Origin of the sequence: Metasolibacillus sp. (assembly GCF_025291715.1) — a bacterium.
Lineage (GTDB): Bacteria > Bacillota > Bacilli > Bacillales_A > Planococcaceae > Metasolibacillus > Metasolibacillus louembei.
On the sequence record NZ_JAMBIZ010000002.1, the window covers coordinates 115,343 to 173,013 of the forward strand.

The 57,671-nt window shown below is 39.0% G+C and carries 54 protein-coding genes, 1 other RNA gene and 1 pseudogene (2 of these 56 running past the window's edge); 15 read left to right on the plus strand and 41 right to left on the minus strand.

The window, feature by feature from the left end:
- The 6 genes from dxs to nusB all read right to left on the minus strand — a co-directional run.
- Nucleotides 1-1,359: the 5' portion of a 1-deoxy-D-xylulose-5-phosphate synthase gene (gene dxs / locus M3Z76_RS02235; protein WP_293920539.1), read on the minus strand. 543 nt of this gene lie to the left of the window's left edge; the window shows 1,359 of its 1,902 coding nt (coding positions 1-1,359); it begins with the start codon at nt 1,357-1,359; its stop codon lies beyond the left edge, outside the window.
- A 147-nt stretch (nt 1,360-1,506) separates the two neighbouring features.
- The gene (locus M3Z76_RS02240; protein WP_293920540.1) at nt 1,507-2,382 is read right to left on the minus strand and encodes a polyprenyl synthetase family protein; all 876 of its coding nucleotides are present in this window, start codon (nt 2,380-2,382) and stop codon (nt 1,507-1,509) included.
- A gap of 3 nt (nt 2,383-2,385) precedes the next feature.
- Nucleotides 2,386-2,613, minus strand: a complete 228-nt coding sequence (gene xseB / locus M3Z76_RS02245; RefSeq protein ID WP_293920541.1) for an exodeoxyribonuclease VII small subunit — start codon at nt 2,611-2,613, stop codon at nt 2,386-2,388.
- A 3-nt stretch (nt 2,614-2,616) separates the two neighbouring features.
- A complete protein-coding gene (gene xseA / locus M3Z76_RS02250) occupies nt 2,617-3,966 on the minus strand; it encodes an exodeoxyribonuclease VII large subunit (protein ID WP_293920542.1) in 1,350 nt (449 codons plus the stop codon).
- A gap of 97 nt (nt 3,967-4,063) precedes the next feature.
- Nucleotides 4,064-4,918 (minus strand): bifunctional methylenetetrahydrofolate dehydrogenase/methenyltetrahydrofolate cyclohydrolase FolD, encoded by an 855-nt coding sequence (folD, locus tag M3Z76_RS02255; protein WP_293920543.1) that lies wholly within the window; start codon nt 4,916-4,918, stop codon nt 4,064-4,066.
- A gap of 59 nt (nt 4,919-4,977) precedes the next feature.
- Nucleotides 4,978-5,361 carry a transcription antitermination factor NusB gene (nusB, locus tag M3Z76_RS02260; protein ID WP_293920545.1) on the minus strand — a complete coding sequence of 128 codons (384 nt, stop codon included), beginning with the start codon at nt 5,359-5,361 and terminating at the stop codon, nt 4,978-4,980.
- Nucleotides 5,362-5,570: 209 nt separating this feature from the next.
- Between nusB and M3Z76_RS02265 the strand changes: the two genes are divergently transcribed.
- The 4 genes from M3Z76_RS02265 to yhfH all read left to right on the plus strand — a co-directional run bounded on the left by M3Z76_RS02265 (nt 5,571) and on the right by yhfH (nt 7,267).
- Complete coding sequence (locus M3Z76_RS02265) at nt 5,571-6,179, plus strand: EMC6 family protein (protein WP_293920547.1); 609 nt, start codon at nt 5,571-5,573, stop codon at nt 6,177-6,179.
- 242 nt (nt 6,180-6,421) lie between these two features.
- Nucleotides 6,422-6,706: a hypothetical protein gene (locus tag M3Z76_RS02270; protein ID WP_293920549.1), complete on the plus strand. Its 285-nt coding sequence runs from the start codon at nt 6,422-6,424 to the stop codon at nt 6,704-6,706.
- A gap of 51 nt (nt 6,707-6,757) precedes the next feature.
- A complete protein-coding gene (locus M3Z76_RS02275; RefSeq protein WP_293920551.1) occupies nt 6,758-7,000 on the plus strand; it encodes a GNAT family N-acetyltransferase in 243 nt (80 codons plus the stop codon).
- A gap of 141 nt (nt 7,001-7,141) precedes the next feature.
- On the plus strand, nt 7,142-7,267 hold the full coding sequence (gene yhfH, locus M3Z76_RS02280) for a protein YhfH (protein WP_293920552.1): 126 nt from the start codon (nt 7,142-7,144) through the stop codon (nt 7,265-7,267).
- Between the two features lie 373 nt (nt 7,268-7,640).
- Here the strand turns inward: yhfH and M3Z76_RS02285 are convergent, their stop codons facing one another.
- Complete coding sequence (locus tag M3Z76_RS02285) at nt 7,641-8,315, minus strand: chymotrypsin family serine protease (protein ID WP_293920554.1); 675 nt, start codon at nt 8,313-8,315, stop codon at nt 7,641-7,643.
- 248 nt (nt 8,316-8,563) lie between these two features.
- Here M3Z76_RS02285 and M3Z76_RS02290 point away from each other — a divergent pair, with 248 nt between their 5' ends.
- Both M3Z76_RS02290 and M3Z76_RS02295 read left to right on the plus strand, forming a co-directional pair.
- Nucleotides 8,564-9,352 carry an ABC transporter ATP-binding protein gene (locus M3Z76_RS02290; RefSeq protein ID WP_293920556.1) on the plus strand — a complete coding sequence of 263 codons (789 nt, stop codon included), beginning with the start codon at nt 8,564-8,566 and terminating at the stop codon, nt 9,350-9,352.
- Nucleotides 9,349-10,983: a hypothetical protein gene (locus M3Z76_RS02295; protein WP_293920558.1), complete on the plus strand. Its 1,635-nt coding sequence runs from the start codon at nt 9,349-9,351 to the stop codon at nt 10,981-10,983. The genes M3Z76_RS02290 and M3Z76_RS02295 overlap by 4 nt, the downstream gene beginning before the upstream one ends.
- Nucleotides 10,984-11,086: 103 nt before the next feature.
- Here the strand turns inward: M3Z76_RS02295 and M3Z76_RS02300 are convergent, their stop codons facing one another.
- Together M3Z76_RS02300 and M3Z76_RS02305 are read right to left on the minus strand one after the other, a co-directional pair.
- On the minus strand, nt 11,087-11,560 hold the full coding sequence (locus tag M3Z76_RS02300) for an NUDIX domain-containing protein (RefSeq protein ID WP_483310136.1): 474 nt from the start codon (nt 11,558-11,560) through the stop codon (nt 11,087-11,089).
- 12 nt (nt 11,561-11,572) lie between these two features.
- Nucleotides 11,573-12,145 (minus strand): GNAT family N-acetyltransferase, encoded by a 573-nt coding sequence (locus tag M3Z76_RS02305; RefSeq protein WP_293920560.1) that lies wholly within the window; start codon nt 12,143-12,145, stop codon nt 11,573-11,575.
- 134 nt (nt 12,146-12,279) lie between these two features.
- On the opposite strand from M3Z76_RS02305, the gene M3Z76_RS02310 reads away from it, so the two are divergent.
- On the plus strand, nt 12,280-13,311 hold the full coding sequence (locus tag M3Z76_RS02310; protein WP_293920561.1) for an AbrB family transcriptional regulator: 1,032 nt from the start codon (nt 12,280-12,282) through the stop codon (nt 13,309-13,311).
- Here M3Z76_RS02310 and M3Z76_RS02315 read toward each other — a convergent pair.
- Complete coding sequence (locus M3Z76_RS02315; protein WP_363319826.1) at nt 13,308-13,490, minus strand: EamA family transporter; 183 nt, start codon at nt 13,488-13,490, stop codon at nt 13,308-13,310. The two genes, M3Z76_RS02310 and M3Z76_RS02315, sit on opposite strands and share 4 nt — an antisense overlap.
- Here M3Z76_RS02315 and M3Z76_RS02320 point away from each other — a divergent pair.
- The 5 genes from M3Z76_RS02320 to M3Z76_RS02340 all read left to right on the plus strand — a co-directional run bounded on the left by M3Z76_RS02320 (nt 13,439) and on the right by M3Z76_RS02340 (nt 19,354).
- Nucleotides 13,439-14,158, plus strand: coding sequence for a LysR family transcriptional regulator substrate-binding protein (locus M3Z76_RS02320; protein ID WP_293920562.1), 720 nt, complete (start codon nt 13,439-13,441; stop codon nt 14,156-14,158). The genes M3Z76_RS02315 and M3Z76_RS02320 overlap by 52 nt on opposite strands.
- A gap of 145 nt (nt 14,159-14,303) precedes the next feature.
- Nucleotides 14,304-14,933, plus strand: a complete 630-nt coding sequence (locus M3Z76_RS02325) for a TetR/AcrR family transcriptional regulator (protein ID WP_293920563.1) — start codon at nt 14,304-14,306, stop codon at nt 14,931-14,933.
- A 76-nt stretch (nt 14,934-15,009) separates the two neighbouring features.
- On the plus strand, nt 15,010-16,257 hold the full coding sequence (locus M3Z76_RS02330; RefSeq protein WP_293920564.1) for an MFS transporter: 1,248 nt from the start codon (nt 15,010-15,012) through the stop codon (nt 16,255-16,257).
- Nucleotides 16,254-18,593: an ABC transporter permease gene (locus tag M3Z76_RS02335; RefSeq protein WP_293920566.1), complete on the plus strand. Its 2,340-nt coding sequence runs from the start codon at nt 16,254-16,256 to the stop codon at nt 18,591-18,593. Before M3Z76_RS02330 ends, M3Z76_RS02335 begins: the two co-directional genes overlap by 4 nt.
- Nucleotides 18,590-19,354, plus strand: a complete 765-nt coding sequence (locus tag M3Z76_RS02340; protein ID WP_293920567.1) for an ABC transporter ATP-binding protein — start codon at nt 18,590-18,592, stop codon at nt 19,352-19,354. Before M3Z76_RS02335 ends, M3Z76_RS02340 begins: the two co-directional genes overlap by 4 nt.
- A gap of 187 nt (nt 19,355-19,541) precedes the next feature.
- On the opposite strand, the gene M3Z76_RS02345 is transcribed toward M3Z76_RS02340, so the two are convergent.
- The 20 genes from M3Z76_RS02345 to M3Z76_RS02440 form a co-directional block, all read right to left on the minus strand.
- Nucleotides 19,542-20,669, minus strand: coding sequence for a methyl-accepting chemotaxis protein (locus M3Z76_RS02345; RefSeq protein WP_293920568.1), 1,128 nt, complete (start codon nt 20,667-20,669; stop codon nt 19,542-19,544).
- Between the two features lie 26 nt (nt 20,670-20,695).
- Nucleotides 20,696-21,406 carry a hypothetical protein gene (locus M3Z76_RS02350; protein ID WP_293920570.1) on the minus strand — a complete coding sequence of 237 codons (711 nt, stop codon included), beginning with the start codon at nt 21,404-21,406 and terminating at the stop codon, nt 20,696-20,698.
- 102 nt (nt 21,407-21,508) lie between these two features.
- Complete coding sequence (locus M3Z76_RS02355) at nt 21,509-21,883, minus strand: hypothetical protein (RefSeq protein ID WP_293920571.1); 375 nt, start codon at nt 21,881-21,883, stop codon at nt 21,509-21,511.
- Between the two features lie 310 nt (nt 21,884-22,193).
- Entirely contained in the window at nt 22,194-23,882 is a 1,689-nt protein-coding gene (locus M3Z76_RS02360) for a methyl-accepting chemotaxis protein (protein ID WP_293920572.1), read from the minus strand.
- A gap of 372 nt (nt 23,883-24,254) precedes the next feature.
- Nucleotides 24,255-24,488, minus strand: a complete 234-nt coding sequence (locus M3Z76_RS02365; RefSeq protein ID WP_293920574.1) for a hypothetical protein — start codon at nt 24,486-24,488, stop codon at nt 24,255-24,257.
- A 1-nt stretch (nt 24,489) separates the two neighbouring features.
- On the minus strand, nt 24,490-24,936 hold the full coding sequence (locus M3Z76_RS02370; RefSeq protein WP_293920575.1) for an HIT family protein: 447 nt from the start codon (nt 24,934-24,936) through the stop codon (nt 24,490-24,492).
- Between the two features lie 22 nt (nt 24,937-24,958).
- Complete coding sequence (locus M3Z76_RS02375) at nt 24,959-25,747, minus strand: ABC transporter permease (protein WP_293920576.1); 789 nt, start codon at nt 25,745-25,747, stop codon at nt 24,959-24,961.
- Nucleotides 25,748-26,521: an ABC transporter permease gene (locus M3Z76_RS02380; RefSeq protein ID WP_293920578.1), complete on the minus strand. Its 774-nt coding sequence runs from the start codon at nt 26,519-26,521 to the stop codon at nt 25,748-25,750.
- A gap of 1 nt (nt 26,522) precedes the next feature.
- Complete coding sequence (locus M3Z76_RS02385; RefSeq protein WP_293920579.1) at nt 26,523-27,497, minus strand: ABC transporter ATP-binding protein; 975 nt, start codon at nt 27,495-27,497, stop codon at nt 26,523-26,525.
- A gap of 94 nt (nt 27,498-27,591) precedes the next feature.
- Nucleotides 27,592-28,611 (minus strand): ArsR/SmtB family transcription factor, encoded by a 1,020-nt coding sequence (locus tag M3Z76_RS02390; protein ID WP_293920580.1) that lies wholly within the window; start codon nt 28,609-28,611, stop codon nt 27,592-27,594.
- Between the two features lie 33 nt (nt 28,612-28,644).
- Nucleotides 28,645-29,247, minus strand: coding sequence for a LysE/ArgO family amino acid transporter (locus tag M3Z76_RS02395; RefSeq protein WP_293920582.1), 603 nt, complete (start codon nt 29,245-29,247; stop codon nt 28,645-28,647).
- Nucleotides 29,248-29,256: 9 nt separating this feature from the next.
- Nucleotides 29,257-29,643 (minus strand): hypothetical protein, encoded by a 387-nt coding sequence (locus M3Z76_RS02400; protein WP_293920583.1) that lies wholly within the window; start codon nt 29,641-29,643, stop codon nt 29,257-29,259.
- A gap of 13 nt (nt 29,644-29,656) precedes the next feature.
- Nucleotides 29,657-30,379, minus strand: a complete 723-nt coding sequence (locus M3Z76_RS02405) for an AAA family ATPase (RefSeq protein ID WP_293920585.1) — start codon at nt 30,377-30,379, stop codon at nt 29,657-29,659.
- Nucleotides 30,380-30,547: 168 nt separating this feature from the next.
- Nucleotides 30,548-32,455: an ATP-dependent DNA helicase gene (locus M3Z76_RS02410; protein ID WP_293920587.1), complete on the minus strand. Its 1,908-nt coding sequence runs from the start codon at nt 32,453-32,455 to the stop codon at nt 30,548-30,550.
- A gap of 73 nt (nt 32,456-32,528) precedes the next feature.
- Entirely contained in the window at nt 32,529-33,665 is a 1,137-nt protein-coding gene (locus tag M3Z76_RS02415; protein WP_293920589.1) for a THUMP domain-containing class I SAM-dependent RNA methyltransferase, read from the minus strand.
- A 13-nt stretch (nt 33,666-33,678) separates the two neighbouring features.
- A complete protein-coding gene (locus M3Z76_RS02420; RefSeq protein WP_293920591.1) occupies nt 33,679-35,412 on the minus strand; it encodes a putative bifunctional diguanylate cyclase/phosphodiesterase in 1,734 nt (577 codons plus the stop codon).
- A gap of 167 nt (nt 35,413-35,579) precedes the next feature.
- Nucleotides 35,580-35,958, minus strand: an RNA gene (gene rnpB / locus M3Z76_RS02425) — RNase P RNA component class B.
- Nucleotides 35,959-36,012: 54 nt separating this feature from the next.
- Entirely contained in the window at nt 36,013-36,306 is a 294-nt protein-coding gene (gpsB, locus tag M3Z76_RS02430) for a cell division regulator GpsB (protein ID WP_295655762.1), read from the minus strand.
- Between the two features lie 183 nt (nt 36,307-36,489).
- On the minus strand, nt 36,490-37,731 hold the full coding sequence (locus tag M3Z76_RS02435; RefSeq protein WP_293920594.1) for a ribonuclease H-like domain-containing protein: 1,242 nt from the start codon (nt 37,729-37,731) through the stop codon (nt 36,490-36,492).
- 132 nt (nt 37,732-37,863) lie between these two features.
- On the minus strand, nt 37,864-38,472 hold the full coding sequence (locus tag M3Z76_RS02440; protein ID WP_293920596.1) for a TetR/AcrR family transcriptional regulator: 609 nt from the start codon (nt 38,470-38,472) through the stop codon (nt 37,864-37,866).
- Nucleotides 38,473-38,671: 199 nt separating this feature from the next.
- Between M3Z76_RS02440 and M3Z76_RS02445 the strand changes: the two are divergent.
- Nucleotides 38,672-39,408 (plus strand): annotated as a pseudogene (locus M3Z76_RS02445) (glucose 1-dehydrogenase).
- 162 nt (nt 39,409-39,570) lie between these two features.
- Here the strand turns inward: M3Z76_RS02445 and M3Z76_RS02450 are convergent.
- The 8 genes from M3Z76_RS02450 to M3Z76_RS02485 all read right to left on the minus strand — a co-directional run bounded on the left by M3Z76_RS02450 (nt 39,571) and on the right by M3Z76_RS02485 (nt 50,812).
- Nucleotides 39,571-44,775 carry an S-layer homology domain-containing protein gene (locus M3Z76_RS02450; RefSeq protein WP_293920782.1) on the minus strand — a complete coding sequence of 1,735 codons (5,205 nt, stop codon included), beginning with the start codon at nt 44,773-44,775 and terminating at the stop codon, nt 39,571-39,573.
- A gap of 123 nt (nt 44,776-44,898) precedes the next feature.
- The gene (locus M3Z76_RS02455) at nt 44,899-45,432 is read right to left on the minus strand and encodes a phage tail protein (RefSeq protein ID WP_293920598.1); all 534 of its coding nucleotides are present in this window, start codon (nt 45,430-45,432) and stop codon (nt 44,899-44,901) included.
- 19 nt (nt 45,433-45,451) lie between these two features.
- Nucleotides 45,452-45,946: a phage tail protein gene (locus M3Z76_RS02460; protein ID WP_293920599.1), complete on the minus strand. Its 495-nt coding sequence runs from the start codon at nt 45,944-45,946 to the stop codon at nt 45,452-45,454.
- 26 nt (nt 45,947-45,972) lie between these two features.
- Nucleotides 45,973-46,497, minus strand: a complete 525-nt coding sequence (locus tag M3Z76_RS02465) for a phage tail protein (RefSeq protein ID WP_293920600.1) — start codon at nt 46,495-46,497, stop codon at nt 45,973-45,975.
- Entirely contained in the window at nt 46,494-47,003 is a 510-nt protein-coding gene (locus M3Z76_RS02470) for a GNAT family N-acetyltransferase (RefSeq protein WP_483310135.1), read from the minus strand. The genes M3Z76_RS02465 and M3Z76_RS02470 overlap by 4 nt, the downstream gene beginning before the upstream one ends.
- Nucleotides 47,004-47,729: 726 nt before the next feature.
- Entirely contained in the window at nt 47,730-50,006 is a 2,277-nt protein-coding gene (locus tag M3Z76_RS02475; protein WP_293920603.1) for a DEAD/DEAH box helicase, read from the minus strand.
- Nucleotides 49,978-50,364, minus strand: coding sequence for a YppE family protein (locus M3Z76_RS02480; protein ID WP_293920606.1), 387 nt, complete (start codon nt 50,362-50,364; stop codon nt 49,978-49,980). Before M3Z76_RS02480 ends, M3Z76_RS02475 begins: the two co-directional genes overlap by 29 nt.
- 262 nt (nt 50,365-50,626) lie before the next feature.
- A complete protein-coding gene (locus M3Z76_RS02485; RefSeq protein ID WP_293920607.1) occupies nt 50,627-50,812 on the minus strand; it encodes an endonuclease in 186 nt (61 codons plus the stop codon).
- A 112-nt stretch (nt 50,813-50,924) separates the two neighbouring features.
- Here M3Z76_RS02485 and recU point away from each other — a divergent pair, with 112 nt between their 5' ends.
- Both recU and M3Z76_RS02495 read left to right on the plus strand, forming a co-directional pair.
- A complete protein-coding gene (recU, locus tag M3Z76_RS02490) occupies nt 50,925-51,590 on the plus strand; it encodes a Holliday junction resolvase RecU (RefSeq protein ID WP_293920609.1) in 666 nt (221 codons plus the stop codon).
- Complete coding sequence (locus M3Z76_RS02495) at nt 51,583-54,180, plus strand: transglycosylase domain-containing protein (protein WP_293920611.1); 2,598 nt, start codon at nt 51,583-51,585, stop codon at nt 54,178-54,180. Before recU ends, M3Z76_RS02495 begins: the two co-directional genes overlap by 8 nt.
- A gap of 265 nt (nt 54,181-54,445) precedes the next feature.
- Here the strand turns inward: M3Z76_RS02495 and M3Z76_RS02500 are convergent, their stop codons facing one another.
- The 3 genes from M3Z76_RS02500 to M3Z76_RS02510 form a co-directional block, all read right to left on the minus strand.
- Nucleotides 54,446-55,420 carry an N-acetylglucosamine kinase gene (locus tag M3Z76_RS02500; protein ID WP_293920613.1) on the minus strand — a complete coding sequence of 325 codons (975 nt, stop codon included), beginning with the start codon at nt 55,418-55,420 and terminating at the stop codon, nt 54,446-54,448.
- Nucleotides 55,421-55,618: 198 nt separating this feature from the next.
- On the minus strand, nt 55,619-56,701 hold the full coding sequence (locus tag M3Z76_RS02505) for a DUF871 domain-containing protein (protein WP_293920615.1): 1,083 nt from the start codon (nt 56,699-56,701) through the stop codon (nt 55,619-55,621).
- A 65-nt stretch (nt 56,702-56,766) separates the two neighbouring features.
- A protein-coding gene (locus tag M3Z76_RS02510) for a PTS sugar transporter subunit IIC (protein WP_293920617.1) crosses the window boundary here: on the minus strand, nt 56,767-57,671 show its 3' portion. Its footprint extends 355 nt past the window's final position; 905 of the gene's 1,260 nt are visible here — the last part of the coding sequence; its start codon lies off the right edge, out of view — the gene reads right to left on this strand; it ends in the stop codon at nt 56,767-56,769.

Below are 57,671 nucleotides of genomic sequence, written 5' to 3' on the forward strand. Positions count from 1 at the left end.
TTCATTCTCATCCTTTGGCATCATTAACACCATATTCGGGATATGACGTAAAAAGGCAATATCGAATACGCCTTGGTGTGTTTCACCATCTGCACCAACTAAGCCTGCACGGTCAATGCCGATAAAGACATTTAAGTTTGGCCTTGCAATATCATGTAACACTTGGTCATATGCACGCTGTAAAAATGTTGAGTAAATCGCTAAAAATGGCTTCATTTCCTGTGTTGCTAACCCTGCTGCCATCGTCGCTGCATGTTGCTCTGCAATGCCGACATCAAAGAAGCGTTCAGGGAAATCACGTTGAATGCTTTCTAGCTTCGAACCGACAGGCATAGCAGGCGTAATCGCCACAATGCGCTCATCTGTTTCCATACATTTATGAACAGATTGTGCAATTAAGCTACTCCATGCCGGACCTGCTGTAGCAGATTTCACAAAAGCACCTGTCTCCATTTTATATGGGCCCGTTCCATGCCAAGTACCAACTGTATCATCTTCGGCAGGCTTATAGCCCTTGCCCTTTTTTGTAATGACATGTACAAGCACAGGACCTTTTACTTTTTTCGCATAGTCTAATGTTTTTTCAAGCGCTTCAAAATCATGACCGTCAATTGGTCCTAAATATTTAAAGCCTAGCTCCTCGAAAAAGACACCAGATACGACTAAATATTTTAAGCTATCTTTCACTTTTTCCGCCGTTTGTGCAAGTTTCCCACCGACAACAGGAATTTTATTCATTAACGATTCAAGCTCTTCCTTCGCTTTTGAATATTCCTTTGCTGTACGCAGGCGACCTAACACATTGTGCAATGCACCAACATTTGGTGCAATGGACATTTCATTATCATTTAAAATGACAATCATATTCGTTTTTTCATGACCGATATGATTTAATGCCTCTAATGCCATACCACCTGTTAATGCACCATCACCGATAATTGGAATGACATAATTTTTATCCTTTTTAATATCTCGAGCAGCAGCCATTCCCATCGCAGCTGATAAAGATGTTGAGCTGTGCCCCGTTTCCCATTCATCATGCTCACTTTCAACACGCTTTGGGAAACCGCATAAACCTTTAAATTGACGTAATGTATCAAACTCTCCAGCACGTCCTGTTAAAATTTTATGAACGTATGCTTGATGTCCTACATCCCATAAAAATTTATCCTTTGGGCTATTAAACGTTTTATGCAACGCAATTGTTAGCTCTACAACACCTAAATTCGGCCCAATATGTCCTCCTGTGACAGAGCACTTTTCTATTAGAAATGAGCGAATGTCAGAAGCTAATGCTTCCAGCTGCTGCTGATTCAAATTTTTCAAAAAGGATGGATTAGTTATTTTAGTTAAATCCACCTCATCCACACACCTTTACATTTAAATATTCACCGTATTGTGATTTCTCTATTATAACAGTGTCCTTTGCCCATGTCATAAAAAACGCTGTTTTTCTACAATGACAGACAATTTGCTTTCTTCAAAGCCCGCAAAACATCGTACCATTTATTTATTGCGTTTGACAATATAGTTTGCAAATTCGTGGAGTAGTGTCGTATCTTTCGATAAGCGCTGTAATGCAGCAATTGCTAATTCGAAATGCTCATTTAATTTTTCCTTTGCCCCATCTAACGTTAACAATGCAGGATACGTGCTTTTCTCGCTTGCAATATCTTTTCCCGCCGTTTTCCCTAGCTGCTCAGACGTTCCTTCAATATCTAAAATATCATCTTGAATTTGGAATGCTAAGCCAATATGATGTGCATAGTCCACTAGTGCCACTCTTTCTTCAGCTGTCGCATGCGCTAAAATAGCGCCTGATTCAATGCTATAACGCAGCAATGCACCCGTTTTATTGATATGCACCTGCTCAAGCTCCTGTAAATTTAATTGGCGCTTTTCGCCGTCCATATCCAAGACCTGACCACCAACCATGCCTTCTGCTCCTGCTGCAATGCTTAATAAATTAATTAATTCAATTTTTGTATCAGCTGCAATCGGCATGCGTGCTAAAATGCCAAAGCTCAACGTGTTCAGCGCATCTCCTGCTAGCGTTGCTAACGCTTCGCCATAAACGACATGATTCGTTGGCTTTCCTCGACGCAAAGCATCATCATCCATACATGGTAAATCGTCATGGATTAATGAATACGTGTGAATCATTTCAACGCAAGCCCCAACTGTATATGCAGGTGCCATGTCGACTTGAAAATAATCACAAACAGCCGCAACAAATAATGGACGAATTCTTTTGCCGCCAGCATTTAATGAATATAGCATCGAATCCTTTAATGTAGTAGGTGCTACGATGTTTTCAACTAAATGCACCATTTCCTTTTCAATAGCTGGTGTATGCGCTTCGATAAATGTTGTTAATTGCATGCTTTACTTCTCTCCATTCCCCGCTTGAAACGGCTGCTTATTCCCATTTTCATCAACGATTGAAATTAATTGCTGCTCCGCATGCTGCAATTTATCATTGCAAAACTTGGAATATTCCATTCCTTTTTTATATAAATCAATCGCTTCCTCTAAAGGCACCTCGCCTTGCTCTAGCTTGCGGACAATGTCTTCTAATTCGGTCATCGCCTGTGCAAATGTTAAATTTTCCATCCATCATTCCCCCTTCTGTAGCTCAATGTCCATCACCTTCGCACGAACAATCCCATCTTGGTAATGAATTTCAATTGCATCATCGAGCGCTAACTGTGCAGCCTCTTTGATAACTTGGTCTTCCCGATATGTTAAATTAAAGCCTTTTTCCATCATCGCCAACGGATTTAAAGCAGCAAGTGTGCGTATTGTTGAATGCAACTGTGATTTTCCCTCGTTTAAACGATACTGTACAGCACGATTTAGCTCATTATGCAATTGTGCTAATTTTTGCTGCTCCATTTGGATTGATTTTTGAGGAGAGAAAAACTGCATTTTAGCAAATGTTTTTTCAGCCTCATTGCGTTTTTTCAGCATATATACTTGCATTGCTTGCTGCAATTTCATATCAGTGTGTGCCAAGCGCTCAATAAAAGGACGATACAATTTTTCGGGCGTTGCTAACGGATAAGCTTGTTGATACTTTTGTAGACGATTCCTTTCAAAGCGAAGTTGCGCTGTTACAATTTGCTGTAACCTTGCCACATTCGTCGTAATGCGCTCCTTTAGCTCATGCTGGTTTGGCACAGCAAGCTCCGCTGCTGCTGTTGGTGTCGGTGCGCGCAAATCAGCAACAAAATCGGCAATTGTCGTATCGGTCTCATGCCCAACTGCACTAATAATTGGAATGCGACTTTCGAAAATTGCACGTGCTACAATTTCTTCATTAAAAGCCCATAAATCCTCAATTGAGCCACCGCCACGTCCTACGATTAACACATCACATTGTGCATGTCGATTGGCTAATTGAATGTTTTTGGCAATATTTGCAGCTGCACCTGCTCCTTGCACAAGCGTTGGATAGATGCATATTTCCGCCTGTGGATAGCGACGTTGAATCGTTGTGCAAATATCACGAATTGCTGCACCTGTCGTCGCTGTCAACACGCCAATTGCTTTCGGAAAGGGCGGGATTGCTTGCTTAAAATTCGGATTGAATAAGCCTTCCCTTTGTAAAGTTTCCTTCAGCTGTTGAAAGGCGATAAATAAGCCCCCAATACCGTCTGGCTCCATCGTTTGTACATACAGCTGATAAATACCTGCCGTTTCGTAAATGTTGACATCCCCACGAATATAAACCATCATGCCTTCCTCTGGCTTAAATGCGAGCTTTGCTGCTGCCGTGCGAAACATCGTTGCCTGAATGCGGGCAGCATCATCTTTTAATGTAAAATAAATGTGGCCAGAGCTATGCATTTTTACGTTAGAGAGCTCTCCTTTTACATACACTTCACGTAAATGAGGGTCAGCATCAAATTTTCTTTTAATATATTTTGTCAATGCTTTGACAGTTAAATAAGAAGAGTTGCTCAAAGCGCTATCTCCCCTTTCTTTACCTTGTTCAGTTTAACTTGAAACATACTAAAAAGGAGCCGTCTGAAAAGTCATTTTGAGACGGCTCCTTTTGCTTTTACGGCTGAACTGTTTTCGCTGCTGCTTGTACCGTATTTGCTAGTAGCATCGTAATCGTCATTGGACCAACGCCCCCTGGCACTGGTGTAATATGTGAAGCAATACCATCTACTGCTGCAAAGTCAACATCTCCACATAAATGATTGTCCTCATCACGATTAATGCCAACATCAATGACAACAGCACCTTCTTTTACATGTTCAGCTGTAATGAAATTTGCACGACCAACAGCTGCAATTAAAATATCTGCTTGCTTTGTAAATGACGGTAAGTCAGGTGTTTTAGAGTGCGTATATGTAACCGTCGCATCTTTTTGTAACAATAGCTGTCCCATTGGCTTGCCAACAATATGACTACGTCCAACGATCACCGCATGCTTCCCAGCGACTTCAATACCGCTATGCTCCAATAATTTCATAACTCCATAAGGTGTGCATGGTAAATAAGTTTCTTGCCCAAGCATCATTTTTCCTACGCTAATTGGCGCAAAACCATCCACATCTTTGTCTGGAGAAATTGTCGCGATAACTGAATCTTCATTAATATGCTTTGGCAATGGTAGCTGCACAAGAATACCATGAATATCGTTACGCTCGTTTAACTCACGAATATGCTCAAGTAGCTGTTGTTCTGAAATCGTTTCTGGCAAAGTGATTAACTCTGAATACATGCCGATTGCTTCACACGATTTTTGCTTATTCGTCACATATGTTTTCGAGGCAGGATTATTTCCTACTAATACAACGGCTAAACCAGGTGTAACGCCCTTAGCCTTTAGCTCCTCCACTTGTTTCGCTACAGAGCCTCGAATTTCTTGACCGATTTCTTTTCCATTAATAATTGCACTTGACATACTACAATTCCTCCCAATTCACTCTATTAATTGTCTGATTGACGCTCATGACGCCTCAATTATTGTTCTGTAAATTTTGAAAGCACACCATTGACAAATTTGCTTGATTTTTCATCACCAAATACTTTACAAAGCTCAATCGCTTCGTTTAATACAACACGATTCGGCGTATCTGGTGTAAATAACAATTCATAAACAGCTAGACGTAATACAGTCCGTTCAATTTTTGGTAGACGGCTTAATGTCCAATTTTCTAGTTTGTCGCTCAGCGTCGCATCAATTTGCTCTTTTTGCTCAATTGTTCCTCGCACTAATTGCTCAAAGAAAGCATCTGATGACTGGTCCTCTAAAACGTGCTCCATCGCCTCTTCAAGTGGTAAGTCGGTACTATCTAGTTGAAATAGCACTTGCACAGCTTTTTGACGTGCATCATGTCGCTTCATGATAAAAAACTCCTTCGTTATTCAATATATAGCGGCTTTATCTTAGTTGAATACATTTATTCAAGATAATATCACGTCTTATCATAGCATAATTTCCCTATCGTAGCACAGCTTGTTGCAAATTTTAAAATTTGAAAACGCTTTTATTTTTCTTGTTGCTAAAGTTTGGATTTCTTTGCTAAAATAGGATGACTGAAAGGAGCCATCTTATGTCTTATATGATTTTTATGTTCACAGCTGCTATTATAATAGGCATCGTTAGTGGTATATTCGGTTTATCCACTCACCTCATGATTATAGTGCTTTTCATACTAGCATTTATGAGCCTCGGCTATATTTTGTATACAATACAATTCTCAAAAAACCTGAATAGAATCCACAAATTTTTAGAAAAAAATCAAAAGCAGCCTGTTTATCGCTATGCATTTGAAGTTGGTAACGGTTCCACTGAATCACAGCTTGAAGCAATCGACGCTATTTTAAAAAAGTACAAATCACCTGTCATGCAAGCGACATATAAAATGCATCGCGCTCTTTTGTCAAAGAATTACGTACTAGCAATGCAGGAAATTCAGACAATTGCCAACAAGCCTATAGGGCAATACTGCATTGCAACACTTTACGCATTGCAAGGCGACCATCAGCAAGCAAGACAAATCCCTCTCAAACCAGCATGGCAACAGGCTGTTGTAGAAGCAATCATTGCGTTCAATGAACAATCACCACATTATGAGGAGAAAAAGCAGCAAGCCATTGATTTAGCACGTGGCGTTCAACGTTATATGAATGTGCATTTCTTTAAAGATTTGGAAAAGTGATTTAAGCCACTTTTCCAAATCTTTTTTTGTGATTCTAAAGTCCCGATTCGCTCAACGAAGTTACATTTTCGCTCAACCACCGCCCAAATTCGCTCATCAAATTGAAGTTTTCGCTCATCGAGGACCACACCATCTTTCTACTAAATAAGACAATGAAATGACAAAACAAGTGGTTTTTTTCTACGTATGGCCTGTCCTTACTGTGAATATACTAATTAATAGGTAAAGGAGGATTGTCATTTATGTTATTGCTTTTTTTAATTAACCACTGGGCATTTTTTATTTTAGTGATGGTTTTAATGATAACTGGAGGATTATTAAGCTTCCTACTGCCACGTGTTCCAACGATTATTTTTCTACTATTCTTCGTAGCAATTAGCTTTGGCTACACACGACTTTATGACGCAGCCTACTTCACAATACCTATCCTTCTCATCACATGCATTTTCACAGCAATTCCAATTGTGCTCGTTAAATATACATTGTATTTACAGCAAATAGGAGAGCGTTTAGAAACTTCTTCGTAACTCCCTAGCAATTTATGGTATAACTTTGAAAACAATCGAGGGGGAAACGGCTTGTTTTCATTTACAGTAGATACGGAAATTTCAATTCTTCTCCGCTATCTTTTTGAAACGCTAAAAATCAATCGAGTAGAAATTCAATGTGCTATCAACAATCATAAAAGTAAAGCCATTCCTGAAAGATTAGGCTTTATAAATGAAGGCATTAAAAGAGAAGGTCAATGGCTCTATGACCATTATGAGGATATCGTTACTTACAGCTTATTAACAAAGGATTGGTACAAGCTCGTCAAATGACGGGTTTTTTCTTTGTCACAAAATCGACAAAATAAATAGCTGAATTTTCTAATTATTCTGTTGACGTTTCCGAACTGTTATAATACAATTCAAATATAAAATAAAAAACATATAACAGTTACTATTGAGGAGGAAATGAAAATGTTAGAAAACGTAGTCGAATTTTTCAAAAACTTACCTGAGAAAACTTGTGTACAGTGTGGCAAAAAGATGGAAGAGCAAAGCGAGTGCTACAGCCATAGCTGCGAGCATTGCAATAATCAGTAATAATTTCAAAACAACTATCTCTAACAAGCTAGGCATCCTATCTTATTAGGGATTTTCTCACCCTAGAATCATGCTTTCTTGATAAATTTCTTATCAGTACACTGTATGTTGCAATTCCATTCGTTAACGATTTATATGAATGAACATGGTTAAAATTAAGTTATATGGAAATAAGTTTGGGCACTGACAAGGTTGATGGTTCAGCCATTATAGGTTGATTTCAAATATTTAGAAAATACATTAAAAACACCTAACAAGCGCTATTATCGCATTTGTTAGGTGTTTTTAATAAAATTGTATCCTTATATATTCATTCTAGTCATATGTCTATTCTTTTACTACTATCAAGGAAATTTCATTAGAATATATCAGATTAATTAGCAATTTTTATAACTGAATTGCTTGTATAAAGCGATGCGTTATAATGATTTAATCCATCCATTATATCTGTAAAAAAACCGTAAGAAGAATTGGAGCCTACATGGACACCAGTTAAAGTATTCCCTGTCGTATTTGGACGGTAAACAGGTCCTCCACTATCACCTCCAGCATCGTATCCACCTGGATTATCTGGAACCACTACAGAAACCTTTTTAACTGTGTTATCATCCCAATTATTCCTAATTTCTCCTTTCTGAATCACTCTACCACATTGTTTAGCTGTGGAAATCCCTGCACGACACACTATTTGACTAAATGCAGGACTAGTAGAACTAACAGCGATTAGTTTATTATCAAAAATTTCCGATGTACTATTATCTGTTGCTACCATCACTTCAATCTCAAATAAAGCACCTTCAGCTGTATGGTTTTTAGAAGATATACTAGCATTTTGCATGGCTTCTTTAATAATATTAATTTCATTCTTCGCATCAACTATATGTGTGCCTAACGTACGATTTCCTCCTTTGCCAACTACAATAATTTTTTGAATCTCTCCTGCAAACTGAAAACTTGTTTCTGTTTGTTTTGCACCACCACAGCTAGCAAGAAGTAATGAACTAAATAAAAAAGTTAGAAATAAAATCACAAATGAAATTTTTTTCATAATAACCCTCCATACGCTGTATTAATGCTGTTTCTGTATCTTGTTATAAAATTAGACTTATTTTTTTAAAAAACGTTACAAACCTCACTTATTTTAAAAATTCTTCAAATTAGCTATTGTAAAATTTATTAAACTATCTATCAATTGACCATAATATGGATGTTAGTTTTAGTTTTTACCCTATTTTCTCATTAATGAAACTTTTAAGATATTTTTCCGTATATAATACTAGGAAAGGAGTGACAAAAATGGAACGACAAGAAGTGTTAACAATGAACAATTTAACGAAAAGCTATGGCAATAAAGAAGTGCTAAAAGGTGTTGACTTACGTGTATATCAAGGAGAAATTATTGGCTATATCGGACCGAATGGAGCTGGTAAAAGTACAACAGTCAAGCTGATTTTAGGCATTGAGGAAAATTATGATGGTGACATTCACTTATTTGGGGAAAATATTAAAAATAACCCGATTGACTACAAGCGGAAAATTGGCTATGTGCCTGAAATCGCTGATGTTTATGATAATTTAACAGGCTATGAGTATTTAACATTTGTTGGGCAGCTTTATGGCTTGTCTTTAGAGGACGCTGCACATAAATCGGAAGCTTTAATGCAATTATTCGGTGTTGGTGAAGCTTATCATTCACGTATTTCCTCCTACTCAAAGGGGATGCGCCAAAAGCTGTTAATTATTTCGAGCGTTTTACATAATCCAGATATTTTATTTTTAGATGAGCCGATTAATGGCCTAGACGCTAATAGTGTGATGATTTTCAAGGAAATTTTAACGCAGTTAGCTGCGCAAGGGAAAACGATTTTCTACTCGTCACACATTATGGACGTTGTCGAAAAAATTAGTAGCCGCATCATTTTATTGCATGATGGCAAAGTAGCAGCAGATGGCACATTTGAAGAACTGCAGGCGACAAATACAGAGGGTACATTGGAGCGCATTTTCAACCAATTAACAGGCTTTGACCGCCATCAAGAAATCGGTGAGCAATTCGTAGCCGTTGTTGGCGGAGGTACACAATGACAGACTTTAAAATTTTAAGATTGCTCGATAAAATGCGCTTTCTATTTCATAAAATCGGTATTGATTATGCGGTCATGCGTCAAATTTTGCAGATTAAACTGACAATGGATGAGCGCAAAGTACCAACTTTGTTTAATCAATCCTCCAAGAAAAAGCCAGATGCTAAATATGGCTATATTAAATCATTGTGGATTTACACATTGATCGGACTAATGCTTATTCCATTTCTTGCTTTTGGAACGCAATTTTTATTTCAACTGAGTATTAGCTATGCCATCATTCTTTTTGTTATTATGACATCGATGATTTCGGATTTTTCTTCTGTTTTGCTTGATTTGCGTGACCGTCATATTCTTGGTACAAAGCCAATTTCCTCACGCACAATTAATGCAGCGAAAATCATTCATATTACTATCTATTTAAGTTATTTAACGATTGCTCTTATGACGATTCCACTCATCGTTGCCCTATTTAAACAAGGTGTGCTGTTTTTCCTCATCACATTGGCAGAGCTTGTACTGAGCAATATTTTAATTGTCGTATTCACAGCGATGTTATATATAGCCGTTTTACGTTTTTTTGATGGCGAGAAATTAAAGGATATGATTAATTATGTACAAATTGGCTTAACGCTTGCGATGATGATTGGCTATCAAGTTGTCATACGCTCCTTTGAGTTTGTCGATTTAAGCATGACAATAGAGCCCGCTTGGTGGCATTTTTTCCTTGTCCCAATGTGGTTTGCAGCACCATATGAATTGCTGCTCAATGGGACAGTAAACTTTTTCACTGTGACGATGAGCGTACTGGCAATTATCATACCGTTTGCCGCCTTATGGTTATATATTCAGCTTATTCCGACGTTTGAACGCAATTTGCAAAAGCTGTTAGCAACAAGTAAGTCGAAAAAAACGACAACAAATCGTTTCAAAGCTTTCCTGCTCAGCCTGCTTTGCCGAACACATGAGGAACGAGCCTTTTACCGCTTCGCTACTTTAATGATGAAAAAGGAGCGCGATTTTAAACTGAAGGTTTACCCTTCTCTCGGCTTTTCAATTGTGATTCCATTTATTTTTATTTTTAATACAATGCGTGACGAAACAGCAAATTTTGCGACAAGCAGTAGCTATTTAACGATTTATTTTTCAATGCTCATTATTCCAACCGCTTTGTTGATGCTACAATATTCAACAAACTATAAAGGTGCTTGGCTGTTCAAAGCTGTACCTATTACAAACTTTACAATATATAAGAAAGCTGCATTGAAAGCCTTTCTTGTGCAATTATATACGCCACTTTATTTAATGATTAGCATCATTTTTTGCTTGATTTACGGCGTGCGCGTCTTGCCTGATTTACTTATCGTATTTGCCGTAAGCTGTCTATATAGTGCTATTTGCTATATTGCCTCAAGGCTAGCACTTCCGTTTTCGGAGCCAGCTGCACAAACGAACGAAGCACAAGGTTGGAAAGCCCTTGCGCTATTGCTACCGCTCATCCCATTTGTCTTTGTTCATTCTATTCTCCTGAAAGTAGATGACTTATGGATGTACGTTTATTTAATCGTGTTAATTGTGAGCAATGCTGCACTTTGGAAAGTATTATTTAGAGAGAAAAAAGCGAGTATCTAATTTTTATGCAAGTAGGATATTTTTCAAAAGTCTTCTATTATAAATCTATCTTATCCATCCAAAGACACGAGTGAAATTCAATTACACTCGTGTTTTTTCGTTATTATGTATGTCGAATATGAAAAGTACCTTCGCAATTTTCTTGCTCGTTCCATTCCACTTGAATTTCAAATGTCCCTTCCTCGAAAAACAGTGGAAATCTCCTGCGAATAGAGGCTTGCATTGGTAGCTTATCTACATCGGCGATTTTCACCCACATCGCCTTTCCTTCTGGTGAATCTTCAATTAATGTACCGCTAAAATCTGTTGCTAAATAATTGAAAATCATATATCTATCATTTTTTGTGGGATTCACATACTCATACAAGCCTTTATAAATGAGTGTATGTATTAGCAAGCCAGTTTCTTCCCTCACTTCTCGAATGGCACTAGCAGCGATGCTTTCAGGAAATTCCACCTTGCCACCTGGTGGAATAAAGCCTTTAAAATGATCGTGCTGCCGATCTAGCAATAGCACCTCGTCCCCGCGCTGTATCATACATAATGTCCACATTTTATAACGAACCATTTTTTCAATCCCTCTATTCGCTCATTTTAATAATTTTTGTTGGAAGTTGTCCTTCACTTGTGGCCATTCCTCTATCGTAATGCTGTATAAATGCGAGTGGCGTAGCGTGCCGTTTTTACGCACCATATGATTGCGCAAAATGCCCTCTTTTTTGGCACCGATGCGTTCGATTGCTTGCTGGGAGCGTAAATTTTCATTATCTGTTTTGAGCTGTATGCGATTCATCGCAAGCTGTTCAAAGCAATAGGCTAACAGCAGATATTTGCAATTCGTATTAATTGCCGTACCCCAGCATGCTGGTGTTAGCCATGTAAAGCCGATTTCTAATCGCTTATGTGTATTGTCAATATCAAAAAGAGTCGTTGTACCAATTACTTTTTTTGTTGCTTCATCTATGATAGTAAAAGTAAATGCCGTACCTGCTAGACGTTTTTCGATTGTAGCATCCACATAATTTTCCACCGCCTCCTTCGTCATCAAATTCATTGTTGTATGTGCCCAAATTCGCTCATCATGCGCCGCCTCATAAATACCCTTTATATGCGCTCGCTCAATCGGCTCTAAACGCACAACCTCATTATGTAATATCACCATTGGAATTCCCCCATTAGATTAAAGTTTCATTTTATTATACAGAAACGCAATCTGAATATTAAGACAGAAATATCAACAAAACAACATTTTTTTGTTACGATAGATATATTGGAAAGATAGAAAGAAGGTTTTTTATGAGGAACCATGCACTGCCAATCATCTATGTAGCGATTATTGCCTTTTTAGGTGGCTGGCTTTTTTCACTGCTATCATTACCAATCCCATGGATGATTGGTCCACTTTTTTCTGTATTGCTTGCTCAATTTTTTATTCGTACACAGTTGAAATGGCCAGCACAGTTGCGCAATATTGGGCTCGTCATTATTGGCATTACAATAGGTGAAAATTTTTCCTTAAGTATTTTACAAACGATGGGCACGATGTTTTGGTATATGCTAGCAATTAATATTGTTTTCGTGCTGCTTTGTTTGTTGCTCGCATTTATTACAGCTAAATATACATCAATGTCGCTACATACAGCTGTATTAGCAAGCGTTCCTGGTGCACTTGGACAAATTATCGTCTTCGCCTCAGAGGAAAAAGGGGTTGATCTTGCCGCTGTCACTTATTTTCATTTAATCCGTGTGTTAGCTGTCGTGAGTGTAGTTCCCTTTTTAGTTTCAGGGCATGTTGTACAACAAAATATTGATATAACCGCCTCTCCATTATGGGCTATTGCCATTTTAATTGGCGTGAGCTTTCTTTTCGCTATCGTTGTTGGCAAGCTGCATATACCGACACCTTTCTTTTTAGGTCCAGTCCTTTTAGGTATAGTACTAAATGTGATGCAGTTCGACATTCCCGTTATTTCTTTAGATGTATTACACCTCGCACAAATTGCTGTTGGTGCTCATATTGGCTTACTATTAACACCGGGCGCCTTACGCTTACCTAAACGCATACTACTATTCGGCTTAATGAATGTCGTGTTGCTGATGTTTGTGAGCTTTTTATGTGCCAGACTCGTCATGGCAATGCTAGATTATACCTTTGCGTCTAGCTTTTTAAGCACTGCGCCTGGTGGCATGGATCAAATGGCCTTGATTGCAACAGCGATTCATGCAGATGCTGACATTGTCACCGTTTTCCAGCTAGCACGCATGCTATTTTTGTCATTTATTATTATCCCGTTATTGAAAAAGTACAGCACTCGACTGGAGCGTTAATGCTCCAGTCGCCTTGGTCGAAATAGCTCTCCATATGCCGCTCCACCTAAAATTAGCACAGCCCCAATGATTTGTAGAGGGCTTAATCGTTCTGCTAAAATCATCACTGAAAAAATTAATGCGGAGAGTGGCTCTAAATAACCGAGGATGGAGACCGATTGAACAGGTAAATGACCGATGGAAGAAAAATATTTGTAATGAGCATGAAATTTTACTCACACAAATTAAAGAATTACAGGGGATGCAGTCTGGCACTATTCGCATTGGCACCTTTTCAAGTGTCGCAACACATTGGCTACCAAATATCATCAAAATATTTAAAAAAGATTATCCACATATTGATTTTGAATTGCTGTTAGGCGATTATACAGAAATTGAAGGCTGGATTACTGAAGGGCGAGTAGATTTTGGCTTTTTACGACTACCAACTGCTACAGAGCTAGAAACGATTTTTTTAGAGCAAGATCGCTTATTAGTAGTCCTACCAGAAGACCATGCCTTTGCTCATTGTGAGCGGTTCCCTATTAGTGAACTATGCAAAAATCCATTTATGCTATTAGAAAAAGGCGCAAAGGCAGAAATCTCCGAAATTTTTGAGCAGCACCAAATCTCACCTATTATTCATTTTACGACATGGGATGACTATGCCATTATGTCGATGATTGAAAACGGTTTAGGAATTAGCATACTGCCTGAGCTTATTTTGCAGCGCATTCCATATAACCTTATTGCGAAGGAGCTAGAAGTCCCTGCCTTTCGCAATATCGGCCTTGCCATGAGAAATCAACAATCCTTATCCATTGCAGCAAAAAGCTTTTTGCACTACTTAGCATATCGAAAAAAATAAAAAGTTATTTCCAGACAACCTTCTATGACAAGGCAGCAATATATTATTTGCTTTCTGCTCAATAAAAATTTTATTTGCATTTTTCAATAAGCTATGCATATAATAAAAATAGACCGACAGTCGGTCATATCAGGAGGCATCTGTTATGAGAATCGTAAAAGAGCATGAAGAACGACGCACTGAAATATTAAATACGGCACAAACGCTTTTTGCCACAAAAGGCTATACAAAAACAACAATCAATGACATTTTACAGGCAATCGGCATTGCAAAAGGCACTTTCTATCATTATTTCAAATCAAAAGAAGAGGTGCTTGATGCGATTATTGAACGCATCATTCAAGCAGACGTAGCAAAGGCGCAGCATATTGCCTCAGACTCTACCCTATCAGCAATGGAGAAAATATTTGCGATTTTACTGGCACAAGCACCTCAACAAGATCCTCATAAGGAGCAATTGATTGAGCACTTTCACCAGCCAGATAATGCAGAGATGCATCAAAAAAGCTTAGTGCAGGCTATTGTTCATTTGTCGCCCATTTTAACAGAGGTGATTGAGCAAGGCATCGAAGAAAACATTTTCCATACAAACTACCCGCAGGAAACCGTTGAGTTTTTGCTTGTTTCTGCACAAGTTATTTTTGATGATGGCTTCTTTCAATGGCAGCCAGAGGAAATGCTACAAAGGGCAACAGCCTTTGTGCAGCTAATCGAGCGTGCTTTAGGAGCTAAAGAGGGAAGCTTCCAAAAGATGCTAGATATCTTATTAAAGTAAAGCGAGTCGAATAAAGATTCGCTTTCTATTTCCAACAGAATGGACCGACAGTCGGTCTAAAAATAAGGAGGATTTTATGCTATCTATTCGTGAGCCTGCTTTTTCAAAGGATTTTGTACTTGTCGTTTTGGGGCAGATTATTTCCATTTTAGGAGCTGCTTTATTGCGCTTTGCTTTATCGCTTTATGTATTAGATATAACAGGTCGAGCCGATATATTTGCAGGACTGCTTGCATTATCTAGCGTGCCACTTCTTTTGTCACCCATCGGTGGAGCACTAGCCGACCGCTTTAATCGCCGTAATTTAATGGTTGTATTTGATATAATCAGCGGCATTATTATTTGTTGTTTATTTTTATCCTTATTAATGCAGCAGCTATCCATTGTTGCGATTGGCATTGTTATGACTTTATTAGCATTGATTAGTGCTATGTATTCGCCTGCTGTAATCGCTAGTATTCCACTTCTTGTAGCGGACAATAAGCTAGAGCAGGCAAACGGCATCGTTCAAGCTATACAGGCATTGTCGCAAGTAGCTGCCCCTGTTTTAGGTGGCGTACTCTATGCAATGCTCCCATTCAAAACGCTTGTTATCGTTAGTGCTATTTTATTTTTTTGCTCTGCCCTATTGGAAATGTTTATTAGCATTCCTTTTGTCAAGCAGGCTCAGCCACCCTCCATTTTAAAAGACTTGCAGCTAGGCTTTCTATACGTTGGGCAGCATACCTTTATTGTAAAGTGCATTGTACTTGCAGCAAGCTTAAATTTGTTATTAACGCCCTTCTTTATCGTTGCTGTTCCGATTATTTTACGAATAGCCATGCAGGCAAGCGATATGCTCTATGGTGTAGCAATGGGAGTTATTGATTTTGCTACAATTATCGGCGCATTGTCTATCGGTTTATTTGCCAAGCATTTACGTATGAATCGCCTTTATCGATGGCTTTTTGTTATTGCATTATTGACAATGCCGATTGCTTTGACCGTAACACCTTCCGTCTTACAGCACAGCTTTATTTTATCCATTTTAATTTTTATAGGCTGTAGCATCGCAATTGCGATGCTAATTACCATACTTTCTATTTTCGTGATAACGGCTGTGCAAAAACAAACACCTAATGCGCATCTCGGTAAAGTGATGGCTATTATTACAGCGAGTGCCCAATGCACTGCTCCCCTCGGTCAAATTTTATATGGCATTATCTTTGAGGTGACACAGCAAACTATGTATTGGTCCATATTACTAATGAGCTGTGCTGTATTACTATTAGCCCTTCTAGCTAAAAAAATGTGGTCGCATACAGAAAGAGAGGAAACGCTATGATTTTTCGCATGGCACAACGAGATATTGTACGAAATCACATATTAACATTAACTTTAATCGCCTTTATATCGCTCTCTTCTTTTTTAATGGCAAGTGCTACAACGATGGTAGTTCATTTATTTACATCTATAGAGCAATTTTTTCAGCAGGCAAAGGCACCACACTTTGTACAAATGCATGCAGGTCCCATCAATCAGCAGCAAATTGAGGCATTTGTTATGGAGCACCCCTTTATTGAAGCACAGCAAACCGTTGATATGCTGACAATTGAACAAACACAGCTTTTTATTGAAAATCGCACACAAAGTGAGGCAATGAATAGCAGTGTAATGGATAGTAGCTTCGTTACTCAAAACCAGTTATTTGATTTTCTATTGGATGAAGCAAACCAACCACTGCAAGTTGCACAAGGAGAAATTGCTGTACCGATTTATTACATGGAAAAGTATCATTTACAGCTCGGCGATAAAATATGGTTTGCCAATGAGCAAATTGAAAAGGAATTTACTATTTCGAGCTTTACGCGTGATGTACAAATGAATCCATCCATCGTTAGCTCCAAGCGCTTTGTTATTCATCAGGAGGATTGGCATACTTTAGCCCAATCCATCACACAGGATGAGTATTTAATTGAATTTTTAGTGACGGAGCAGGCACAAATACAGCAGCTAGAGCAACTATATCAGGCATCTAATTTACCACAGCAAGGACCAACCGTTACGTACCCGCTTTTTAAAATGCTAAATATGCTAACGGATGGTTTGAATGTGGTAATTGTGCTCTTTCTAAGCATCCTGTTAATGATTGTCGCTATGCTCTGCATTCGTTTAACCGTTATGACAACATTGGAGGAGGATATACGTGAAATTGCTGTTATGAAGGGTATCGGCATTGCGAATAAGCAAATTCGCCTGCTTTATTTAGGAAAATATATTGTGATTACTGTGCTGGCTGGCATTAGTGGTTACCTACTGTCATTGTTTATCATACAGCACTTCACGGCGAATATGGCACGCTATTTAGGGCAATTCCATATGACTATACTCCACTATTTCTTGTCATTTAGCAGTGTTGCATTCATTTGTTTAATCGCCATACTATATTGCTATTTCGTTTTAAAAAAATGTGAACGTATTTCTGTTGTGGAAGCTTTTCGCCAGGGAGCCGCAACAGAGAAAACAATTGCCATTACTAACAGCAAGCTTCCGTCTATTAATCTATTGCTTGGTATAAAAGATATTGTTGTACGCTTTCCAATGTATCGCTTAATTGCTGCAGTTTTTATGATTGCCTGCTTTATGATGCTCGTGCCACTAAATTTATTGCAAACAGTGAAGTCACCAGACTTTATTACGTATATGGGCGCGAGTAAAAGCGATATACGCATCGACCTGCCCTACAATGACGCTACTCGCAGACAATTTGAATCTATTCAAGCTACCCTTGCACAGGATGTAGAGGTGGAAAAACACGCGACCTTTACAACGGCAAAGTTTATGGTGGAAACAGCAGATAAACAATTTGACAGCATACAAGTGGAGATTGGTGATTTTACAGCATTTCCTTTACGTTATGTGGAAGGGGCTGCACCAACGCAAAAGGATTCAATTGCCCTTTCAGTTTTACAGGCACGTGAACTTGCTGTGGATGTAGGCGATTCATTCACAATTATCGTTGATAGAGTGCCAAAGCAAGTAACGGTTTCAGGTATTTATCAGGATATTACCAATGGTGGAAAAACAGCTAAGGCACAGCTACCGCTCAACGCAGCTACACCTATTCTTTGGTATGTCATTAACATCAATGTTACAGATGGCGTTGCGACTGAGGAAAAAATAGAGGCATATCGTGCTCTATTTAAAACAGCAAAAGTGACTGATATGACACATTATATTAGCCAAACACTTGGTGCAAACATTACACAGCTCAAGCAAATCACAGTGCTTGCTATCATCATATCATTATCTATTGCGATATGTATTACAGCGATGTTTATCAATCTGCTGCTTGCGAAGGATGCGAGACAAATCGCCATTTTACAAAGCTTAGGCTTTTCAAAGCAAGCGATTCGTGCACAATATATGACACGTGCGATAACGCTTTTAATTATTTCAATTATAATAGGAACAATTTTATCTAACACTGTTGGACAATATTTAATTAACAAGCTTGCGATGCTTATTGGCGCATCACATATTACGTTGATTACCTATCCATTGCAGGCTTATTTCTTCTATCCATTACTATTTATTTGCGCCGTTACATGGACTGTTTTATTAGCAACCGCAAAGCTTCAGCGACATTCTGCGATAACAATTTTAGGAGGGAATGAATGATGACAATTTTAGAAGTACAGCAGTTACAAAAAACATATGTTATTGGTGATACAGAGCAGCAAGTATTGAAAAATATTCAGCTGACCATTCAAAAAGGAGAACTCGTTTCTATTATGGGACCTTCAGGCTGTGGTAAATCTACTTTACTTTACACAGTCAGCGGCATGGATCAAGCAACATCAGGTCAGATTACCTTTCTACAGCACAATATTAGCACGATGGCTGAGCCACAATTAGCTAAATTGCGACTTGAAGCAATGGGCTTTATTTTTCAGCAGCATCATCTACTGAAAAATTTAAATTTATTTGACAATATCGTTCTATCTGCTTATTTAGCTAAAAAACATAGCCGTCAAAAAATTAATACACAGGCTACACAGCTAATGGCAAAGCTAGGTATCGCACAATTAGCTAAAAATGATATTACTCAAGCATCTGGTGGTCAATTACAAAGAGTTGCCATTTGTCGCGCATTAATCAACAATCCAGCAATTTTATTTGGAGATGAACCGACAGGGGCTTTAAATACAGCTGCTACCTCTGAGGTAATGGACGTATTAACAACAATTAATCAAGAAGGAACAACGATTTTACTCGCAACTCATGATGCGAAAGTGGCTGCCAAAACCGAGCGTGTGTTATTTATGCTTGATGGTGAAATCATTGCTGAGACAACTCTAGGAAAATACGATCCTATAAATAGCGATTTATTTAAACGAGAGCAGCAGTTAAATCGTTGGCTTGTACAGCTTGGGTTTTAATAGGCTAAGATATACGAAAAAGTTCAAATATAACACTATTTTAATGAATGCAAAATCCCTAACATCCTTAGGGCAACAGGATGTTAATCACTCACTATTCATCGCAGCACCTATAGAGGTGGGCATTTTCTACTGAATCATGACAAAAAGCCATTCTCGTCTAGTTGACGAAAATGGCTCTTTTTGATTATGCGTATTTCGATAGCATTCTTTCTACATCTTCTTTAATAGTAACAAGACTTTGTGCTTCGTCCACTAATTTTTGCATCGTCATTAATTCATCATCACTTATTTCCACTAATTCCTCAAACATTTCGACAGATTCACGGGAAATAAAAGCAATCTGGTTGAGTGTTGACATAATTTGCTGTGAGCTAGAAGATAGCTCCTCTGTGCTTGCTGAAGAGTTCAAATTATTTTCAGCAATGACTTCTGTCGTTGACAAAATTTGTCCAAACATGCTGCTAGCGCCAATAATTGTCTCATTCGCTTCGCCGAACTCTTCCGTTCCTTGGCGCATCGATTTTACTAAAACTTCTGTTTCTTCTTGTATGTTTTTCACGATATCTGCTACCTCGGCTGAAGACAGGCGAGATTGCTCTGCCAAATTGCGGACTTCATCTGCCACAACCGCAAAGCCTTTACCATGCTCACCTGCACGTGCTGCTTCAATTGCTGCGTTTAAGGCTAATAAATTGATTTGCTCTGTAATACCTGTAATCACCTTAACAATTGAGCCAATTTCATTTGATTTTTCACCAAGTTTATTCATTGCCTCTAATGTTACTTCAATCGTTTGACCAAATTGCTCCATTTTCGCTAAGGAATTTTGTAGCTTTTCATTGCCTTCCTTTGTTAAATCGAGCGTGCTTGTGGATTGCTCTGAAATTTGATTTGATCTTTGTGATAAATCATCAATTGCATGCGCCATATCCTCCATCGATACCGTGCTTTCTTCAATTGCAACCAATTGTTTTTCCAAACCTCTGCCTACCTCATCAATAGCCGCTCGCACGATATCCGCTTTTTCAGCTGCGTTTTCACCATTTTCAGAAAGGCTACCACCTATTTGATGTACGTTAGTAGAAAAGGACAGAAAGTTTTCTCTTACGCGACTAAAATGGTCGATTAACTGATTGTATACAGCATGCTCCGCACTTTTTTCTTCTACTTTATTAGGCATATGACCTGTAGCTAATTCCTTCATGCCATTTACTAGTTCTTTATTCACACTTCTAATTGCTGCATAGCGATAAGCTAAATATGCAGTTATCCCAGCTAAAATAATAATAATACCTATTAATATAACTACCATGATAATTATCTCCCTAATTGAAATGATTAAAGTTCTCTTGCAATAATATATGTACCATCAGCGATTTCTGAAGGAATTCCTTGCAATCTCTCGTTTTGCTGATATGGATGGCAAATGGTATTGCCTTCTTTATCCACATATTTAGTCATATTGAAAAACTTTTCCAAAAGACGCATCGATTTAGGGTTTGTAGCTTCACCAATCACAAGCTCTACTCCTTGCAGTGCAGCCTTTGTAAAGAGCTGTTCAGCTAATTGCTGCACAATCTCTTGTCGGTTATGCTCCGCCATTACGCCTAACATAAACAAATGTAATATTTGCCCATCTTGAATTTCTTTTCCTTTACGCTTTTCATAGTCAGCAATAAAACGCCCTGTTACATCATTTAAAACATGCATCACAACGTTCATATCAGCTAGAGGTCCTTCAAATAAATCTTCCTCTGCCACCTCTGGTGCATTCACATCGCCAGCAAGTACACCTACCACACGCCCATCCCCATTTAAGGCAACCGCACAATAGCCTTGCTCTACTGTAGAATGTAAATACTCACTTGTAAATGTACAAAAATCTTCATACTCCAGACTTAATTGCCCTACAATTGGCTCCTGGATCCATTTGCCTGCAACATCTATTCCGATAAATGTACGTGCTAAGCATTCAGCCGCTTGTTGGATTAAATCTGGCTTCTCTTTTGTAATAATTTCATATGTGTAAAAATTCAATGCTGTGCTCACTTGTTGACATCCCTTCAAATTAATCAAGTACGCCGATTATAGAAGTGAGAACTTCTATATTTGACGCTTCATTTATCCTTACTGCTGAGTTACTGAATCAGGTTAAAATACGCTTGTACGTTTTAAACTATCGACAAACGTTCCTGGAAATTCAATTCTCTCAAGTACGTTTCTTATTTGGACTTGTGCAATTTTCGATGCGGGCTTTACAACAATTATGTCTTTAAAGCCTAATGAGGCATAGAATAGCATGGCGCCCTCCATTTGTGGTACAACTTTGGAAGGGGTAGGTGTTTGATAAATAGCATCAATGACAAATGTATATTGCTGTTTTGGTATTGTACTGATTGTTTCTTGTAAGTCAACCATATACGCCTCCGCATCTTCTTCACGAATCAGCCCATTTACCCTTACATGCACTTCTTTCATATTTTGCTCAATGGCCATTTTGTATTTCTTTTTATCTACGACTATCATACTTGCTCTCCTTTTTGCTCATCATATTGTTTCTACTAAAAATGCTGTGAATCTATTATCATTATATTGAAATATTTTACTTATATGATTTCATCTAGTAAATTCACCTTTTTAGAATATATGTCGCTATCGTATTTTAACCTAACATAGTATAAATCACATTTAATCATTTGTCGAACTAGTTGCTTTGTCATTCTATTTTATTCTTCTATAGGTCTATTGGGCAATTCCTAGACAATTACTTATCTAGCAACAAAATAAGGTGGAACATAGAAAAATTATTTTCTATGCTCCACCTTCATTTAAATGATTAAACTTTAAATTTCTGTATTTCTATTTGTAGCTCTTGAGCATTTTCACTTAATGTTGTCGCAACATTTGTGACCTCGTTCATTGTAGCAGATTGTTCCTCCATCGCAGCAGCTACTGTATCAATATTTTCTGAAATATTTCTTGTACCTGAGGCGATTTCATTAACAGAGGCAGATACTTGTTCAGCGCTTGCTGACAGTTGCTCCGCTGTTGCTGAAACATCTTGGATTTGGTAAGTCATCTCATTCACTGCCTCAACGATTGTATCGAATGATTCTCCTGCTTGTGAAATCACGACTACCCCTTCTTGCACCGAGCCAAGTGCGCTTTCCATTGCTTGCTCCACATTTTTTGTATCCTGTCTAATTTCCGTTGTTAATGTAGCAATGCTATTGGCAGACGCCTTCGACTCCTCCGCTAATGTTCGTACTTCATCAGCCACGACCGCAAAGCCTTTCCCATGCTCACCTGCACGTGCTGCTTCAATTGCTGCATTCAACGCTAACAAGTTCGTTTGCTCTGTTATCGCTGTAATCACTTGTGTCATATTACCGATTTCTTCTGTTTGTAGCGCTAATTTTTGGACAAGCTCATTAACTGTTAAGGCTGCTCCATTAATCTCGTTCATTTGCTGTCTTGCATTCGTAATAATTTGCGTGCCATTTGTTGCCACTTCGCTTGCATTTAATGATGACGTATGCAATGTTTGAGAAGCTTCTGCAATACGCTGAATACCTTGTGCTGTTTCTTCCATTGCAATAGCGCTTTCATTTGCCGCGCCTGTTGCAATTTGTGAAGTCTCTGCTGTATCCGCTGCCTGTCTTGTTACATCCTCTGTCGTTGCTGTCATTTCCTCTGCACTAGCAGAGAGTTGCTGAGCTGATGCACCAAGCTGCTCCGCATTTGATTGAATTTGCGTAATCAAATTGCGAATATTGCTTTTCATTGTATTGAAAATCCCACCTAATTGCCCTAGCTCATCCTTTGTGTTAATGGCAATATCTGCACCTGATAAATCCCCATCACCAATTACTGTGGCACTGCTCATAATTGAGCGTAATGGGCTTGTAATTGTACGACGCACATAAATCACTAACCCTATTGTAATAACAATACTAATGACTAATACAAGAATAGAAACGATTCTCGCTACGTTAATAGCGCTATATGTAGAGTCTTGAATTTCATCCATTTGCTGCATTTGATATGTTTGCATATCCGTTGTAACGCGGAATGTTTCTTCATTGATTTTTGATATAGCTGTATTAAATAGCATTGTTGCTCTTGCCATATCCTTACTTTCAGCAGCTTCAATAATGCTAGGTAGCTCTTCATTGAAATGTTGGTTTGATACGCTTAATTGCTCCCATAAATCTTTCATTTGTTTAGAGTTTAAATAGCCTTGTAATGTCGTGATATCTTCATTTAACTTTGTAGAAGTCGCCAATAGCTCCTGTTTGTTTTTTGATAATGTTGGGCTTAAAATTAGCGAATTAATATATCTTTCCTGTGCAGACACCCCTAAGCGAATCTCCTTTATTAATAGCAGTTGCTCTAAACGTGAATCCATTGCTTCATCCGTTCGCTTTTCAATCGTGTATAAGTTAGTAAAAGTACTGACAATGGAAACGGTTAGTAAAATAATAAATAAAAGAAAAAACATATTCATCTTTTTTCCTATACTCATTTTCATTCCTCCTCATAATCTCTGTTAAATTGCAAATCCCTCTTCGTTATTTATTACTAGTCTTTACTCTATATCAAAGGTATTACGTAGTATAAATTTCTTGCAATTCTACTCATAATTTTCCCATAAAAAACGAAAGAATGGAATATAAATTAATTAATAATGATTCCAAACGAACAAATCAGTTCTATATGACTAGAATCATCTTGCTTCTTTGATATGAAAGTGTTATTTTGCTTCTCTTTCAGCATAAAAAAAAGATTCATACCATAGTATTTGGTACAAATCGATCTTTATTGTATAAACAGAAAATTACGATTTTTTTGTTTTAGAGCTCTAGCCATTTTCTTAAAACTACAAAGAAATTTTCCACTAAATTACATGAATACTCTCAGTTGAATTGTGTGCATCTAAAATCACTGCAAACTCCCACTCATTTTCTTCATCTACCCAAACTAAACAGCCATCTTCATTTTTGTATTGTCCTGCATAAGCATTTCCACCAAATCGCCCAATACGAATAGAGTCAATATGATGAATATTTATTATATCTACAAAATTCTCCTGGTCGCCACACCAACTAAATTCATTTACGCCATCTCTCATCCTAGTGAGCCTCCAAATATTTTTTGATCCGATGGCAAAACTCCATCACTTCATTTTCATCCCCTCTAGGAGCGTCTGCCCAATCATACACTGCCATTGGTCCCCAATGCTTTTTCGGCGTATTGATGTAGCGTGCCACTAAATGCATATGTAAATGCGGCACTGAATTGCCTGAAACCAGTGCATAAACATGCTCAATCCTCTCTGATGCCATTAAAGCCGTACTCACCTTTGCCATCACCATGCCAAACGTGCTTGCCTCCTCCATTGTCATATCTCCAAGTGTTGGGACATGTCGCTTTAAATCAATCATTAAATGACCAATATATTTTAATGGGTCATTGCTATCAATATGTCCTACATATACATAATCATCCTCATAAATCGTGATTCCAGATGTTTTAATTTCCCCTTGATGCTTAGCACAAATAAAGCATTTTTCATCCATTTATAACCTCCCCTTTCTACTTTTAACTTAGCTCCATCGTTCCTTTTCGACGTGCAATCATTTCAGCATAGCGCATTGCGACAATGCCAATTAAAAAAAATACACACCCTAACAGAAATTCCTCTGCTAGTAATATCGCAAATTGTGATACATCCCTACCACCGACAATTGCTTTTGTCAATTCCACACCTCTTGTCAGTGGCAAGGCTTGTGCTATAAAACGTAGCCAGTCAGGCATGACTTGCAGTGAATAATTGGCTCCACTTAATAGCAGTAAGGTACTTGCTAATAAATTTGCTAACAGATGCATAGAGGGTGTCCAAAGACTACAAGAGGCTAAAATTAAGCCGAGGCCACAGGCAGCAAAGATAGAAACAAGCCATATGCAAACTAACAATAAAAAAGTGCTGAAGGATAGTGTAATTTGAAATACCAGTACTCCAAATAATAGACCTAAGCACGCTGTCACAATGCCATTCATAATATGCGGAACTGAACGTGCTAAAAATAACAGCCCTTTATTAGCAGGTGTTACGATAACAAGCGGCAATGTGCCCATTCCTCGGTCAGACATAATGACTGTCATCATACCAAATACCGAATTCATCACACAAAGCAATAAAGCATTTGCTGCAATATAGCCACTCAAACCCTCCCCCTGATAAATATAACGAACAAGCATACTAAAAAATAATAGCTGACTTAATGGGCTTAATACCATTACTAAAACATATACTTTCAGCTGTAGCATACTAAACATCGCTTTATAGGAAAGCCTAGCATGTCGCATAAATCTTATAAGTGCTGCCAATTAATACACCCCCAATTTTCCATCTTTACGCGCTTTTTGCTGTACTGCTTGATAGCATATATAAGCGATTACGCTATATATGGCTGTTATCACACCTAACGCTAAAAAGGCGTTCCCCATTCCTTGACCAACCAGCAATGCCCGCAATAATTCAATCGCCCACGTGGGGGGTAAGAGCATCGAAAACGGCTGTAGCCATATCGGTAAAATCGCAATAGGAAACAAAAATCCACATAGCAAAAAGATTGGATATTCAATAAAATTCATTAATGCCTCTGCTTGACGGGATAATGTAAACAGCAATGCCATGACAAAGGCAAAGACGAAAATAGCTACAGCTACTGTAAATAGTGCCAATATGAAGAGCAAGGGCTGATCTATCGGAATGCTTATTTGAAATAGCAAGGTTAAGTAGCTAAAGGATAGAACCATTGAAAAAAAGCCCCATAACGTATTACCAGCTATCTTTCCAGCTAAAATTAATGAAAAGGCTGCTGGTGCAACAAAAATATTTTCCAGCGTACCATACATTCGTTCACGATGAATATCGCTAGCTGATGAATAAACAATGGACGTCCACAATGCCATAAAGCCCGAGCCAAGCACCACATATTGGCGAATTTGCTCTGGTGATTGCCCACCGTAAATAAAGTATGTAATTGTTGCATAAAACAATGGTGAAATCCAAATGACAAATTGAAACATTGGTCGTGCCATCGATAGCTTCATTTGCAGTATCACACTTGACCAAAATGCGTGCCAATTACTTGTCATTTTATAGCCCCCCAATCATTGCTACATAAACATCCTCTAGTGATGGCTGTGCCATTGTCATATCCTGTATATGAATTTGTGGTATTCGATAAAGATTTGGTACAAGCTGCTGTGGCTTATTAGTATGCATATGAACAACTAGCCCCTGATCTTTTACATCAATAGCTATATGCTGCAAATACTCACATGGTAAGTAATCATTTAGCTGTTGCTCTGTACAATTTTTCACCGTACAAGTAATAACTGTGATATCACTCATTTTTTGCTTTAGCTGCTGTGGTGTGTCAATCGTTACTAGTTGCCCTTTATTAATGAAGGCAATTCGGTCACATAGCTCATCCGCCTCATACATATAGTGTGTCGTTAAAATAATTGTCGTGCCCTGTTTATTTAGCTCACGTAAAATGTCACGTAACTTTCTTGCACTTACAGGATCAAGACCAATGGAAGGCTCATCTAAAAATAAAATTTTCGGTTGATTAATTAACCCTCTGGCAATTTGTAAACGCTGCTTCATCCCCTTTGAAAAGGTTTCAACCCGACGCTGTGCTGCATCCTCTAAACCAACAAGCTGTAGTAATTGAGGAATTCGCTTTTGTTGAACAGCACGAGGAATTTTATATAAATCTGCAAAATACGCTAAATTATCATAGGCGGATAAGCGCCAATATAAATTGCGTTCACCTCCTAAAATAAAGTTAATTTGCGGACGCAGCTCCCTATACTGTTTTACTGGATCAAGTCCAAGAATAGAAATAGTTCCACTTGTTGGAATTAGCATCGTCGTAAGCATTTTAATCATTGTTGTTTTGCCCGCCCCATTTGGTCCAAGCAAGCCAAATATTTCCCCTTCTTTTACGCAAAAGGATACATCCTTTACAGCATCCACTTTCTGTCGCTGCCTTTTCCATCGCCTACTCTGCACCTCATATGTACGTTTTACATGTTGGACATCAATTAAATAATTCGTCATCATTACACCGCCTTTTTATTATTAGATATATATCTAATAATACGATTATATTATAAAATACAAAATAAGCAACTAAAAAAAGCTTAATCACAATGGATTAAGCTTTTGCAAAGCGCTGTAAGGACATCAACATATTCGTTACCTCAGTTGTGTTAACTGCGAAATATTTACTTGTACCAATCTTTTCTTCTGTGACAAGCTTTGCTTTTTTCAAAATATCTAAATGGTGCGATACTGTCGCTGTTGTTATACCTAAATACTCTGCTAGCTTAGCTCCATATTCCTTTTTCGTCGTCAGCATGCGCAGTATTAAAAGACGGTTTGGGTCTGCAATTGCCTTAAGCTGTTGGGCTAATTGTTCACTTTTTTCACGCTCATCTGATAGTGGATTGGCACAGCCATAAAGTATATAGCATACTGAATCATTAAAAATGCGTATTCTCACAGGTGATAGGCTATAGCTTGGAATAAAATAATAGATTTTATATAAGCTTACACGTCGAAATGTTTTCCCCATAACATACTGTGCTAGCGCAAGTGGCTCTAAAGATAGCTGCTGTAGCGATTTAATCGACGCTTGCACAAGTGGTGCCTTGTTTGTCAACAACGTTTGAAATACAGGAGCTTGTGCAATATCTAGTAAAAGCTCTGCAAATGCTTCTTTAAAAGTGGATAGCTGTGACAACCATTCAACATATAATTGTCGCTCTTCTGCTGTTTGCCAATAATAAGTATCCTCTACATTAAAAATGCTAGCAGGCTCTTGTAGTAATTGCTGAATGGTCTCAATTTCTACTTCTTCACCCCACAAATAATATAGAAAAGAATCGTTCTTCATATGTAGAAGCTTTTCAACAAATTGCTCTACTGAGGCTAAATGTGGTATCGGAATTAACAGATTAAATAGATCGTAGACCATCTCATTTTGAAATTGCTGAAACTGCTTGATGACATAGTGATTGGGAAAGAGCTGTTGAAAATAAGGGAGCTCTGCTGTCAAATAGTTTTCTTTTCCTGTTGTCATAGCACACACAATAGCTAATCCTTCTACAACTGGCGAAGATGTATAAATCACTTGCTCTAATGGCTGTTCATATAGCTCTAATTCGCGTCCCATATATCCCTCTCCTTATAAGATAAATATCTAGCATCAAAATAAACCTATTAATAAGTATAACGCCGTTCCCCAAATAAAAACAGCCGAGCATTTATTAAATATGTACATCACCTTGCCTGAGCTATCTATTTTTTTCAGCATTGAGCCAGCAAACATTAAGCTAACAAACCATAGCCATGACACGATTATACATGTAATCGTAAATAGCGTTTTATCTGTGCCAATATAATTTAATGCGCTCGTGCCAATGACACCAACTGTATCTAAAATTGCATGTGGATTTAAGAGCGACACAGATAAAGCGAATAGTATTTGTTTTTTTGCGGGCAGTGCTTCCCCTTGCTGTGCTCTTTCTACCTTCGCTGTCCACAACACCTTGCCCATATAAATTAAAAATAAAATGCCGCCAATAATTAAAGCCAGTCGTAGCCATTCAAATTGAGTAACAATCACTGACAAACCAAGCACAGCCAGTAAAATGAGTAGCGTATCACATAATGCTGCTGTCAACACAGCTGGCAAAGCGCGCAATCTTGATGGTTGCATCGCTCCTTGGGAAAAAACAAAAACATTTTGCACGCCTAATGGCAAAATTAGTCCAAAAGCTAAAATGATTCCATGAATAATCGCTTGCATCCTATTCCCCTATTCTCTGAATAAATTGCCCTGCCTTGAGGCTGTTTTAGCAGCAAAGCCCATTAGCTCCTCCTGTAAAGCCTTTGCTGTATGCTCCGTATGTAAGCGATCAGGCAATTCTACAACTTCCTGCCCTTTTAATATATTGGCTAGACTCCAATGCGGCATTGAGCTATTTGCTGCTGGCACATCCTGTATTGAAAATACATACTCTCGACGGAAGAGGAGCTGCGCCCATTTAGTTGCCTCTTTATAAACTAAAAAAGCAAGATCCTTTTCCGCCAGCTCAATCATTTTTTGCAGCAATCTTTTTTCACCATGGAAGGTTATACTATAACTCATGTTAGCTCCTTTTTGTTGCTCATGAATTCGAATTTCATATAAATATCCTGTCATTTTGTCACCTCTTTTACAAATCTAAAAATAGTTCATTTAACACTTTATCTTTTGCATCTAAAAAGCGCTTCGTTAAAATATAATGCAATGTATCCTCATAACGAACTTTACTTATTTGCTCGTCAAAATCATAAATCGTTGCATTTGGGTAGCCGAGCAAAATCGGTGAATGTGTCGCAATAATAAATTGGGCATCATGCTCTAGCTCCTTAATAATACGCATTAAGCTCAGCTGCCGCGTCGGAGAAAGTGCTGCTTCTGGCTCATCCAATAAGTAGATTGCTCTGTGGCCAAAGGCATTTTGAAACAATGATAAAAAGGATTCACCGTGCGATTGCTCATGCAATGATTTTCCACCATAGGCATCATATTTCTTTCCAGATGGGTCAAACATTAAATCGAGATGGCTCGCAAATTGATAAAATGTTTCAGCACGTAAGAAAAAGCCGCGTGTCACTTTACGCGACCAAATTAAGCGTATATATTCCCCGAGAGCAGAATGTGACTCATGTACATCATATAAATGATTGCGACTGCCACCTGCTGTATGAAAGCCACATTCATAAGCGATTGCCTCAAGCAATGTCGATTTACCTGAGCCATTTTCCCCGACAAAAAATGTCACATTCGTTGGCAAATGAAGCTCCTCAAAATGCTCGAATGCTGAAATATTAAATGGATATTGTTCCTTAGCTGACACTTGCTCCTGCAAATAACGTACCGTCTGCAAATACATGGCTTCACCCCTATTTCATTGTAACGAATGACCGAAAAAATAGCAAAATGGCTGCCAGAACAATATGACAGCCATTTTCTAAAAAACTACTAATTTATCTGCGTTTTTACGAGATATATCTGCGAATTCCGCTTAAATATCTGCGATTTTTGCGAAGTTATCTGCGAATTACTTAATAATCGGCTCAACCGCTAAAATATCCTCAAAATATTGGCGCATTGAGCTCTCTTCTTCATTAACAAGAATATGAATATCGCCGTAATCATTTGATGTACGAATTAAGCGCCCCATGCCCTGCTGTAAGCGCAGTAGCATAAATGGTAGCTCTACTTCCTTAAAGGCATCTTGTGCAAATGAGCGTTTCGCATCAAATAAAGGATCATGCGGTGGGAATGGTAAATCAAAAATAATGACGCGTGTCAATGCTTCCTCTGGTAAATCAAGCCCTTCCCATAAATGATAGGAGCAAAATGTTTGTACTGTGCCATCTTGGAAATCTCGGACGATTGCTGATAGCTCACGGTCCCCTTCAAATGCTACTGTTAAACGTGCCATCATGCTCAGCTGTGATTTAAATGCATTCATTGCCTGTTTCGATTTAAATAAAATTAACGTTTTTTCACCATCGCGTAGCAATTCCTCTACTTTTGCAGCCTTATTTTGCTGCGTGAGCTCATGCACATAAATTTTCATGACATCCTCATAATCGAATGGTGATGGCACACTGAAGGATTGATATTGATCAATACCTAGGCTTGAAGCAATATAAGAAAAGTCCTTTTTCACTGATAGTGTAGCAGATGAAAAGACGATAGGTGTTTTTTTAGCAAACAGTGTTTCCTCTAATACTTCTGTAATTAAGCGAGGCATAATCACAAGTGTTTCCTCACCATCTGCCTCCTCCAGCCAATCAACCGCATCACCTTGTGCAACAAAAATACGCAAAGACGCTACATAATGCTCTAAAAATTCCTCTGCCATATTGAGCTCGTATTCTGGAATCATATAAAGCTCCGATTCAAAAACAAACTCCTCTAATAACTGCTCTACATCAGCAATTAAGCGCTTGCCAAGTGCTAATAAGCGCGCTGATTTTTCAATACGTTTACGGTCTGCCTCTGAAGCTACTAAATCTTCACGCAGCTGGTCAAAAAAGAGCTCATGGTCATCCTGTAAGCGCTCCATCGCATATAATGTACGCTCACGCACACCATCGACCATTAAACGTTCTAATAAATTGACAATTGTATGTGCCTGTACTTTATAGGTCATCGCCTTTTGTGCCGCATATTCTAATAAATGCCCTTCATCTAGTACAATCATCGATACTTCTGGTAAAAGTGGTAGCTGCCCTTCGCGCTCACGCGATTCCTTTGTTGCTAAATGCTCCATTAAAAAATCCTGCGAGCAAATAATTAAATCGGTTGACTTACGGTAATAGGCACGATGCAATGTTTGACCACAGCGGTTGCGCACATCACATACCGCACACTGCATTAATGCATTATAGTTGACCATTTGCCACTCATCGTCGCTAATCATTGGATAATCGCTGCGCTCACCATATGGCTGTAGCGCAATCATCGAGCCATGTGCATAAACGCCATCCGGCATCGAATCGGCAATATCCTCAATCCAATCTGCCTCTAGCTGACGGTCTGCCTCCTCAAAGCGTTTAATACATAAATATTGGTCACGCGATTTTGCAAGGCGCACATCAATGTTTAAGCCTAAATGATCACGCAGCTTATGCACATCGCCGCCCTCTTTAACAAGCTGATCAATTAATGTCTCATCAGCACATGCAATTAAGGCAGGCTTTCCTGTATAGCGCGCATAGGAAACAGCAGGTAGCAGGTAGGCAATCGTTTTTCCTGTACCAACGCCCGCTTCCGCAAACAGCACATTTTTCTCCTTTAATGCCTGTTCAATTTGATATGCCATAAAAATTTGTTCATCTCGACATTCAAAGCCCTTTTCAGGTAGCTCGTCGTAGAGAACGTCCCCCATCCAATCGCCAAGTGAATCAAAGAAGGATTTCTCTTTTGATAATTCAAACGGTAATGATTGTCTCATCTTTATTTTCTCCTCTATATATCAGTATGTAGACAACGAACGGGCTGTCCAAAACATTTGGCAGCCCTGCATGTTAATCACGCTTTGATTTTTGACCCCAGTATTGATAAAGGTCTGTGCGAATAAAGCCGTTAAATAGCTTACGCTTTTTCGTTGCTTGACGACCGTAGCATTGTTCAAAGTTCTCCATTGAAGAAAGCATATAAACAGACCAAGTTGGATAATTTTTCATCACTTGCCCAATTGTTTTAATGACACCTTCAATCGCTTCGATATCACCGATACGCTCACCATATGGCGGGTTGGAAATAATAACACCATCTGTTAGGCGTGTTGTAAAATCTGTTGCCTGCATCTGTTTAAATGTTAATAGCTCACCAAAGCCTGCCTCTAACGCATTTTCTTGGGCGATGCTAATCATGCGATGGTCGATGTCTGAGCCGATAATTTGTAATGGTTGGTCGTAATTTGCAAGAGAATCTGCTTCATCGCGCACTTCATCCCAAATTTTCGCTTTCATCCAAGCCCATTCCTCTGAAATAAACTCGCGATTATAGCCTGGTGCAATATTTTGTCCAATCATTGCCGCTTCTAATGGAATCGTACCTGAGCCGCAAAATAAATCAACGAACGGACGATTCGGATTCCATTTTGAAATTTTCACTAATGCTGCAGCGAGCGTTTCCTTTAAAGGCGCTTCCCCTTGCACTTGACGATAGCCACGCTTGTGCAAGCCTGCACCTGATGTATCAATCGTTAATGTTGCAACATCCTTTAAAATCGATACTTCAATTTTAAAGGTTGCACCTGACTCATCTAAAAAGCCTAAACGTTTATAATGTGATTTCATTTTCTCCACAATGGCCTTTTTCACAATTGCTTGGCAATCTGGTACGCTAAATAGCTTCGATTTTACCGATTTCCCTGATACAGGGAATGCCGCGTCGACAGATAAATAGCGGCCCCAATCTAATGCCTTTGTCGATTCAAACAATTGGTCAAATGTATGTGCTGGAAATTGTCCTACGACGATTTTGACACGGTCTGCTACACGCAGCCATAAATTACAGCGTGCAATTGCCGTTTCGTCCCCTTCAAAATACACTTTGCCGTTATCAACGCGCGTTTCATAGCCTAAATCTTGTACTTCCTGTGCAACAATTGCCTCTAAGCCCATAGCTGCTGTTGCGACTAATTGAAATTTTGTCATATGTTACCCTTCCTCACTGTATATGCTCCCAATAGGCTAAAAATTGTAGCAATTCGCCTAATGGCATCGGCTTGCCATAATGGAAGCCTTGTGCGAAATCACAGTCGATTTCTTGTAATAATTGTGCTTGTTGTGCACTTTCAACGCCCTCTGCCACTACTTTCATGTTAAGGCGATGTGCCATTTGAATAATAGCATCCACTATTCCTTGCTTCTCCTCTGATGAGCATATATGCTGCACAAAGCTGCGATCGATTTTCAGCACATCGAATGGAAAACGTATTAAATAGCTTAATGACGAATAGCCTGTGCCAAAATCATCAATTGACAGCGTAAAGCCTAATTGCTTCAAGCGATCAAACTTGCTTACAGCCTCTGAAGAGTTTTCCAAAACCGTTCGCTCTGTCACTTCAATTTCAAAATTATGTGCTGAAGCGTTATTTTTTTCTAATATTTTTTGAACAGCTTCTAGGAAATTGTGCTGTTGAAAATGGATGCTTGATATATTGATTGCAATTGGCACACTGGTATGACCATTTGCGCGTAATACATGAAACGCATTACATGCCATCTCTATAATCATTTCACTCAGAGGAATAATTAAACCTGTTTCTTCAGCATAAGGAATAAACTCCGCTGGTGAGATAAAACCTAGTTTATCATTTGTCCAGCGTACTAATGCTTCTACACCGATTACTTGCTTCGTATTCAAAGAAATTTTCGGTTGGAAATATAGTTGGAAATCCTGATTGTCAATCGCTTTGCGGAGCTCTGTATCTAACAGGAGCACACGCTTTGCATCAATTTCTAAATCCTCTATAAAAAAGGCGAAATGGCCTGGACCTGTTTGCCTTGAAAAATACATTGCCTTGTCTGCACGCTGTATTAATTCTTCCGTCGACACACCATCTAATGGATATAAGCTAATGCCTATGCTCGCTGAAATGAAAATTTCCTGTCCATCAATTAAAAAAGGACGCTCTAGCTCATGCAGCACTTGCTGTGCAAATTTCGCAGCTTCACGTGGATGTACAATGTTTGTTAATGTAATGGCAAACTCATCATCGCCATAGCGCGCTAAAATATCTTTATTTTTTAATAGCTTTTGGATACGTCTTGCTACCGCAATCAGTAGTTTATCACCAATCGCCTGTCCAAATACATCATTCACTTGCTTGAATCGGTCGATATCTAAAAAATAGACTGCATGTCGCATCTTTGTAGTTGTTGTAGAGCTTGTAAAAAGCAATGCTTTCATTCGCTCTAAATAAGCAAAGCGATTATTTATTTTTGTTAATAAATCGGTCAGCGTCCGCTTTTTCAGCTCACTTTCAACACTTCTGCGCTCAGATAAATCTGTAAATATGCCACAGTAATGCGTAATATGCTGATTGGCACCTTGAACGGCTATAATCGTTAACCATTCTGGATAAATATCGCCAGTTTTTCGACGATTCCAAATTTCACCTTGCCACATGCCATCTTTCTCAATTTTTGCCCACATTTTTTCATAAAACGAGCTATCGTGCATACCCGATTGTAAAATACCTGGTGTATGCCCTATGACTTCTTTACTTGAATAACCTGTTACAAACTCAAAAGCAGGATTTACAACAACAATTCGCCTTTTGTCGTTTGTAATCATAATCCCTTCCTCTACATTTTCAAAAATGACTTTTACTATGCTCGTATCGTAGGCAGAGGGTTCTATATTAATAATGTTTTGAGTAAAATTTTCACTACCCATTTTTATTTCACCCTTAATTGTTAATGTCAAAGAAAAGGAGCCGTCCAAGAGAAAATTGTGACAGCTCCATCTGCATCGCAAGGTACATGCCTTATGATGTAGAATATTTGAAATGTTGTGCTATAGCAATCTGTTATTGCTAAAACTAAAAAAATGCATCAATAGTCTTCAGTAAGCCATGTTTTGTTCCTGTGTACTCAAACAGCGAATCGCCTCGTACGCTCAGGTAGTAATCATCTATCTACAGACGTTTGCCTGTCCCTCCAGCCGTTCAATTCCTTTTGGAGAGTGCCCCTACCATAATTTGGGTTTCTCACTCGCGGGGTTTACCTCGTTCCACCTTGCTTGTTTCCAAGCAAGCTCCGTCACTGTGGCACCTTCAGAAAGTTTCTACCATATCATAAGACTTAGGTATTCCTTTCGCCGTCAAGCATCTGCTTGCCTTACCTTATTTTTTCGGTAAGCACGAACACTACGGTCATCTCAGAGCCGTGTGAGCATGGACTTTCCTCTACATCTTATAAGATGCAGCGATTACTCGAATTTCTTGATGTCGAACTATATTATACTTGACACATGTCAGAAAAGCAACTGTATCGTTTATTCAGAAAGCTTGCTACCAAAAACATGCTTTTCTAAATTGGATAAGCGCTTTAAAATATCGAAATTTGTATTTGGCGTTGGTGTTTGGACAGTCGCTTGTCTGCGTGTACTATTTTCTAAGTCTGCCTTTAAGCGCTCATTTTCAGCACGTAGCTCATTTAGCTGCTTTTCAAACGCATCGTAGTCCTCCATAATTTGGTCTAAAAATTGATCAACTTGCTCGATGCTGTAGCCTTTCATGCTCTTTTTAAATTCTTTTTCTAAAATAATTTTTGAGTTTAATTTTATCATTCGTATCATTCGCTATAGATAAGCTTCTTCATCTCATCTATATAGCGTTCTCCTTCCTACTATATTGCTTCTATTATCTATTTTTATTGCGAAGTCATGCGTACAATTGTTGGACGCCCCTTCTATACAATCCTTAGAGCTATATTATAGCATATGAAGTGTGTTGTATACGAATATCATCGGCTATTGTTTTTTATTTTGAATACGTTCATAACGTTTCTGCCATTTTATTAAGTGCTTTTCTTTTTGCTCTGTCGAAAAGTCGCTTTGTTCAATAAGCTGAAGCCCTTTTTCCACATAAAAAAGTGCCGCTTCATATTTTTTTATTTGATGCTCATGCAGCATGGATAGCTGCTCATAGGCTTGTATTTTTTGGCGCTGCGAGATGCCTACTACTGACGCCTCAAAGCTTTTAACAGCATCGGTATAGCGACCGAGACGCTTATGCTGGAAGGCTAAATAAAAGTGAGCTAATGCCGTCTCACTCTGTTGGTAGTTTTCCGTTACATTCGTTAATACATATTCGCTTGCAACTTGCTGCTTTAAATCGCCATACCATTTCCCGATATTTGTATAGGTAACAGCTGATTCTTGCTCACTTGTAAATAGCAGCTTCGTTTGATGAATATACAGAGTGATGAGCGATAACAAATCCCATTCATTATGCTGGAGCACTTTCATTAACGTGTCAGCTTGCCCGCTCTTCACTGCATCGAAATAAATAATTGGCGCTAAATGCCCTGGAATATCTCCTTGTCTTTTAAAGCCAAGCTTATCCTCCTCAACCTGTACAAGCTTCATCTTTTCTAAATCATTTTTCCACAAACGCTTAGAGCTATGCAATAAATCGATATGTTTTTGCTCTTTCAATGACGGTAAGGTTTGACGATTCAATGTCCAGCGCGTTTCAAGCTGCGGCCAATCAAAGCTTTTACCATTATAAGAAACGAGCGTTACACTTCGCTGCCAAAGCTTTGATTCAAACAGCATCGCTACCTCGTTCGCTGGATCTGCTAGCACATATTGAGTCAGCACAAATTCATCCTCATCCTGCTCTAAAAAGCCGAGCAAAAAAATATGAGTGCCAGTGCCTTTCAAGCCTGTTGTTTCCGTGTCCCAAAAAATGATTTGTTCGTCTGTATGTAACGCATATGGGTGCTCTACATTGGCATTTTCCCATGCTTCAAGTGCCATCGTTAATTCCCCAAGCGTATAATGCCCATGCTTGTAATCAAATGGATAGCGCACTTCACGCTTAAACAAAACACCAAAATCATTGTCGATAACTGTTAAGCCAGCCTGCTGCCATGCTGTTTTGTAAATCGGTGGTGCAGGTTTGATAAATTTAGGCTTCTCCTCCGTTTCAGCTGTTGTCTTTTTCCCTAGCATTTTTTTCATTTGTAGTATTTTATTTTCATAAGACATGTTTTATCACATCATTTCTCTTCTCTTATTTATAGATTGATGATAACAAATGAAAAAGAAGCTGGTCAACAAACCCTATAACTGCATTTACCCAATAAAGAAAGCATTCTTTAACATCATGCTTGTGCCTTATTAGAGAAATGGGTTCTCGATATAAGGTCCTTTGATTGTAATACGCATTAATTGGGTTGCCATAAATTTAGGCGTATAAGGCATATCATTTTCCAACCACCAGATAACTATTTCTAGAAAGGCTGCTGCATAAAAGCGTATAGCCATATCACGTGGCACTGTTAGCTTTTGATCATTTGGCTCCATAAAATGAATACCACTTGAGACAAAATCTATAATAATTTCTTTTAAGCCTGCTGCAAAATAAGGAATATTCTTTTCTGTAAGATAGACCTTATAAAGCTTACTATTGATAGCAATCTGCTCAAACAAATGCATAAATGTCTCATGTGGCTGATTATAATTTCGCAATAAATCAAAACTCGCTCTGTCTTCAAATGGTGGCCGAATACTGCCTACTAGCTCCTGTAAAATCTCCTCTGAGCTTTGATAAAGTAAATCTAGCTTATCGCGATAATGTAAATAAAAAGTCGCACGGTTCAAGGTTGCTCGTCGTGTAATATCCTGTACAGTAATCTTCTCATAGCCTTGTTCATCAATTAATTCCACCAGTGCATCTCTCAATAGTTGGCGCGTTCTGATGACGCGAGGGTCCAATTTTTTTGACATTTCTAAGCTCCTTGTATTAAATTTCTCACTTTAACAACATAATAACAAAAGATGTTGCTAATACAGCGTAATCAATCGTACTGTCGTTTGCTCTTTTTAAAGAGACGGTTATAATTATATTAACGACACAGTGTCGATAATACAACTAGTTGTTAATATGTTCGTAATTTATTCATTGATAATAAAAGGGAGTTTTAGCATGGGTCGTTTAAATGGAAAAGTAGCAATTATTACTGGAGCAGCAATGGGGATGGGCGCATCTGAGGCAAAATTATTTGCTCAAGAAGGCGCAAAGGTTATCGCCACAGATGTACAAATCGAGCCATTAAAAAACTTAATGCAAGAAATTAAAGATAATGGCGGAGATATTATCGGGCTGCAACATAATGTAACCTCTGAAGACGAGTGGAAAGCAGTCATTGCGGAAGCTGTGAAAGCGTATGGCAAAGTAGATATCCTTGTGAACAATGCTGGGGTTTCCTCACCAAAAACGATTGCCAATATGGAAATGGATGAATGGAATAAAGTGATGGATATTAACCTCAATGGCTGTGTTATCGGGATGAAATATGTCATTCCTGAAATGCAAAAAGCTGGTGGTGGCTCTATCATCAATATTTCCTCTATCGGTGGGATTGTTGGCATGGCTGGTACCAGCCCATATACAGCGGCAAAAGGAGCACTTCGGCTGCTATTGAGTACGGTAAAGATAAAATTCGTGTGAATTCGGTTCATCCAGGCATTATTGTCACACCGATGACTGCACCGACGATGGAGGAAGGTGGCGCATTGCCTTATTATCAAGCATATACGCAATTGCCATACTTCGGTGAGCCTGAGGATGTTGCCTATGGTGTTGTTTTCCTAGCATCTGATGAATCTCGCTTTATGACAGGCTCAGAGCTAGTCATTGATGGTGGCTGGACAGCTATTTAATTGTAACTAACATAGAGAGCCAAGGGTTGCTTGGAAAGATAGGTTTCCAAACAACCTTTTATCAAGTCAGGGGAATTAATAAATGATTAGATGAAACGATATGTTTTATTACATAGTAAAAACAGGCTAAGCGCTGAATCTTTAGCCTGCTTTACTTAGTGATTATTTTGTAAAAATCTCCTGATGATTTTCATCAATAAAATATGTGTGAGATCTCGCTGCCTCTTCAATTTCACCAAATGCCCAGTGTGTTGCTTTTACATCTGGGAAGCTTGGCATTGTAATACCTTGTAATGGTCCGCGCTCAAACATACGGTTTAACATTGCTACAGCTTGCGCACGTGTTAAAGGCTCATTGGGTGCGAAACTACCATCCTCTCGTCCATTGATAATGCCCGCCGTGCGATTCGCTTCGATAATCCATTGTGCCCAATGGCCTTTCGTATCATTAAATGTAAGTGCAACATTTTCTGCGATAGGCAGTTGCTTAAACTTCGCAACAACAGCTGCCATTTGAGCACGTGTCATATTTTCACCTACACGGAAGTAGCCATTATCTCCATTCATTATGCCACGCTCTTTCACAAAGGCAATAGCGCCCGCTGCATAATGATCGCTTGGAATATCCTTGAATGGTGCTGTGTCTACCGTCTCACCTGTATAGCCTAAAATACGTGCAATCATTGTTGCTACTTGAACACGTGTCACATTTTTATCTGGCCCAAATGTGCCATCTGGGAAACCTTTAATGTAGGCTTCATGATGATACATATTCTGCTCTTCTTTAGTTTCTACTTGAATAATTGTAAATGTACTGAATTTCTCCACTGTAAAGCGTAACCCTAGCGCACCCTTTGCCACTGTTACGACCTCAGGGATGACCACTTTTTTCTCCCCATCGGAATGTTCAATAAAGATAGCTAGTTGTTTCAGAAATGCCTCACGCGTAATTGTATCTGTTGGGATTTCCACGCCTTTTAATGGCAATGTTAGCTGTACAGGTCGACTTGGCATATTCGTCTCAATTACCATCGGTCGTCCTATTACATGTACATCATTACTTTGAAGTGCATCACGTACTACACGCTCTGTACGTGCACGCTCCTCAATAATTTGGCGTTCACTTTCTTTTTTCACTGGTACTAAATTGAAATAGAAAGTATCATTAATACCTTCCATTGAGCTATAAGGTGTCATGATACGCCCGTTCTCTGTAGCAATTTCCAATGATAATCTATTTTCACGTAATAATTGTAGAGATTGCTTTGGAATTTCTACCGTTACTTTAGTTACTTCATCATGGACATCTGGAATAATAATACGAACAATGTTATTACCACTTTGTTTCGCTTTTTCTATCGCTTGCTTCGTATCAGCTTCTGATAGTGCTACATAGTCGGTGATTTCACCATTGGCATGTTTTGTGCGTTCGATTTCTACCATTATTGTTTCCAGTGGGTTAACACCATCAACTTCTAATGCCACTTTGATTTTCGTTATTGTCGTGCTTGGGTTAACTATTGGTGGCGTTTGGATTGGACCTGGTATCGGATATGGAGCTATAGCAGCTACTGGCGTCACTATATTTGATACCAAGGATTCTCCACTACTTCCTACCCCATTCGTTGCGACTACTTTAAATGTATATGCCGTTCCGTTCGCTAAACCATTTACTACGATAGGACTTGATGTTCCTGTTTTTGCTAACATCGGCTGCTCTACTCCATTTATATACACTTTAACTGTATATCCAGTAATCGGATCGCCCCCATTACTTGTTGGAGCATCAAAGCTTACAGTTACGAAACCATTCCCTGCTGTTGCTCGCACATTCGTTGGCACGCCAGGAGTAGTTACAGAAATGGGGTTAATCATCTGCGTTACTGTAAATGTCATGGGTGTTAGGTTCGTCGCACTTACTGTTACTGTGGCTGTATAGGTGCCTGCTGCTAATCCATCCTTCGCTTTCACCGTAAATGTCGTACTATCCGCACTTGTTAAGTTTGTCACTAACGGTTGGGTAATTGTAAAATCATTCGCGTTACTGCCACTTAATGCTACCTCTATATTGGCTAAATCACCTGTTGCTGTGTTGGTAATTGTCAATAGCTTTGTTTCCTGTGTGCCGCTTGGATAACCTGCTGTCAATGACGTGAACATTTGATTGCCAATTGGATCAATCGTATACATTGACGCTGGGCTGACCACCTGTGTTACTGTAAATGTCACTGGTGCTAGATTTGTTGCTGTTACGGTTACTGTAGCTGTATAGGTTCCTGCCGTTAAATCATCCTTCGCTTTCACCGTAAATGTTGTACTACCTGCACTTAGTAAGTTTGTCATTAATGGTTGTGTGATTTCAAAATCACTCGCATTGCTACCACTTAACGCTACATCTACATTCGACAAGATACCTGTTCCCGTATTCGTGATTGATATTGACTTCATTTCTTGTGTGTTACTTGCATAACCTTCTGTCAATACGGAAAACGTTTGGTCACTAATCGCATTTATTTTATACGTTGGGGCTGGGTTCACCACCTGTGTCACAGTAAATGTGACAGGTGTTAAATTTGTTGCATTGACTGTTACCGTTGCTGTATAGGTTCCTGCTGTTAAGTCATCCTTCGCTTTCACGGTAAACGTTGTGTTGCCTGCACTAGCTAAGTTCGTCACTAATGGCTGTGTAATTTCAAAATCACTTGCATTAGGACCGCTTAATGCTACATCTAGATTCAACAAACTGCCTGTTCCTGTATTCGTAATTGGCACTGCTTTTGTTTCTTGTGTGCCACTTGTATAACCCGCTGTCAGTACAGTTAAGGTTTGATCGCTAATCGCATCAATTGTATACGTTGGGGCTGGGTTGATCACCTGTGTCACAGTAAATGTTACAGGGAGTAGATCCGTTGCCGTTATGGTCACAGTTGCTGTATACGTTCCTGTCCCTAAGCCATCTTTCGCTTTCACTGTAAATGCGGTATTGCTCGCACTTGCTAAGTTTGTCACTAGTGGTTGCGTAATCTCAAAATCACTTGCATTAGGACCGCTTAATGTTACACCTAGATTCGTCAAATTGCCTGTTCCTGTATTGGTGATCGTCATTGACTTGATTTCTTGTGTATCATTTGGATAACCTTCTGTTAAGCCAGTGAATGTTTGATTACTAATGGCATCAATTGTATACGTTGGCACTGGATTGACAACCTGCGTCACAGTAAACGTCACTGGTGTTGTCAGGTTTGTCGCATTAACTGTTACTGTTGCCGTATACGTACCTTCCGCTAATCCATCCTTTGCCTTCACTGTAAAGGCGGTACTATCTGTACTTGGTAAGCTTGTCAACGTTGGCTGTGTAATTTCAAAATCACTCGCATTGGTGCCACTTAACCCTACTGTTATACCCGACAAGCTGCCTGTTCCTGTATTCGTAATTGGCACTGTTTTTGTTTCTTGTGAACCACTTGTATAACCCGCTGTCAGTGCCGTGAACGTTTGATTGCTAATCTCATCAATTGTATACGTTGGGGCTGGGTTGACAACCTGTGTCACAGTAAATGTTACCGATGTTAGGCTTGCTGCATTGACCGTCACTGTTGCTGTATAGGTACCTGTCGCTAAGCCGTCCTTTGCCTTCACTTCAAACGTGGTGCTACCTGTACTTGGTAAATTTGCCAATGATGGTTGTGTTATTTCAAACGCATTCGCATTGGCACCACTTAATGCTACTGCTACATCCGTCAAGCTGCCTGTTCCTGTATTCGTAATTGTTAATGTCTTTGTTTCCTGTGTGTTGTTTGGATAACCTGCTGTCAGTGCCGTAAAGGTTTGATTTCCTATGGCTTCAATCGTGTACGTTGGTGCTGCTCTATACACTGTAATCGTATACGTTTTTGTTGTGTTATTTTGTGCTGTTACAAGTATTGTGATGGGATTGGATCCAACATTTAAAGAAATGCTCCCACTCGCTTGACCACTTGTTACAGTTGCACCATTCACTGTTACTGTTGCAGTACTATCAGCTACTGTTGGTGTAACCTGAATACTTTCTACATTTGTAGCAACATTTACTGTATAACCTACTGTCGCTGATGCAAAACTTGGGGTCAGCACTCCTGTCGAAAGAGTTAAATTGCTTAAATTAGAATTATTACTTAGCGCTACTGTCGTAAAAGATTGATTATCTCCATAGCTCGTACCTACAGAGTTTGTTGCATAAGCTCGGTAATGGTATGTTGTATTTGGGCTTAACCCACTTAGATTAGCAGTAAAGGCACCTGTTGATCCTGTTGTCGTTCTTTTATCATTACTTGTCGTCGGATTTGTAGTCGTTGCATAGACGATTCCACGCTCTGTAATCGCTGCCCCTCCATCCGCTATCACATTTCCACCAACCATTGCCTCTGTTGTTGTTATATTCGATGCTGGTGTGCTTGTCGTAACAGTTGGCGCACTAGCAGGAATAGCTGTTGTCACTGACTGCATTGTATAGGCAGTTTTGTTTCCCATTGCATCTTTAACAATGACATTAAAATAATAAGTCGTACTAGGTGATAAGCCCGTTACATTAAACGTAGCGATATCTTTGGTAAACCCGCTTCCTAATGGTGTTCCATTTGCTTCGATATTGCTAACCGTATTAATATTATTGCTGCTAGATTGATAGACAAGATACTCTAAATCGCCTTGTGCTGTCACATTGTCTGTTGCCTTTGTCCATCCTAGTGTGACACCTGTTGTGCTGATATTTGAAGAACTAATCACTCCATTTGATACTATAGGAGGTTGCGTATCACAAGTACTTACATTGGCAATTGTGATGTTTTCGAAGTTTAAACTACTTGAATCTATAAGATTACTATTACTGTCTGTTCCTAATTGATATTTAATTTCTAGGTTTGCAACTCCTGTGTAATTAAATTGTGTCCCATTATTCAAAAGCGTACTTAATTGAGTGATAACTCCATGTCCTTCTATTCCGTCGTGATTCGAAATTTCATGTGTTCCAAGTACATCTCCATTTATGTCTTTTATGACCAAAGAAAATTTAGTTAATTTCGTTTTAGGTGTCTGAAAATAAAGACTTACTCCTAAATCTTTAAACGTGAATGTTTTGCACATGCTGGCCCACCTTGATTTAATGATGAGAAGAGCCTCTTCTCCTTGCACACCATTTTCTTTATACAGTTGTGTTCCATCCACTGCAAAACCATTACTAATAGCAAACTTATCCGAAAAAGTTGTAAAGCCTATCTCCGCACTGTTAGGTATTCCAACAACTCCACCAAAATCATACGTACCATCGGCAGTTCCATTCGCAGCAGCCTGCACTTCTTTAATAGGCATATAGTTCACTGAAGAAATCATCAAGATCAATACAACCAAAATACGAAAATAAAATCTTATTTTTTCATGTAAAATCTTACTCTTTCTCTTACTTGTTTTTAAATTCTTGGATAGATTCATAGTTCCACCCTCTCAAAATTCTTTTTACCCTCTAGATGGAAACTCACCATATAAACAAATAATATAATTCATCACCAAGAAGGGCTGCATATTATTATGCGGCTGATTTCCACCTGTTAAACCTAAAGCTTGTGGGTTCATTGCAACATTTACTGTCGCATCGTATATTGGTTCTGGTACTTTACTTCTCCCAGTTACCGCCACTGACCACAATTGATTCTCTGGATTTCCCGATGTTCCAGCGCCCTCTAAAGCTGCTGGCGCATGTGTATGTGCAGGTATTTGTGTTGATAAAAGCGTCACAGTTGGTGTACCAACGACTTGACCAACCTGTCGTTCTGTTAATCCCGCTCCTTGCCCTTGATTCATTGGAGCAGCCCCCATCAAATTCGGTAGCGCAAAGGTTGTCTTGCCATCTCCTCCATATTGCACACCTAATATCGAAAAGAGCGCTGTATTTTGCTGAATACTCATCAATTGACCGTTACACAATGCCCAGTCTTTCGGTGCAAAATTTCCTGCAAAAACTCTTATTTCACCAATATATGCATCTGCCATTCGTACTCACTCCCTTCCTTTAATTTCTTGATGGGTAAATTCCTTGCACAGCAATACAAAAACGGACAGCTAAATAAGGCTGCATATTATCATGTGCTTGCCCGCCTCCCGTAGCAGATATTGCTGCCTGGTTCATTGCTACAGTTGGGCCAGTTGCGTATAAATTATCCTTTTGAGCCCATACATTCCCTTGAGGAGAAGTAGCACTTGCAGGAATAGATGAACCGTAAGCCTGATGCGTATGTTGCGGCATTTCATTCACCGTTAAAGTATGTGCCGCTTCACCCGCCTTTGTTCCTAATGATAATGAAGAACTAACATGAATTGGTACACGCCCTCGCAAATCCGGTAAAGCAAATGTCGTTCTACCATCCCCTCCATAAACTGTACCTAACAGTGAGTATAATGCTTGATATTGCTGAATCTGAAGCACTTGCCCTTCGCAAGATAACCAGCCTCTTGGTGCATAGTTAAGCGGAAATATCCGAACTTCACCTAAATATGGTTCTGCCATTTAAATCCTCCTTTCTTTTTAGTTTTTTATTGTTGGGAAGGAAATACCCCATATAACGAAATAATGAAAGAAATAGCTACTGTTGGCATCATGTTATTATGTGGCTGATTGCCGCCCACACTTGAGCTAGCATTTGCATTCATTGCAACTGGTGTTAGTGGATGTCCAGCTCCATCTTTATCATTTGAATAGTTTGAATATCCGCTCGTCGTTGCCCACAGCATATTGTCTGGTGATGCTGTATTTCCAACAGCGGTTGTAGCTTGGGCAATATGTGTATGATTTGGCATTTGGCTCGTAGTTAAGGTAACTGTTTCTGTGCCACCTACGGCACCTAAAGAGTACTGTGGATTAATATGAATTGGTACACGTCCCCTTAAATCTGGTAACCCGAAAGTAGTTTGACCGTCCCCTCCATATGTTGTTCCTATTAAAGCAAATAATATTTCATTTTCTGCAATACTAAGTAATTGACCATTACATAAAGCCCAATCTTTGGGAGCATAATTCCCCGCAAACATACGAATTTCTCCTACATATGATTCACTCATTTATTTTCACCTCCTTTCCTTTCCACTGAGAATTCAACTTCTTCATTAAATGATTCAAATCGCATGGCAATATAAGGAGCAATTTCTTCTGTAACGTAAAATCCACATCGCTCATATAGATGCCTAGCAGGATTTCCCTGTAGTACATGCAATGTAACAGACCCTCTCTGAGTAGCTGCATTGCTTTGTAATTGCTTTAATATCTTAGTTCCATAGCCTTTCCCTCTATGATTAGGTAATAAGGAAATATCTATTAAATGAATATTCTGACCTTTAATTTCAGTCATCACTCTGCCAATTGGCAATCCCTCATGATAAATAATTTCATGCTTGGCTTGTGGAAATTTATTTTGATACGATCTCTTTTGTGCTTCGTATTGCATATATAACAAAGCTTGTAATTGCTGCTCATCTAGTGCTAGCATTGAAAATTCATGCTTTCGCGTAGTAGCATATAGCTCAAAAAGAAATGCATTATCTTCGGTTACAACATTTCTAGTCTGCAATATCATACACCCCCATTTCATTTATAAAGTGAAGCTACCTATCAAGGCTTTTACAGATGATTTATTACACAAGCACAGCCTGTTCATTCAAAATCAAACCACATTACTATAATTATAATTTTGGTTTTTCTGCTTGTTTAATAGATAAAAATTGTACAATCGTACTCTAGCTTTGTTATCCAACTCTCTATTATTATATTAAATTCTTAGCTATATAAATGTTAAGAATATTTAAAGTAAATCAATTTGTTTTCTCAAATATGTAATAATACACTGGATAAAATAAAATTTTTATTATTAATAACAAAATTCTATTAATTTCCAATTATATAATACTTCTTTAGTTACAACAGCCTATGCCCTCAGTATAATGGTATTTAATGTTAATATCAATCAAATAATTGTTTATATTGTTAAAATAAATCATTTAAATTGTACATTGAGTTGTTTCTTTCTCTTGTTTGGCTGTTATCTAAAGTCATTGTATAAAGCAAAGGTTAAAATTAGGTTAAAAAATAAAAGATTTTTGAAAAAAATTTGATTTTTTTAACATTTTACAAAATCACAGTTGAAGATTAAGAAGGAGAGCAGCCCTCTTTTTCTTAAAAATGCTTATCTTACTCTAGAGAAATAGAAGACTCTTGCTAATTCAAGTTAAACTAAAAAAGCCGATTTACACCGAATTATTTCGTGTAAATCGACTATCCGTAATTAATCTCTTTTCCCTTACATCATCTCTGCCAATAGATCTCCCATCACCTGCACAACTCGCTTTTTCCCATCATTCAAATTGTCTTGTGCTCCAATACAAGATGGACAGCCGCTTTGACATGGACAGCTTGTAACATGCTGAATTGTTCGCTCCAGAAGTGGTAAAATTAAATCATACACCTTTTCACTTAACCCAATGCCACCTGGATAGCTATCATAAATAAACAAGGTTGGGCGCTCATTGTGCACCGCCTTCACCTGTGGCACAACAGATACATCGCTACGATCACAGTGAATAAAGAGCGGGATAAAGGAATGCATCGCGTACGCAACCCCATTTAATGCGTCTGTCATCATTTCCTCTGACCAGTTTTCAGGCAAGTCGAAGGAAAGCCATGTTGCATTTGTATGCATTTCCATCGGCGGGATTGTAATAGGACCAGAGCCGATATTATCGTGTGTGCCGAAGCGAATCTTTTTGAAAATAGTCGGAATCGCCAAAATTCCCACATCGCCGTAGCTTACTGTTGTCGTTTTCAGCTGTGCCACTTTATCCTCTTCCAGCACTTTCAGCTCCACCGCTAAATTAGCATCTGTAAAATAATCGACATCCACCTCTGTGACATATGCTTTTTTCTCCTCCCAATCGAGCTCCTCTACTTGGAATTGTGTGCCTTGGTGGATATAAATGGCTTCCTCATGCAGTAGTGTCATGGCGCTATACGTGTCCATTTCACCAATGACACGCGTCTTTGTCGGTGTTGTTTTATCAATAATAACGACATTTTCTTGAGCAGCTGAACGTAAGCTAATATCATGTGCTGGGAAGCGGTCGCTCATCCAATGCCATTGCGTCGAGGTTTTAACGAGGACACCTTCCTCTGCTAAATAAGCTAACAGCTCCTGTACCATAAACTCACCATATGTATCATCTATTGAAAATGGTAGCTCAAAGGCGGCACATTTTAAGTGTGCCATTAAAATCAATATATTTTCAGGATTAATATTCGCTTGCTCTGGCTCGCTTCCTAATAAATAAGTAGGATGATTGACAACATATTGATCAAGCGCTGTCGATTGTGCGACATAAATAATTAGTGCTTCATCCTGCCGTCTTCCTGCACGCCCCGCCTGCTGCCATGCGCTGGCAATATTGCCTGGATAGCCTGTCATAATACATGCTTGTAGCTGCCCAATATCGACGCCAAGCTCTAATGCATTTGTACTGACAACCATTTGAATCGTTCCATCGCGCAAGCCTTTTTCAATTTGACGACGCTCGCTTGGCAAATAACCACCACGATAGCCTTGAATCGAATGGTCTGCAATTTTTTTCGCTGTCAATGACTTTAAATAAGTAACGAGCATTTCAACACGTACTCTTGATTTCGCAAAAATAATTGTTTGAATGCCTGCTTCAAATAAACGAGCGGATAAATCGCGCACTTCTAATACTGAGCTTCTACGCACACCAAATGTCGGGTGGATAATCGGTGGGTTATAAAAAATAAACGTTTTTTTGCCCACAGGTGCGCCTGATTTTTCAATTAATGCGTGCTTTGTATTTGTTAAGCTTTCTGCTAGTTCACGTGGATTGCGAATCGTTGCAGATGTGCAAATAATCGTTGGATTACTTCCATAAAAAGCACAAATGCGCTGTAAACGGCGAATCACATGTGCCACGTGACTACCAAACACCCCTTTATATGTATGTAGCTCATCAATCACGATATATTTTAAGTTTTCAAAAAGGGCTACCCATTTCGTATGATGTGGCAAAATACCCGAATGCAGCATATCAGGGTTCGTCATGACAATATGCCCTGCTTTGCGAATCTTTTGACGGATGCCTGGTGCTGTGTCTCCATCGTATGTATAGCTTAAAATATCCTCATCCATTAGCTCAATTAGCTCATTCAAATCGGATTTTTGATCTTGCGCCAAGGCCTTTGTTGGAAATAAATAAATGGCACGTGCCGATTTATTTTGTAAAATGGTCTGTAAAACAGGCAAATGATAACAATATGATTTACCTGAAGCAGTCGGTGTAATAGCGGTAAAGGATTGCTGCTGCATTGCATAATCAAACGCTTCACGCTGATGTGTATAAAGCCGTTCAATCCCTCTTGCATGCAATGCCTTTTGAATGGAGGGATGAAGCTTCTCAGGAAAATCTGCATAGCGAGCGGGCTGTGCCTCTAGCGTATGCCAATGCTGAATATTTTGCTTTAGCTCCTCATCATATTGCCATGCCTGCAATAGCTCAGAAATCGTCTTCTTCTTGTTGTACATTCATTTCCCCCTCCTTTAAATAGCGTAGCATTGTAGAGAGCGTGTAGTGCACAGAATGTATTGATTGCAAAAATCTTTTTTTGCTCGTTTCCTTATAAAAAGACTGCACAATAAATTGCTCCATCGCATCTACAACTTGGTTAATTTGCTGTGTATGCATATATTTTGGCTGATGTTTTACGCGCCATTCCGTTGCAAGCTGCTGCCACAGTTGTAATTGTTCATGAATATGATCTGCATATGGCTTTACTTCTGAAAAGAAATCAGGCTGTAAATTAAATTCGCGCATGTGAAAGAAACGGTTTTTTGCTTCCTCACATTGCGTTATTAAATAGGATGTTCGTTCGATTAACTGCATTGTACACCTCAAGTTATATTTATTATGATTCAGTAGAAAACGCGGTGGTGCGATAAATACTAAGATGCTCCTTTCATTCAGCGGGTGTCCAAACACCCACTGAATCCTAATAAAGCTTCTGACGCAATTACGCCAAGGCGTAATTGATTATAATGATAGCTATCCATTCAGCGGGTGCTGAATGGAAACGCCAATGAATATGACAAAACTACATCAACATATTATTGATTATATTTAGTGTACCAAATCTTCTTGGGAATCACTAGCAATTAGGGGAACGTGCATTCTTTACTTGTATTTGTTTTTCTGCTAAGCTTACTTTTTGATAGGCTGTTGTGATTTTTTGTGAAAATTGAAGGGTGAGCATTGCACGTTGTTGTTCTACTGCGGTGTCTAACAATTGTGTTGCCTGTTCAATACTGGCAATAAGCGCTTGAAGCCTTGTCATGGTATGCCTCCTCTCATCGGTACTTTATTGTTTCAAGAGAGGTTTAAAAAATCCTTGTCCATCGCAAAACTAGACAATAAAAGCTAAAAATATGCATTTCGAAAGGGTGAAAATGATGATTCGCTATCCAAATGGAAAGCCTTATAAAGCGGGTAACGAGGAAGTGCAAAAGCCGAAAAAGAAGCAGGCCTTAAAAGATATTAATTTCGGTAATCGTGGTAAAACATTAGAAGATGACCTAAACGAAACGAATAGCTATTATTTGCAGCGACAAATTGCCAATATTCACAAGAAACCTGTTCCAATCCAAATCGTCAAAGTAGAGTACCCATCGAGAAGTGCTGCTGTCATTCGTGAAGCCTACTTCCGCACGCCTTCAACAACGGACTATAATGGTGTATGGAATGGCTATTATTTAGATTTTGAAGCAAAGGAAACTGAAAATAAAACATCCTTTCCTTTAAAAAATATACATGCCCACCAATTAGAACATATGAAAAATGTTATACTACAAAAAGGGATTGCTTTTTTTATTATTCGTTTTTCAAGATTAGATCGCTATTTTATTACACCATTTCCTATCGTGGAAAACGCATGGCAGCAAATGGAGCAAGGTGGGCGCAAATCGATACCATTGCAACAATTTGAAGCACAAGCAATTGAAATCAAACCAAGCTACCAGCCACGCATTGACTATTTGCAGGCGGTACAACAATTTGTGTGCGAAAGCTTCACAATTATGGAAAACACTCAAAGTGAGGAGATTAAACGTGACTGAACGTAAACTTACACGCGAAGATATAAAAAAACAGCGTCAACAGCAAAAAAAGAAAAAAAAGCAGCCAGGCTTTAAAATTTGGTTAAAGCGCATCGTTTTAACGATTGTTTTGATCGGTGTGCTAGGCTTTTTAGGTGGCGCTGGGCTATTTGCTTATTATGCAAGCAGTGCACCTGAACTAAATGAAGAGTTATTAAAATACCCTGTATCATCCGAGTTTTATGATATTAATGGTGAATTGTTCGCTACAATTGGTCAAGAAAGCCGGAAGTATGTAAAATTTGAGGATATCCCAGATGAAATGGTTTCTGCCATTTTGGCGACAGAGGATGTTCGCTTCTTTGATCATTTTGGTATCGATTTATGGCGTCTTGGTGGCGCAGTAGTTGCCAATTTTAGACATGGCTTCGGTTCACAGGGTGGTAGTACGATTACCCAGCAAGTTGTCAAAAATTCATTTTTATCTAAAGATAAAAAACTAAAGCGTAAAGCGCAGGAAGCTTGGCTTGCGATTCAATTAGAGCGCCAATATTCTAAAGAAGAAATTTTTGAAATGTACTTTAATAAAATTTTAATGTCAGGCCGTGTGTACGGCTTCGGGCAAGCATCTGAATATTTTTATGGTAAGCCATTAAATGAACTATCGTTAGACCAAATGGCTACGCTTGCGGGTATGCCACAAAGCCCAAATGCTTACAATCCATTTAAATATCCAGAGCGTGCTGAAAAGAGACGTGATATTGTACTTAGCTTAATGGTACAGCATAAAAAAATTACACAGGCACAGGCAGACGAAGCGAAAAAATTAACAGTGGCAGAGCGCGTTTTGCCAGAAGATGAACGCAAACCAGCGACTGTCACAAACTACCCTGCTTTCCTTGATGTTGTGCTATCAGAGTTGGAACGTAATGGGGATAAGGATGCACTAGCAGAAGGAATAAAGGTCTACACAACACTTGACCCGAATGCTCAAAAAACAGTGGAATCTATTATGAATAATGATGCAAACTTTATGACGGAAAAAATTCAGTCAGGGGCTGCTGTTATTGATACAAAAACAGGTGAAATTCGCGCAATTGGTGGCGGACGTAATTATGGGGCGGAGCGTGGCTTTAACTATGCTTATGATTTAGTGACACGTGCACCTGGCTCAACGATGAAACCTTTAATCGACTATGCACCAGCAATTGAATATTTAAAATGGTCAACAGGCCAAACATTAGTCGATGAGCCAATGAAATATACAGGTACAAACCAAACGATTACAAACTGGGATAATAAATATGGAGGCACGATGACAGCACGCCAAGCGCTGTACACTTCACGTAACGTCCCTGCTGTTAAAACATTGCAGGCAGTCGGTACAGACAAAGCGAAAAACTTTGTTTCACGTTTAGGTATCGATGTGGATTATGTTGTGGAATCTGACGCCATCGGTGGTGGTCGCATCAATATTTCACCTATTCAAATGGCAGCTGCCTATGCTGCATTGGGTAATAATGGTGTTTACACTGCACCACATGCCATTACAAAAATCGTTTATCGAGATGGCTCAACATCCGATGAATATAAACCAAAAGAAACCATTGCCATGAGCGATTACACCGCTTATATGGTGACAGATATGCTACGCGATGTTGTAGGCAATAAGCCAAACGCATCCGGTACTGCTGCTAATGTCCCTGGACTTGATATTGCAGGTAAAACAGGAACAACAAACTATTCAGCTGATGAGTTTTCGAAATATAACTTACCAAGCTCAGCCGTTCCTGATTCTTGGTTTGCTGGCTATACAACAAATTATTCTATTGCTATTTGGAGTGGCTATGAGCAGCGTTCTGATGCCATTACAACATGGGAAGAGCGCCGCTTACCGCAAACTTTATTTAAATCAATTATGTCAGAGATATCATCGTCTGTTGAAACAGCTCGCTTTACCCAACCAAGCTCTGTTGTTTCTGCAACGGTTGAAGTTGGTACATCACCGTTAAAATTAGCAAGTGAATTCACACCTGAAAACTTGCGTATGACGGAGCTATTTGTGAAAGGCACAGAGCCGAAGGAAGTATCAGATACATTTGAGCAGCTCGAATTAAGCGCACCATTTAATTTGAAGGCAAATTATAATGACCTTGCTCAAGCAATCGATTTAACTTGGGAGCATCAAGCACCTGAAACAACTGAGGAAGAATCGCCTGTACCAATTACCTTTGAAGTAACGATGGCAATTGATGGTGGGGAGCCTGCTATTATTTCGACATCAAGTGCGAATTATTTCACGATTCCAGCTATTGAAATCGGTCATGATTATGTATTTACAGTAACAGCTATTTCAGATGATGTACGCAGTGAACCAGCTTCTGTATCCCTTTATATCGAAGGCTTACCAGATGAGCCTGAGGAGGAAGATAATTGGGAGGAGCCTAGTACCGAGGTGCCGGTTGAACCAATTGAACCGAGCAATCCTGAGGAACCAACAGAACCTGTTGACCCAGGAACAGACACAGAGGATGGTAGTAACAACGGACAAGTGACACCTCCAACAACGCCTAGTGAGCCAGATAACGAAGGCGGTACTGGTGGAGAATAGAAAAAAGGAGCCGTCCAGAAAGTGAACTTTCTGGATGGCTCCACTTTTTTACATAGTCAATTTTTGATTAAAATTGTGCTCCTGCGGTGGTCACAATAGAGCTTTTCTGCGACGAGTAACCGCAGGAGCAAATGGTTTTAACTGCGACGAGTAATCGCAGGAGCAAATGGTTTTAACTGCGACGAGTAATCGCAGGAGCAAATTGTCACCTTCCTCGTCGCAAAGGGGCGTCCCAAAATGACTTTTCGGACGCCCCTTTTTTGCGCTATAACACCTTCCAATAGCTATTAAATATCTGTACAAATTCTTGATCAAGCTCTATTCCCTTTTGCTTCAAAGCTCCAACTGCCGCTCCGCCAATTGGCTCTAATACCGCCTTTTTAAATTCAAAAGTGACCGATGTATTTTCTACAAGCTGCGTTAATTTAGTAATAAAGAAGTCGATGTTTGTAAAAACACCTCCAGCTAGTACAATTTCTATGCTCGATTTGTGCCAAACCATTTTGTCAAAGCATACTTTAATTGCTTTATAAAAATCGACACACGCTTCCTCCATAATACTAGCCGCTACTGCGTCACTATTGTCAGCAGCCTCCATCACATATTTACTCAACGGTGCAATGTTCGTGCGTGGATGCTCGTCATTGTATATACAGGCGATTAACTTTTCTACATTATCTACGTCAAAATGCTGTAAAATCGGTGCTGTTAATGAGGTGCTTGGCATTCTCCCATCATAGCTTTGGAATACCGCTTCTAATGCCTTCATTCCTATGTAATAGCCGCTTCCTTTATCATCAAATAAATAGCCCCAGCCACCGATTCTATGCATTTCCATATTTTCATCATAGCCTAATGTAATTGCCCCTGTGCCTGCAATTTGCACAATGCCAGGCTGTCCAAGTGTACCTGCATATAAAGCACCTAATGCATCGTTTTCAATTGTAATCAGTGCTGTATTGTGCACATATTGACGAAGAATTTTTTCTACGATTGGCTCCGCATATAGCTCTTTGACACCAGCCATCGCAACAAAGCAGCTGCTCACTTCTTGAAATATTTGTTCATTTTGTTGACGCAATTGCTGCATTAATTCATGCAATGTCATCTCAAAAAACTGCGTGTTCATTGCGGTTGGATTGCTGCGTGTTGTGATTACTTTTGCATAAATTCGCCCTGCGTTATCACATATTACAGCTGAAGTTTTTGTGCCTCCACCATCGATTGCTAAAACATACATCTATGTACTTCTCCCTTCATAAGAAAAGAGGCTGTCCAGAAAGCTCACCTTCTCACCCTAAACAGCCAAAATCAAATTTCATTCTTTATAATAGTTCGACAAATAGACTTCAAATCCTTGTTTGCATCGAAAAATAGCAAATGGCTGTCTCAAAAGTGGCGCATTCGCCTACCTTTGAGACAGCCCCTATTGAAATAGCTATTTTGTAAAGCCAAATGATGCCCAAGGCTGGATATGCTTCAATAAGAAGCGCTCCTCTTCCTTGACACGTGCTACAACATTGCTAGAGCCTGCATTCGGCATATCCTGCAATACAACTTGTAGCTCCCCTTTATAGCGCACATCCAAATTGTTATCAATTGTAATATCGCCTACTGTTAAAGGTACTGTGTCATGTGCTGGGAAATCGTCCGCCTTGTATTTGACACGGGATTGTGTGCTGCGAATTACATAATCGGAGACATCTCCACGATTAAAGTGTGGTTCCTCTAAAACAATCTTTTCCTCTAAAGCTGTCGTTTCAGCTGAGAACTCTACTTGCAACTCAAGCTTATAGCGATTTAATTGCCCTAAAGCACGCAGCTCTTCTTCTGATGCATACATATTGCCAATGATACAATCATCAATTAAACCTGTACTCCACATGTCTTTTGCTTGCACCGTAATAGGTAAAAATCTATGCTCTTCAAGGGTTGGTAGCCCGTATTCCGTTTGCTCCCATGGACCAAATTTACCATGCTGTGATGAAATCATCGCAGCTGTGCGAATATGGTTGTCTTTAAATTGCTGAGATGTCTTTAAAAAATGCGCACGCGATAAGCCTGTGTAGCGTCTTGGATAAAAGTTATGGCAGCCAATAATATTGGATTGATTTGGCTGATAGGATAAAATATTATCCACATATTTTGTACCATTGCTTATATTTAACTCTACTTTTAAATTGCTAGCATCTAGCGACATAAATGCTTCTTCTTGACCCGAAAAGCCCATATCTAAGCGAAGCGCTGCTAAATGGTATTGCTCCTTCAAATACCCGATATCGCGGTACGTTAAGCCTAATTCTTCAAAAACGTTTGGCGCAATATCGGCTGAAATATCGAAGCCTAGGCCTTTCGCAAAAGCGTTAATTTGCTTTAGCTTTTCACGTTCCTGTTCATTATTTAATGACATTAAACAAGTGAATATGCGGTCAAAGCCATTGTCATGTGCAAGCTGTACATATTGCTGCATTTCCTCTAATGTGCTGTGTCCAGGATATAATGAAATACCTAGTCTTCTCAAATTTCATACCTCCAAAATTGATGCGCTCTTAGCGGGTATGTAAAATACCCGCTAGACGCTTGTTATTATTGACCTTGCTTCGCTGCTGCACGGTTTGCTGCAAGTAAGAATGGTGTGTAAATCAGAACAGCTACCGCAATTAAAACGATACTTAGGATTGCACCTGAAATGGATTGTGTTACTAACCAACCATTGATAATTGGCGGTGTCGTCCATGGTGCTGCTACTGTTGCTGCTGGTACTAACCCTGCTTTTGTTGCGAAGTAAGCAATCGATACATTAACCATTGGTGTTAAAATAAATGGTACGAATAAAATTGGGTTTAAGACGATTGGTAAACCGAATATTAACGGCTCATTAATATTGAAAATCCCTGGCGCAGCTGATAACTTACCAACTGTGCTATATTGTTTGTTTTTACGTGAAACAATGAAAATTGCGATAATTAATGCAATTGTTGTGCCTGAACCACCCATATTAACGAACGCATCGAAGAATGGTTTGTTAATAATGTATGGTGCTACTTGACCTGCTTCAATTGCCTCTACGTTTTTCGCGATTGCATCTAAGTTAATTGTTTGCATGAATGGATCAATGATGTTTGCACCATGAATACCGAATGTCCAAAAGAATGCTGGCACAAAGGCTAAAATAAGTGCTGCTACCCAAGAGTTTGTTAAGCCCATAAATGGCTCTTGTACTAATGTATAGAATTGACCAATAATATCTGGTGCATCAAATAATACAGAAATTAATGTACGGATTAATGCTAAAACACCAACTGTAATAATTGCTGGGAATAATGATGCAAACGATTTCGCTACTGCATCTGGTACACCTGCTGGCATTTTGATTAATAATCTAGGATTGCCAGATAAACGAGAAAACATTTCTGCGGATACAAGACTTAAAATGATAGCTAAAAAGATACCGCCTGTTCCTGTCGTTAAACCTGTTAAACCACCTTCGC

What these genes read in the sequence shown, in the direction of transcription:
- M3Z76_RS02240 (WP_293920540.1), bottom strand. Translation starts at nt 2,382, where the DNA reads ATGCAATTAACAACATTTATCGAAGCGCATACACCAGCTATTGAAAAG.
- xseB (WP_293920541.1), bottom strand. Translation starts at nt 2,613, where the DNA reads ATGGAAAATTTAACATTTGCACAGGCGATGACCGAATTAGAAGACATT.
- folD (WP_293920543.1), bottom strand. Translation starts at nt 4,918, where the DNA reads ATGTCAAGTGCAATTATTAATGGAAAAGAAATCGGTCAAGAAATTCGA.
- nusB (WP_293920545.1), bottom strand. Translation starts at nt 5,361, where the DNA reads ATGAAGCGACATGATGCACGTCAAAAAGCTGTGCAAGTGCTATTTCAA.
- M3Z76_RS02265 (WP_293920547.1), top strand. Translation starts at nt 5,571, where the DNA reads ATGTCTTATATGATTTTTATGTTCACAGCTGCTATTATAATAGGCATC.
- M3Z76_RS02270 (WP_293920549.1), top strand. Translation starts at nt 6,422, where the DNA reads ATGTTATTGCTTTTTTTAATTAACCACTGGGCATTTTTTATTTTAGTG.
- yhfH (WP_293920552.1), top strand. Translation starts at nt 7,142, where the DNA reads ATGTTAGAAAACGTAGTCGAATTTTTCAAAAACTTACCTGAGAAAACT.
- M3Z76_RS02285 (WP_293920554.1), bottom strand. Translation starts at nt 8,315, where the DNA reads ATGAAAAAAATTTCATTTGTGATTTTATTTCTAACTTTTTTATTTAGT.
- M3Z76_RS02290 (WP_293920556.1), top strand. Translation starts at nt 8,564, where the DNA reads ATGGAACGACAAGAAGTGTTAACAATGAACAATTTAACGAAAAGCTAT.
- M3Z76_RS02295 (WP_293920558.1), top strand. Translation starts at nt 9,349, where the DNA reads ATGACAGACTTTAAAATTTTAAGATTGCTCGATAAAATGCGCTTTCTA.
- M3Z76_RS02305 (WP_293920560.1), bottom strand. Translation starts at nt 12,145, where the DNA reads ATGGTGATATTACATAATGAGGTTGTGCGTTTAGAGCCGATTGAGCGA.
- M3Z76_RS02310 (WP_293920561.1), top strand. Translation starts at nt 12,280, where the DNA reads ATGAGGAACCATGCACTGCCAATCATCTATGTAGCGATTATTGCCTTT.
- M3Z76_RS02325 (WP_293920563.1), top strand. Translation starts at nt 14,304, where the DNA reads ATGAGAATCGTAAAAGAGCATGAAGAACGACGCACTGAAATATTAAAT.
- M3Z76_RS02330 (WP_293920564.1), top strand. Translation starts at nt 15,010, where the DNA reads ATGCTATCTATTCGTGAGCCTGCTTTTTCAAAGGATTTTGTACTTGTC.
- M3Z76_RS02335 (WP_293920566.1), top strand. Translation starts at nt 16,254, where the DNA reads ATGATTTTTCGCATGGCACAACGAGATATTGTACGAAATCACATATTA.
- M3Z76_RS02340 (WP_293920567.1), top strand. Translation starts at nt 18,590, where the DNA reads ATGATGACAATTTTAGAAGTACAGCAGTTACAAAAAACATATGTTATT.
- M3Z76_RS02345 (WP_293920568.1), bottom strand. Translation starts at nt 20,669, where the DNA reads ATGGTAGTTATATTAATAGGTATTATTATTATTTTAGCTGGGATAACT.
- M3Z76_RS02355 (WP_293920571.1), bottom strand. Translation starts at nt 21,883, where the DNA reads ATGATAGTCGTAGATAAAAAGAAATACAAAATGGCCATTGAGCAAAAT.
- M3Z76_RS02360 (WP_293920572.1), bottom strand. Translation starts at nt 23,882, where the DNA reads ATGAGTATAGGAAAAAAGATGAATATGTTTTTTCTTTTATTTATTATT.
- M3Z76_RS02365 (WP_293920574.1), bottom strand. Translation starts at nt 24,488, where the DNA reads ATGAGAGATGGCGTAAATGAATTTAGTTGGTGTGGCGACCAGGAGAAT.
- M3Z76_RS02370 (WP_293920575.1), bottom strand. Translation starts at nt 24,936, where the DNA reads ATGGATGAAAAATGCTTTATTTGTGCTAAGCATCAAGGGGAAATTAAA.
- M3Z76_RS02380 (WP_293920578.1), bottom strand. Translation starts at nt 26,521, where the DNA reads ATGACAAGTAATTGGCACGCATTTTGGTCAAGTGTGATACTGCAAATG.
- M3Z76_RS02385 (WP_293920579.1), bottom strand. Translation starts at nt 27,497, where the DNA reads ATGATGACGAATTATTTAATTGATGTCCAACATGTAAAACGTACATAT.
- M3Z76_RS02390 (WP_293920580.1), bottom strand. Translation starts at nt 28,611, where the DNA reads ATGGGACGCGAATTAGAGCTATATGAACAGCCATTAGAGCAAGTGATT.
- M3Z76_RS02395 (WP_293920582.1), bottom strand. Translation starts at nt 29,247, where the DNA reads ATGCAAGCGATTATTCATGGAATCATTTTAGCTTTTGGACTAATTTTG.
- M3Z76_RS02400 (WP_293920583.1), bottom strand. Translation starts at nt 29,643, where the DNA reads ATGACAGGATATTTATATGAAATTCGAATTCATGAGCAACAAAAAGGA.
- M3Z76_RS02405 (WP_293920585.1), bottom strand. Translation starts at nt 30,379, where the DNA reads ATGTATTTGCAGACGGTACGTTATTTGCAGGAGCAAGTGTCAGCTAAG.
- M3Z76_RS02410 (WP_293920587.1), bottom strand. Translation starts at nt 32,455, where the DNA reads ATGAGACAATCATTACCGTTTGAATTATCAAAAGAGAAATCCTTCTTT.
- M3Z76_RS02415 (WP_293920589.1), bottom strand. Translation starts at nt 33,665, where the DNA reads ATGACAAAATTTCAATTAGTCGCAACAGCAGCTATGGGCTTAGAGGCA.
- M3Z76_RS02420 (WP_293920591.1), bottom strand. Translation starts at nt 35,412, where the DNA reads ATGGGTAGTGAAAATTTTACTCAAAACATTATTAATATAGAACCCTCT.
- gpsB (WP_295655762.1), bottom strand. Translation starts at nt 36,306, where the DNA reads ATGATAAAATTAAACTCAAAAATTATTTTAGAAAAAGAATTTAAAAAG.
- M3Z76_RS02435 (WP_293920594.1), bottom strand. Translation starts at nt 37,731, where the DNA reads ATGTCTTATGAAAATAAAATACTACAAATGAAAAAAATGCTAGGGAAA.
- M3Z76_RS02440 (WP_293920596.1), bottom strand. Translation starts at nt 38,472, where the DNA reads ATGTCAAAAAAATTGGACCCTCGCGTCATCAGAACGCGCCAACTATTG.
- M3Z76_RS02450 (WP_293920782.1), bottom strand. Translation starts at nt 44,775, where the DNA reads ATGATTTCTTCAGTGAACTATATGCCTATTAAAGAAGTGCAGGCTGCT.
- M3Z76_RS02455 (WP_293920598.1), bottom strand. Translation starts at nt 45,432, where the DNA reads ATGGCAGATGCATATATTGGTGAAATAAGAGTTTTTGCAGGAAATTTT.
- M3Z76_RS02460 (WP_293920599.1), bottom strand. Translation starts at nt 45,946, where the DNA reads ATGGCAGAACCATATTTAGGTGAAGTTCGGATATTTCCGCTTAACTAT.
- M3Z76_RS02465 (WP_293920600.1), bottom strand. Translation starts at nt 46,497, where the DNA reads ATGAGTGAATCATATGTAGGAGAAATTCGTATGTTTGCGGGGAATTAT.
- M3Z76_RS02475 (WP_293920603.1), bottom strand. Translation starts at nt 50,006, where the DNA reads ATGTACAACAAGAAGAAGACGATTTCTGAGCTATTGCAGGCATGGCAA.
- M3Z76_RS02480 (WP_293920606.1), bottom strand. Translation starts at nt 50,364, where the DNA reads ATGCAGTTAATCGAACGAACATCCTATTTAATAACGCAATGTGAGGAA.
- M3Z76_RS02485 (WP_293920607.1), bottom strand. Translation starts at nt 50,812, where the DNA reads ATGACAAGGCTTCAAGCGCTTATTGCCAGTATTGAACAGGCAACACAA.
- recU (WP_293920609.1), top strand. Translation starts at nt 50,925, where the DNA reads ATGATGATTCGCTATCCAAATGGAAAGCCTTATAAAGCGGGTAACGAG.
- M3Z76_RS02500 (WP_293920613.1), bottom strand. Translation starts at nt 55,420, where the DNA reads ATGTATGTTTTAGCAATCGATGGTGGAGGCACAAAAACTTCAGCTGTA.